51 protein-coding genes, 1 tRNA gene and 2 pseudogenes (2 of these 54 running past the window's edge) are annotated in these 57,671 nt (G+C 58.3%); 24 read left to right on the top strand and 30 right to left on the bottom strand.

Features of this window, described 5'->3' with window-relative positions; all coding sequences use genetic code 11:
- The 4 genes in view from ACWJKU_RS05815 to ACWJKU_RS05800 are tightly spaced (at most 9 nt apart) and all read right to left on the bottom strand, a layout consistent with a single transcriptional unit that may run on beyond the window.
- Positions 1-189: the 5' end (the start) of a glycosyltransferase family 2 protein gene (locus ACWJKU_RS05815; protein ID WP_454146670.1), read on the bottom strand. It extends 819 nt beyond the left edge of the window; 189 of the gene's 1,008 nt are visible here — the first part of the coding sequence; its start codon is at positions 187-189; its stop codon lies beyond the left edge, outside the window.
- Positions 186-1,352 carry a glycosyltransferase family 4 protein gene (locus tag ACWJKU_RS05810; protein WP_454148052.1) on the bottom strand — a complete coding sequence of 389 codons (1,167 nt, stop codon included), beginning with the start codon at positions 1,350-1,352 and terminating at the stop codon, positions 186-188. Before ACWJKU_RS05810 ends, ACWJKU_RS05815 begins: the two co-directional genes overlap by 4 nt.
- 9 nt (positions 1,353-1,361) lie before the next feature.
- A complete protein-coding gene (locus tag ACWJKU_RS05805) occupies positions 1,362-2,276 on the bottom strand; it encodes a sulfotransferase family 2 domain-containing protein (RefSeq protein WP_454146668.1) in 915 nt (304 codons plus the stop codon).
- The gene (locus ACWJKU_RS05800; RefSeq protein WP_454148050.1) at positions 2,230-3,315 is read right to left on the bottom strand and encodes an ABC transporter ATP-binding protein; all 1,086 of its coding nucleotides are present in this window, start codon (positions 3,313-3,315) and stop codon (positions 2,230-2,232) included. Before ACWJKU_RS05800 ends, ACWJKU_RS05805 begins: the two co-directional genes overlap by 47 nt.
- Here ACWJKU_RS05800 and ACWJKU_RS05795 point away from each other — a divergent pair.
- Positions 3,295-3,531, top strand: a complete 237-nt coding sequence (locus ACWJKU_RS05795; RefSeq protein WP_454148210.1) for a hypothetical protein — start codon at positions 3,295-3,297, stop codon at positions 3,529-3,531. The genes ACWJKU_RS05800 and ACWJKU_RS05795 overlap by 21 nt on opposite strands.
- Here the strand turns inward: ACWJKU_RS05795 and ACWJKU_RS05790 are convergent.
- The 6 genes from ACWJKU_RS05790 to ACWJKU_RS05765 are packed head-to-tail and all read right to left on the bottom strand — an operon-like array spanning position 3,524 to position 9,370.
- Positions 3,524-4,342, bottom strand: a complete 819-nt coding sequence (locus ACWJKU_RS05790; protein WP_454146666.1) for an ABC transporter permease — start codon at positions 4,340-4,342, stop codon at positions 3,524-3,526. The two genes, ACWJKU_RS05795 and ACWJKU_RS05790, sit on opposite strands and share 8 nt — an antisense overlap.
- Positions 4,343-4,358: 16 nt before the next feature.
- Complete coding sequence (locus tag ACWJKU_RS05785; protein WP_454146664.1) at positions 4,359-5,108, bottom strand: tetratricopeptide repeat protein; 750 nt, start codon at positions 5,106-5,108, stop codon at positions 4,359-4,361.
- A 10-nt stretch (positions 5,109-5,118) separates the two neighbouring features.
- Positions 5,119-6,258 (bottom strand): glycosyltransferase family 4 protein, encoded by a 1,140-nt coding sequence (locus ACWJKU_RS05780; RefSeq protein WP_454146662.1) that lies wholly within the window; start codon positions 6,256-6,258, stop codon positions 5,119-5,121.
- 6 nt (positions 6,259-6,264) lie between these two features.
- Positions 6,265-7,194 carry a glycosyltransferase gene (locus ACWJKU_RS05775; protein WP_454146660.1) on the bottom strand — a complete coding sequence of 310 codons (930 nt, stop codon included), beginning with the start codon at positions 7,192-7,194 and terminating at the stop codon, positions 6,265-6,267.
- Between the two features lie 8 nt (positions 7,195-7,202).
- On the bottom strand, positions 7,203-8,438 hold the full coding sequence (locus ACWJKU_RS05770; protein ID WP_454146658.1) for a hypothetical protein: 1,236 nt from the start codon (positions 8,436-8,438) through the stop codon (positions 7,203-7,205).
- Positions 8,435-9,370, bottom strand: a complete 936-nt coding sequence (locus tag ACWJKU_RS05765) for a sulfotransferase family protein (RefSeq protein WP_454146656.1) — start codon at positions 9,368-9,370, stop codon at positions 8,435-8,437. Before ACWJKU_RS05765 ends, ACWJKU_RS05770 begins: the two co-directional genes overlap by 4 nt.
- A gap of 194 nt (positions 9,371-9,564) precedes the next feature.
- Between ACWJKU_RS05765 and ACWJKU_RS05760 the strand changes: the two genes are divergently transcribed.
- The 3 genes from ACWJKU_RS05760 (at position 9,565) to ACWJKU_RS05750 (ending at position 15,203) form a co-directional block, all read left to right on the top strand.
- A complete protein-coding gene (locus ACWJKU_RS05760) occupies positions 9,565-11,406 on the top strand; it encodes an asparagine synthetase B family protein (RefSeq protein ID WP_454146654.1) in 1,842 nt (613 codons plus the stop codon).
- A 318-nt stretch (positions 11,407-11,724) separates the two neighbouring features.
- Positions 11,725-13,851: a sulfatase family protein gene (locus ACWJKU_RS05755; protein ID WP_454146652.1), complete on the top strand. Its 2,127-nt coding sequence runs from the start codon at positions 11,725-11,727 to the stop codon at positions 13,849-13,851.
- Between the two features lie 269 nt (positions 13,852-14,120).
- Complete coding sequence (locus tag ACWJKU_RS05750; RefSeq protein ID WP_454146650.1) at positions 14,121-15,203, top strand: glycosyltransferase family 4 protein; 1,083 nt, start codon at positions 14,121-14,123, stop codon at positions 15,201-15,203.
- 47 nt (positions 15,204-15,250) lie between these two features.
- Here the strand turns inward: ACWJKU_RS05750 and ACWJKU_RS05745 are convergent, their stop codons facing one another.
- From ACWJKU_RS05745 to ACWJKU_RS05675, 15 genes are all read right to left on the bottom strand, one after another.
- The gene (locus tag ACWJKU_RS05745) at positions 15,251-16,630 is read right to left on the bottom strand and encodes a putative O-glycosylation ligase, exosortase A system-associated (RefSeq protein ID WP_454146648.1); all 1,380 of its coding nucleotides are present in this window, start codon (positions 16,628-16,630) and stop codon (positions 15,251-15,253) included.
- A gap of 50 nt (positions 16,631-16,680) precedes the next feature.
- A complete protein-coding gene (locus ACWJKU_RS05740) occupies positions 16,681-17,769 on the bottom strand; it encodes a glycosyltransferase family 4 protein (RefSeq protein WP_454146646.1) in 1,089 nt (362 codons plus the stop codon).
- Positions 17,770-17,982: 213 nt separating this feature from the next.
- On the bottom strand, positions 17,983-19,191 hold the full coding sequence (locus ACWJKU_RS05735) for a TIGR04063 family PEP-CTERM/XrtA system glycosyltransferase (protein ID WP_454146644.1): 1,209 nt from the start codon (positions 19,189-19,191) through the stop codon (positions 17,983-17,985).
- A gap of 21 nt (positions 19,192-19,212) precedes the next feature.
- Complete coding sequence (locus ACWJKU_RS05730; RefSeq protein WP_454146642.1) at positions 19,213-21,102, bottom strand: XrtA/PEP-CTERM system amidotransferase; 1,890 nt, start codon at positions 21,100-21,102, stop codon at positions 19,213-19,215.
- Positions 21,103-21,114: 12 nt separating this feature from the next.
- Positions 21,115-22,257, bottom strand: coding sequence for a TIGR03088 family PEP-CTERM/XrtA system glycosyltransferase (locus ACWJKU_RS05725; protein WP_454146640.1), 1,143 nt, complete (start codon positions 22,255-22,257; stop codon positions 21,115-21,117).
- 3 nt (positions 22,258-22,260) lie between these two features.
- On the bottom strand, positions 22,261-23,835 hold the full coding sequence (gene xrtA / locus ACWJKU_RS05720; protein ID WP_454146638.1) for an exosortase A: 1,575 nt from the start codon (positions 23,833-23,835) through the stop codon (positions 22,261-22,263).
- Positions 23,832-25,028, bottom strand: coding sequence for a TIGR03087 family PEP-CTERM/XrtA system glycosyltransferase (locus tag ACWJKU_RS05715; RefSeq protein ID WP_454146636.1), 1,197 nt, complete (start codon positions 25,026-25,028; stop codon positions 23,832-23,834). The genes xrtA and ACWJKU_RS05715 overlap by 4 nt, the downstream gene beginning before the upstream one ends.
- Before the next feature lie 17 nt (positions 25,029-25,045).
- On the bottom strand, positions 25,046-26,068 hold the full coding sequence (locus ACWJKU_RS05710) for a FemAB family XrtA/PEP-CTERM system-associated protein (RefSeq protein ID WP_454146634.1): 1,023 nt from the start codon (positions 26,066-26,068) through the stop codon (positions 25,046-25,048).
- Positions 26,069-26,086: 18 nt separating this feature from the next.
- Entirely contained in the window at positions 26,087-26,956 is an 870-nt protein-coding gene (locus tag ACWJKU_RS05705) for an XrtA system polysaccharide deacetylase (RefSeq protein WP_454146632.1), read from the bottom strand.
- 224 nt (positions 26,957-27,180) lie between these two features.
- Complete coding sequence (locus tag ACWJKU_RS05700) at positions 27,181-28,233, bottom strand: XrtA/PEP-CTERM system-associated ATPase (RefSeq protein ID WP_454146630.1); 1,053 nt, start codon at positions 28,231-28,233, stop codon at positions 27,181-27,183.
- Positions 28,234-28,239: 6 nt separating this feature from the next.
- Positions 28,240-30,171 (bottom strand): TIGR03016 family PEP-CTERM system-associated outer membrane protein, encoded by a 1,932-nt coding sequence (locus ACWJKU_RS05695; RefSeq protein WP_454146628.1) that lies wholly within the window; start codon positions 30,169-30,171, stop codon positions 28,240-28,242.
- A complete protein-coding gene (locus ACWJKU_RS05690; RefSeq protein WP_454146626.1) occupies positions 30,146-31,057 on the bottom strand; it encodes an XrtA-associated tyrosine autokinase in 912 nt (303 codons plus the stop codon). Before ACWJKU_RS05690 ends, ACWJKU_RS05695 begins: the two co-directional genes overlap by 26 nt.
- A 14-nt stretch (positions 31,058-31,071) precedes the next feature.
- Positions 31,072-32,622 carry an XrtA system polysaccharide chain length determinant gene (locus ACWJKU_RS05685; protein WP_454146624.1) on the bottom strand — a complete coding sequence of 517 codons (1,551 nt, stop codon included), beginning with the start codon at positions 32,620-32,622 and terminating at the stop codon, positions 31,072-31,074.
- 27 nt (positions 32,623-32,649) lie between these two features.
- Complete coding sequence (locus ACWJKU_RS05680) at positions 32,650-33,255, bottom strand: XrtA/PEP-CTERM system exopolysaccharide export protein (protein ID WP_454146622.1); 606 nt, start codon at positions 33,253-33,255, stop codon at positions 32,650-32,652.
- 382 nt (positions 33,256-33,637) lie between these two features.
- Positions 33,638-34,795, bottom strand: coding sequence for an aminotransferase class I/II-fold pyridoxal phosphate-dependent enzyme (locus ACWJKU_RS05675; RefSeq protein ID WP_454146620.1), 1,158 nt, complete (start codon positions 34,793-34,795; stop codon positions 33,638-33,640).
- A gap of 134 nt (positions 34,796-34,929) precedes the next feature.
- Between ACWJKU_RS05675 and dksA the strand changes: the two genes are divergently transcribed.
- From dksA to ACWJKU_RS05625, 10 genes are all read left to right on the top strand, one after another.
- The gene (gene dksA, locus ACWJKU_RS05670; RefSeq protein ID WP_454146618.1) at positions 34,930-35,370 is read left to right on the top strand and encodes an RNA polymerase-binding protein DksA; all 441 of its coding nucleotides are present in this window, start codon (positions 34,930-34,932) and stop codon (positions 35,368-35,370) included.
- Positions 35,371-35,393: 23 nt separating this feature from the next.
- Complete coding sequence (gene gluQRS / locus ACWJKU_RS05665) at positions 35,394-36,329, top strand: tRNA glutamyl-Q(34) synthetase GluQRS (protein ID WP_454146616.1); 936 nt, start codon at positions 35,394-35,396, stop codon at positions 36,327-36,329.
- Positions 36,330-36,497: 168 nt separating this feature from the next.
- Positions 36,498-37,079 (top strand): electron transport complex subunit RsxA, encoded by a 582-nt coding sequence (gene rsxA, locus ACWJKU_RS05660; protein WP_454146614.1) that lies wholly within the window; start codon positions 36,498-36,500, stop codon positions 37,077-37,079.
- A 13-nt stretch (positions 37,080-37,092) separates the two neighbouring features.
- Positions 37,093-37,632: an electron transport complex subunit RsxB gene (gene rsxB / locus ACWJKU_RS05655; RefSeq protein ID WP_454146612.1), complete on the top strand. Its 540-nt coding sequence runs from the start codon at positions 37,093-37,095 to the stop codon at positions 37,630-37,632.
- A complete protein-coding gene (rsxC, locus tag ACWJKU_RS05650; RefSeq protein ID WP_454146610.1) occupies positions 37,629-39,302 on the top strand; it encodes an electron transport complex subunit RsxC in 1,674 nt (557 codons plus the stop codon). The genes rsxB and rsxC overlap by 4 nt, the downstream gene beginning before the upstream one ends.
- A 58-nt stretch (positions 39,303-39,360) precedes the next feature.
- On the top strand, positions 39,361-40,392 hold the full coding sequence (rsxD, locus tag ACWJKU_RS05645) for an electron transport complex subunit RsxD (RefSeq protein WP_454146608.1): 1,032 nt from the start codon (positions 39,361-39,363) through the stop codon (positions 40,390-40,392).
- Positions 40,389-41,033, top strand: a complete 645-nt coding sequence (gene rsxG, locus ACWJKU_RS05640) for an electron transport complex subunit RsxG (protein WP_454146606.1) — start codon at positions 40,389-40,391, stop codon at positions 41,031-41,033. The genes rsxD and rsxG overlap by 4 nt, the downstream gene beginning before the upstream one ends.
- Positions 41,030-41,743 carry an electron transport complex subunit E gene (locus ACWJKU_RS05635; protein ID WP_454146604.1) on the top strand — a complete coding sequence of 238 codons (714 nt, stop codon included), beginning with the start codon at positions 41,030-41,032 and terminating at the stop codon, positions 41,741-41,743. The genes rsxG and ACWJKU_RS05635 overlap by 4 nt, the downstream gene beginning before the upstream one ends.
- On the top strand, positions 41,740-42,384 hold the full coding sequence (gene nth / locus ACWJKU_RS05630; RefSeq protein ID WP_454146602.1) for an endonuclease III: 645 nt from the start codon (positions 41,740-41,742) through the stop codon (positions 42,382-42,384). The genes ACWJKU_RS05635 and nth overlap by 4 nt, the downstream gene beginning before the upstream one ends.
- Positions 42,385-42,477: 93 nt before the next feature.
- A tRNA-Phe gene (locus tag ACWJKU_RS05625) sits at positions 42,478-42,553 on the top strand.
- A gap of 142 nt (positions 42,554-42,695) precedes the next feature.
- Here the strand turns inward: ACWJKU_RS05625 and ACWJKU_RS05620 are convergent.
- The 4 genes and pseudogenes from ACWJKU_RS05620 to smbP all read right to left on the bottom strand — a co-directional run bounded on the left by ACWJKU_RS05620 (position 42,696) and on the right by smbP (position 45,736).
- Positions 42,696-43,832 (bottom strand): annotated as a pseudogene (locus ACWJKU_RS05620) (IS630 family transposase).
- A gap of 256 nt (positions 43,833-44,088) precedes the next feature.
- On the bottom strand, positions 44,089-44,616 hold the full coding sequence (locus tag ACWJKU_RS05615; RefSeq protein ID WP_454146600.1) for a GNAT family N-acetyltransferase: 528 nt from the start codon (positions 44,614-44,616) through the stop codon (positions 44,089-44,091).
- A complete protein-coding gene (locus ACWJKU_RS05610) occupies positions 44,613-44,891 on the bottom strand; it encodes a type II toxin-antitoxin system TacA family antitoxin (RefSeq protein WP_454146598.1) in 279 nt (92 codons plus the stop codon). The genes ACWJKU_RS05615 and ACWJKU_RS05610 overlap by 4 nt, the downstream gene beginning before the upstream one ends.
- A 506-nt stretch (positions 44,892-45,397) precedes the next feature.
- A complete protein-coding gene (smbP, locus tag ACWJKU_RS05605) occupies positions 45,398-45,736 on the bottom strand; it encodes a small metal-binding protein SmbP (RefSeq protein ID WP_454146596.1) in 339 nt (112 codons plus the stop codon).
- A 287-nt stretch (positions 45,737-46,023) separates the two neighbouring features.
- On the opposite strand from smbP, the gene ACWJKU_RS05600 reads away from it, so the two are divergent.
- From ACWJKU_RS05600 to ACWJKU_RS05560, 9 genes and pseudogenes are all read left to right on the top strand, one after another.
- Entirely contained in the window at positions 46,024-46,545 is a 522-nt protein-coding gene (locus ACWJKU_RS05600; protein WP_454146594.1) for an RNA polymerase sigma factor, read from the top strand.
- A gap of 76 nt (positions 46,546-46,621) precedes the next feature.
- Complete coding sequence (locus ACWJKU_RS05595) at positions 46,622-47,584, top strand: FecR family protein (RefSeq protein ID WP_454146592.1); 963 nt, start codon at positions 46,622-46,624, stop codon at positions 47,582-47,584.
- Between the two features lie 18 nt (positions 47,585-47,602).
- Positions 47,603-47,701 (top strand): annotated as a pseudogene (locus ACWJKU_RS05590) (STN domain-containing protein); the annotation flags it as partial.
- A gap of 75 nt (positions 47,702-47,776) precedes the next feature.
- Positions 47,777-49,975 carry a TonB-dependent siderophore receptor gene (locus ACWJKU_RS05585; protein ID WP_454148048.1) on the top strand — a complete coding sequence of 733 codons (2,199 nt, stop codon included), beginning with the start codon at positions 47,777-47,779 and terminating at the stop codon, positions 49,973-49,975.
- Positions 49,972-50,538, top strand: coding sequence for an IS630 family transposase (locus ACWJKU_RS05580; RefSeq protein ID WP_454146590.1), 567 nt, complete (start codon positions 49,972-49,974; stop codon positions 50,536-50,538). Before ACWJKU_RS05585 ends, ACWJKU_RS05580 begins: the two co-directional genes overlap by 4 nt.
- A complete protein-coding gene (locus ACWJKU_RS05575) occupies positions 50,525-51,022 on the top strand; it encodes a PepSY domain-containing protein (protein WP_454146588.1) in 498 nt (165 codons plus the stop codon). The genes ACWJKU_RS05580 and ACWJKU_RS05575 overlap by 14 nt, the downstream gene beginning before the upstream one ends.
- Before the next feature lie 284 nt (positions 51,023-51,306).
- Complete coding sequence (locus ACWJKU_RS05570; protein ID WP_454146586.1) at positions 51,307-51,822, top strand: sigma-70 family RNA polymerase sigma factor; 516 nt, start codon at positions 51,307-51,309, stop codon at positions 51,820-51,822.
- A 436-nt stretch (positions 51,823-52,258) separates the two neighbouring features.
- Positions 52,259-53,221: a FecR family protein gene (locus ACWJKU_RS05565; protein ID WP_454146584.1), complete on the top strand. Its 963-nt coding sequence runs from the start codon at positions 52,259-52,261 to the stop codon at positions 53,219-53,221.
- Between the two features lie 279 nt (positions 53,222-53,500).
- Positions 53,501-56,215: a TonB-dependent siderophore receptor gene (locus ACWJKU_RS05560; RefSeq protein WP_454146582.1), complete on the top strand. Its 2,715-nt coding sequence runs from the start codon at positions 53,501-53,503 to the stop codon at positions 56,213-56,215.
- A gap of 368 nt (positions 56,216-56,583) precedes the next feature.
- Here ACWJKU_RS05560 and ubiG read toward each other — a convergent pair whose 3' ends face one another.
- The gene (ubiG, locus tag ACWJKU_RS05555; RefSeq protein WP_454146580.1) at positions 56,584-57,393 is read right to left on the bottom strand and encodes a bifunctional 2-polyprenyl-6-hydroxyphenol methylase/3-demethylubiquinol 3-O-methyltransferase UbiG; all 810 of its coding nucleotides are present in this window, start codon (positions 57,391-57,393) and stop codon (positions 56,584-56,586) included.
- Positions 57,394-57,515: 122 nt separating this feature from the next.
- On the opposite strand from ubiG, the gene purE reads away from it, so the two are divergent.
- On the top strand, positions 57,516-57,671 hold the beginning of the coding sequence (gene purE, locus ACWJKU_RS05550) for a 5-(carboxyamino)imidazole ribonucleotide mutase (protein ID WP_454146578.1). Its footprint extends 333 nt past the window's final position; the window shows 156 of its 489 coding nt (coding positions 1-156); its start codon is at positions 57,516-57,518; its stop codon lies beyond the right edge, outside the window.

The raw sequence follows: 57,671 nt of genomic DNA, 5'->3' as shown, positions 1-57,671 counted from the left end.
CAAACGTATCCGTACATCGCACTCTACATACTGCTTCGCGATCTCGACACTCCCGTCGCCGGAACCGTCGTCGACCAAGACGATCTCCATGTCGGCAAAATCTTGCCCCACGGCCGAATCGAGGCACTCGCGCAAGTAGCGCGCGCCATTGTAGATGGGAATACAGAGAGAAATGCTCGGTGTCTTCATGCTAGCCGGGGCGTCAGCGTATCGTGAATGATGTGTTCGATCCGATCGGCATAGGTCTCCAGGCTGAAACGAGAGACTGCCCGTTCCCTGGCCGCCGCCCCCATCGCGGCCAGCCGTTCCGGATTCCGGAGAAGAGTGCTCACGGCGTCGGCAACGGCGTCCGGATCGCCGGGACTCACGAGGAGGCCGGTAACGGCGGAATCGACGACTTCCTCCACCCCGTCCCACCGGGTTGCGATCACGGGTTTTGCCGCCGCGGCAGCCTCCACGAGATTGAGTGGAAATACTTCCTGCCGAGAGGTGGAAACATGTACGGTAGCGGCCTTCAGGATGGCCGGAATGTCTTTCCGGGCGCCGAGCGGATGGCACCGTCCTTCAAGGCCCAAATCTTTAACGGCGTGCAGCGCAGCCTCGTGCAAGCCAGGATCGGAGGCATCGCCCATCATCAGAAAACGGGCCTCCGGAAAACGGTGGCGGATCTTGGCCGCTGCCCGTATAAAGGTCAGCGGGTCTTTTCTCGAGCTGAAACCGCCGATAAAAGTAACTATCGGTGCGTTTTCGGGAATGCGAAGTTCGGATCGGATTGTGCTCGGATCGGCCGTATCGAAGCGGGCGAGATCAACCCCGTTCGGGACGGCTTCCACGTGAGCCCCGGTTTTGCCGAAACGCTTGCCCAAGGCCATCGAGGGCACGATGATCCTGTCGGAAAAACGCTCTATGATGAAATCCACCCAGGCCGAGGGAAGATAGCTTTTCAGGTCCTGGTTTCCCTTGAGATATTCGTGGACGTGCCATATATGGGGAACCCCCATGCGGCGGGCGGCAACGGCGCCCTCGACCACGGTCGAGGTATTCGTATAAACCAGATCGGCCTTTTCCTTTTCGATCAGATGGCAAAGACTCCATACCCGCGACCTGAAACTCCTGGCGAATCGGAAAAACGACCGCAACGAATGCCTATTTCTGCCGGGTATCCATGGATTAATGCAGTAGCGGATCAAGTAATCGACCTGATTTGAAGCCAACTCGCTTTCCAGCGGACCTTGCCACGGCAGCAGAACGCGCACGCCGAATTTATCCTTTAAAGACGAGGCGATGGACGACAGACATAACTCTGCGCCCCTCCGTTCCGTGTCGTGGGATATGAACAATATACGGTTCATCACTCTGGACTATGACTCGAACTGATAACCTAATAGCCTGATGTCTTTCTTATATAATTCATGGACGATTTTCTTGGTATTCTCGGTATAGTACTCAGAGTAATGCTTCTTTTCGGGCGAAACAGAACTATTCATTTTCTTCAATCCCACTTCGCCCAGTTTCAGTTCGGAGGATATTGTCTCGATGGCTTCGTTGATATTCTCGAGCCTTCCGATGTAATCCAACGGAACCTTGCCGGTCGGCGTGACCAGCCACCGGTACTGAGGAAAAAAGTGAGGCCATCGCAAATAATCCCTGTGAACGTCCAGATATTTAACGAATTCGTCGAACGAATGAAATTGCGCCATATGCTTCCGCGACCACATGGCGTCGTAGGAATCGAATCCGCCGGCTTTAATGAAATTGAATGCGGACACCAACCTGCTCCACGGATTTCTGACGATGGTGAATTTGAAATAACGGTTAAATATTTCCGATCCGAACATGATTTGATAATCGGTGATCGTGGAATGAGGAACCGCGGATCCGAACAAGCTATGAGCGATCGCAATGCCCGCGCACTTCGGTATATGAACAAAGATGCACTTCTTCGCGTGAAACTCTTTTATTCCATATGTGTATCCCTTCTCCGGATGGATAAAGGAATTTTCCAGTTCCCGTCTTTTTCCAAGGACTCTCCAGTACTGCTTCGGAAACAACTGTCGCACCGCAATCCGTCTGATATCGTGCGGCAAGGACCACAACAATGAAAAAATAATCCTTTGCCGATCGTTCAGGTAAACCCAAAACGATCCGTAAAGGTTAAATTCCTTGGAGGATTCCTGATTTCTTAATTCGGCATTTACGGGTAGCGAAGACTCGTCGTTGCCCGCCTCTTCAGGCGAAAGTCGCTTGCCTAGAGTCGCTTGTAATTTCTTTTCCATTAATCCTCCACGAGGAATCGATGTCGAGCAATCTTAAAGGGGGATTTTTCGCTTCCTCCGGCGAGACGACCTGGAAATATTTGATTCCCTCCTCTGAAAAAATCGGTCCGCGGAACTGGTCGAAAATCACTAATCTGATGCAATAAACACCGTTCCTTAACGGAAAATTCTGCCATTTGCACGATATATCATAAGTTCCGGGTTCGAAATCCGGCCATTCCGACAAAGCGTCCGTCGAATTGGCCGTAAGATAGATGAAGTCGGTAGTATGGGTGCCGACGACAACCTCCGGTTTCTCGATCTTCCTCTTGACGTCGAAGACAATTCGGACGGTCAGCGGATCTCCGGTATGGATGCGCTCGGTCGCCGTTCCGGTTTTATCCAGAATCTCTACCTTTTCCAGGCGCAAGACATCATTTGCATGGATGTTTTTTGCACCCCGGTGTTCGTGTTCGGCGAGAATTTTCTGGTTGTTGAATTCGTAGAATGCATTGCAGACTTCGTTCGGATTTCCATCGAGTTCGATTCGGCCTTGATTGAGCATGATCGCTCTCGAACACATCCGTGCGATCTGGCGCAAGTTATGGCTGACCAGCAACACGGTCTTACTCTGTTTCTTGATCAGTGTCTCCATTCTGTCAAAGCATTTCCGCTGGAAAGCAAGATCCCCTACCGCCAGCACCTCGTCGATAATGAGGATTTCCGCATCCATATTGGTGGCGATCGAGAATCCTAGCTTGACCTGCATGCCGGAGCTGTAGCGCTTCACGGGAGTGTCGATGAATTGTTCGAGCTCGGCAAAAGCTACGATCTCGTCGAATTTTTTGACCGTCTCGCGCTTAGGTATGCCGAGGATGGCGCTGTTCAAAAAGATGTTCTCCCGGCCCGTCAATTCGGGATTGATTCCCGCGCCGACCTCGATCAAGGGCGCTACCGATCCCTTTACGGATACTCGTCCCCGACTGGGCTTTGAAATGTTCGCGAGCAGCTTGAGAAGCGTACTCTTGCCGGCCCCGTTATGGCCGATGATACCGACCACTTCCCCCGATTTGATGGAAAACGTGGCATCGTTCAGAGCCTTGAATTTCTCCTGCGACTGCGCCGTTTTACCGGTCAGGCGTTTGCCGGCGTTCAGCAGAGTTTCCTTGAGGTTGGCCAGGTGGCCCAACTGGTATTCTTTAGTAACGTGATCGACCTCGATAATCGACATATTCCACGCAATTTTATTGATTTAATGGGAAAAACGATCAGATGACGTCGGCGAAATAATCTTCGGCTCTCTTGAAATAGAGATAGCTGAAGGGAAGTATCGCGAACGTCAGCAGCAATCCGGGAATCATGGCATCGAAATCGGGCGGCAATCCTTTGAGCAGAGTCCGCTGGAAACTGTCGATGATTCCGACCAGAGGGTTGGCCGTATACAGCAAGTACAATCGTTCGCTCCACTCCCCGGCCGCCTGGTTAACCAGGAGCTTGTCCCTGACCACGCTGAGAGGGTAAATCACCGGTGAAGCATACATCGCAAGTTGCAAGGCGACCGGCAAGGCTTGGGAAATATCCCGGTAATAGACGTTCAGAGCAGCCCCGAAAAAACTGATCGTCAATGCGACGACCATCGTGTAAAGAATGATCACGGGCACCCACAACGCCTGTAGATTCGGCACGATTTTGTAATACGCCATGAGCGCCGCCAGGATGAGAAAACTGATGGCCAGTTCCACCAGTTTCGTGACCATGGCGGTCAGGGGGAACACTTCCCGCGGAAAATAGATTTTTTTGATCAAGGCGGCGTTCGACGTTACGCTGCCGACGCCTTCCGAAGCCGATTCCTGAAAGAAGATCCAGGGCAGCAATGCGGCGAAGGCCATGACCGCATAGGGCAGTCCGTCGCTGGGAATGCCGACCAGTCCTCTCACCAGCGAAAAGATAACCACGAGCACGGTCGGTTTTAGAACGGCCCAGGCCAGCCCGAGATAGGCTTGTTTATAGCGCACGGAAATATTCTTCCAGGCCAGCGCCAATATCAATTCGCGGTATTGAAAGAGATTTTTTTTAGCTGGTTCCATCAAATATCTCGTGAATTTATTTCAGCTTTTCCCGACGTTTAAGCAAAGCACTTGAATTTGGCGCATGTTTGAGCCCGGCTTCGAGAGTTTTTTCCGCTTCCTCGCGATCCCCGACTTTTAAATAAAAATCGAATAGTTGAGCATAAGCGTGAGCATAATCCGGCTTTAGCTGAATTGCCCTTATATATTCGGCGGCCATTTCGGCAGAACGGTTCGCACGCTTGAGGGCTTCCGCCTTATAGAAGTGCGCCTGTGCGCGATAGGCTTTTAATCGGGGACTTGTTGCCGGCATCCGTTCATTTGCGTCTAGCACATAATCGAAGTTTCCGATCGCGCTCTGCAAATTGAATCCTTTTGACTGCGCATCCTTGGCTCTATCGGCTCTCAGCAGGAATTTCAGTCCCTGGCAAAAGTGATGGATCGATGTGAAGCCCTTGGCAGATAAGCTAAGATTACGGAGCCTTTTTGCATCTTCGGCATAATGCCCCTCGGATAAGGCGCGGCAGTATCCCGGCATCTGTTGAAGTTCGCTTGCCGTTATGCCGTAGTCGTCGGCGCCGGCGGAGCCGCTCCAGACGGCAAAAAGAATAATCGGAGCATTAAGGAGGCTCCGATTGAATCTCCGATTCGGAGACATTGTCTGGCCGGCGCTCCCGGCCAGGCCGTTTGCGATTGGAGCGCCAGGACGTCCCTTCCCAAAGGGAGATGGCTCGTTCAGAGCTTTCTTAAAACCTACCCCCCTAGAACGTATTCCGGATTTCCTCATAACCTGCGCCTCAACTGACCGCTATCGTTCGTGATGAAATACTTTCCCAGCCAAATTCGGACTTGGCCCTTAAATAGGCATTGCGTCCCAGCGCCGTGCGGAGTTCCGCGTCTTGAAAAACGCGGGCCAAAGCCGTGTGTACGGCTTCGACGCTCTTGCCGTCGGTCCTAAGCCCCGTGGCCTCGTGCAGCACCGCGGAGCCGGTGCCGCCTTCGGTGCCGGCAATCGCCGGTTTGCCGCAGGCCGCCGCCTCCAGGAAAACCATGCCGAACCCTTCGGTATCGCCGTTGATCTCCCGATTCGGCATGGCGAACACTTCGGCCAGGTTGTACCAGCGCGGCAAATCTTCGGCGGGCACGTGCCCCAGGAAGAAAATCCGGTCCGACACCCGATGTTCGGCAGCCAGATCCGCGAGATAGTCCCGGTCTTCGCCGATCCCGATGATCGCGTATTTGACGTCGAAGCCTTTTCGAATCAGTGTCGGCAAAGATCGGATGACCTGATCGAAGCCCTTGCGCCGGCTCAATCGGCCGACCGAAAGAATCAGCCGCTGTTCCGGCTTCAGCCCGATTCGTTCTCCCAGTTCCGAGGTGTCCAAGCCGGGGCGGAAGCGGTCCGTGTCCACGCCGGGGTAGATGAGGCTGATTTTTTCCGGATTCACGCCCAGCTTGACGAGTTCCTGCCGGGTAAACTCGCTGTTGGCGATGATCCGGTCGGCGTGCCGATAAACGAAACACATCGCGCGAAATTTGGCCGGCTGGCGCCAGGTGGTGATTTCTTCGCCGTGAGCATAGACCACCAAGGGACGGCGGATCAGCCGGGCAATCAGCCAGCCGATCAATCCTTCCGGCAAAACCCGCCCGGCATCGACCCGGTCGAAACGATGGCGCGCGGCCAATAACAAGCACTGCGCCAGAAATTTGCCGTACATGGCGAGCGATTCCGGCCGCAGCCACCAATGGCGGCGGAGCTCGATGCGGTGAACCGAGTTCGGATGCTCTGCATCGTGATCGGCGGCGCCCGGAACATCGGCGGTCACGATATGGATCTCCTTGCCCCCGATGCGCCGATAAACTTCGTCGAACCATACGGCGGTGCCGCCTTTGGTCGGCAAAAACAGCTCGGTGATCACCAAAATCCGCCTGCTCATGCCGGATCAGCCCCGAATCACGGAAAGCACGTCGCGGACGGACTGCCAGCCCGGCCGTTCCGCCAGCAGGGGCAGCACGGCTCGCAGCGCCGCCATCCAGCGCCGCCGGCGCAGGAGTACGGAAGCCAAATCCAGGCGGGCCAGTCTCAGTGCCTCGGCAAGTCCTTGGCGCAGTGTCGCGCCGACGGACGTCAGTTCCGTTTCGAGATGGCGCAAGGCTTCGAGCGTCTGCTGCTGAGCGCGCAACGGGTCGGAGCGGGTGGCGCTGGCCTCGTGGATGACGTAGGCGGCGAGCGGTTCGCAAACGACGCCCGCCCGGCGGCTGCGGGCGCACAGCCGAATCAGGAAATGGACGTCTTCGCAAACGGCGAATCGCGTCGAATAGCCGCCCAGCGCCTCGAACGCGGCGCGCGGAACGCTCAGGGTATGAGTGTCGCCGAAATGCCGGGCGACGAACTCGCCGAAACGATCCTCGCCCATCGCCGCTCGCCGGCTGCCATCGGCGTGTCGCAACAGGATCCGTCCCAAGGGCGTGCTGTCCATGGAGCGCCGTATTACGCCGCCGTCCGCGCTTCGGTAATCGAAATCGCCGGTCAGAAAATCGAGATCGGGATCGGCGTCGATGAACTCGGCGTGGGCGCGCAGGCGGTGTTCGTAGTAATAATCGTCGGCATCGAGGAAAGCGAGCCAATCGCCCCGCGCCATTTTCGCTCCGGCGTTTCTGGCCGCGGAAACTCCGGCATTTTGCTGATAGCAATACCGCACCCTGTCACCGAAACTTTGTGCGATTTCCCGGCTGGCGTCGGTGGAGCCGTCGTTCACGACGATGATTTCGAATGCCGGATGACTTTGCGCCAGCACCGAATGGATCGCCCTCGCCAGCGTCTTGGCGCCGTTGAAAACGGGGATGATGACCGAGAACTTGACTAGGGCCACGGGGTGAGTCAGATAGGGGTTTCTTGTTTTTGTTCCGGAGTCGTCAGGCAATTATAACCGAGCATGAAGAGCGTGGCCGGTAACGCCATTCCGGACAACCAGGCAAGTTTGGTCAATTTCGGTATTTCGCGCAAGCGTCGCAGATAGACCATCAATCGACGCGGCAGCCGGTTTTCCAGCCAATCGGCGTCGCGATGCTCGAAACCCGCGGCCAGTTCTTCGGTCGACATGAAAATGATCGAGGGATGGCGCCGCAAGGCCGAATCCAGCAATTTTTCGAACTCCGCGAAGGACCGCTCGGCGAATTCGTCGTCGGTGAAGTTGAATCGATGGGTCTCGAGCAATGCCGGGCGCCCCTCGAAAACCTTCTGCTCCAAATCGTTCAGCGCGCGCTCGGCGGTATGTCCTTTGGCGGGCTCGAAATAAACGTCGCGCACCATGTAGATCGCTCCGGACGGACTTCGCTGACCGTTCGACAGGCGCCGCCCGGTCCCGACGAGCTTACCGCCGATTCCTCGCCCGGTGTAGCGAGTACCGGGCGTCACGACGATTTTTACACCGGCTTTTGCCCAGGCGTCCTCGACGGATCGGGTCCATACGAACGTCGGCGGAACCACGACCCGGGGCGCTTCGCCGAAGATTTCCGCGAATGTCTCCACCTCTTCCCCGGCGGCCGCGGCTATTTCGTGTCCCGGCAAATCCGCGGAGGGCTGAACGCTCGCGTCGGTCCAGCGGCTCTGCAAGGGCGACGGCAGCGCTTCCGTCCGGTGCGGCGCATCGCCCGCAAGCCAGTCTCGGACGGCGGGGTCGGAAGCCGCCGCCATCAAAGCGCCCGGCCAATAATGTTCCATCCCGTGCAACTGCAAGGCGAACACGCCCTTTCCGACGCCCTCGTTCATGGATGCCAGGACGTCTCCGAACCGAGGCTCGGAGAGCAGAAGGCGGCGATAACCGCGGAAATGGTCCTCGCGGATCCGGGGCCCGTCCGGTATCGCCAGGATGACGCCGAGCGTCATGACCGGATGGCGGTTCCGCCGATCTTTTCTCTTCCCGAGAATTTCGATCAAGCGGCGAAGCCTTTCGGCGTGAAAAGCCGGCGCCGGCCCCCAGTCGTCGCTCTCGACGATCAGGACCGGATTTCGGAGCACCGGCTCGCGCCACAGCGCCGCCAGCTCCGACCGGTAAAAAAACAGAAACGCGCCGCCTCCGACAACCAGCCAGAGGAGGACTGCCGCCGCTATCACAGACGATAGCCCATTCGGGCGGCGACTTCGGCCACGCCGGGCAGGACGGTCTCGATGCGATCGCGGTTGCCCTTGTCGCGCCATTTCTCGGCACGGATTTCCGAAAACGCGTTGTACGGTCTGGCCAATACCCCGGCGCAATGCCGCGCCATGTGCGCATCGAACGGCAACTCCGCGCGCTCGAAAGCCGCCGCGAAACCGGCGACCGGATCGTTGAGCAGTTCTTCATAAACGATCTCGATCCATTGCCCGGAAGGAATTTCCGCCTTTGCGTCCAGGATGGCCTCGTTCATCGTCCGGTATTGAAAAGCGCAGACTTCCTCCAGGCTCGATTCGGCGAGTCCGCGCCAGCCTTCGGCCAGAAAAAAGCACCACCTCGAATAGTTCCCGCCGTCCACCGATACCTTTGCCGGCAGCGCATCCGACCATGTGGCGAACTCGTCGGAGCGCGCCCAGCCTTCCATGAGGGAGTGAATATTGTCCCCCGGATGACGTTTCACGTAGATGAAACAGGCGTCCGGAAAAAGCCCTTTCAGGTAGGGAATGGAAAGACCGTTCTGATTGTTCTTGTCGACGAAACGCCGTTTTCCCGTATGGGCGAAGAAAAAGCGCGCTATGAAATTCCGTTCTTGCGGCGTGGCGTTTTCGGGAGCGATCGCATGGGTATCCCAGTTTCTTTCCGAAGGCGGATGCAAGCCGGCCCAAAAATCGTGGGTTTCCCGCTGCAGGCTTCCCAGGGCGCGACATTCCGAAAAGGTTTTATAGACGAGCGTCGTTCCCGCTCGGCTGCAACCGACGATGAATATCGGCTTTTCGATGGCGGGTTTCGCCAAATCCCACCAGTAGCCGCGCCCCCTCCGAATCCATTTGTCGCCATGAAACTTCAGTGTTTTTCTGACCTTAATCCAGAATTCATCCATTCTTGTCTGCACTCGCTCGATTCGAGAACCCCAACCGGTTTATTGAAAATCCATTCGGAAAAGCATAATCGCTTCGGCCGGAATTGCCGATTCGCCGTCCGATTCAAATCGACGCGCCATGAATTCCGGCTTCCTGCGCTATTAATTTAACAGGCGCTTATCCTCTATACTTGGCGCCAGTTTCAATCAGTCTCTGCGAGAATACTATGAGCGGCATTTGCGGTTGGATCAATCACCGTCCTTCCTCCCCGGACATGGAGACGGTAGTCGAACGGATGAGCCGTCGATTGTTCATCAACCCTGCTCACGACTCCCAAAAAACCGTTCATGCGGCCGGCGGTTTCGCGGCGGTCGGTTTGCCGGCGCAAATCGGATCGCACGCGAACGGATCGATCGTCGCGGCATATCATGGCCGCCCGCGCTGGAACTCGAACGAGTTGAGCCAGGCCGCCGAGCGCCGCGGTCACGCCCATGCGCTCTGCGAGGCCTACGCGAAATACGGCCCCGAACTTTTACAACGCTTGACCGGTTCGTTTTCCCTGGCCGTCGTCGACGTCGAAAAGGGAAACGGCCTGATCGCCATCGATCGTATGGGAATATCCCCCCTGTACTATAGCTTTCGCGACGGACAACTGATTTTCGGCTCCGATGCCCGTTGCGTCACGCTACATCCCGATGCGGACAGCCGCTTGGACAACCAGGCCATTTTCGACTATCTGTACTTCCACATGGTGCCGAGCCCGCGCTGCATCTTCGCCGGGCAAGAGAAATTGCTGCCCGGCCAATGCGTAATACTCGAAAATCGGAGCATCGAAAAAGTATTTTATTGGAAACCGGCATTCTCGGAAAACAAAATTCCCATACAACGACTGTCCGCGGAGTTTCGCGAGAAACTGACCGCTGCCGTTTCCTCTTCGCTGGATACGTCGAAAACCGGCGCCTTTTTGAGCGGAGGAACGGACAGCTCCACGATTTCCGGGCTTTACCGCCAGATTGCCGGCGAACCCGTCGATACCTACAGCATCGGCTTTGGCGCCGAAGGGTTCGACGAAACCGAGTTCGCCCGTATCGCCGCAAAGCACTTTTCGCTTCGCGCCCACGAATATTACCTGACGCCGCAGGACGTAACGGAAGCCATTCCGCAAATCGCGCAAGCCTACGACGAACCTTTCGGCAATGCCTCTGCGGTGGCCGCTTTTTTTTGCGCGCAAAAGGCCAAGGCCGACGGAATCGATACGTTGCTGGCCGGAGACGGCGGCGATGAGCTATTCGGCGGCAATGTCCGATATGCGAAACAGAAAATCTTCGAGTTTTATCACGCTCTGCCCGCCCCTCTTCGCCGCTCGGTCATCGAACCGTTCGTGTTCGGTTTTCCTTCGGGCGACAAAATCAAGCCGATTGCCAAGGCGCAAAGCTACATTCGTCAGGCTCAAATACCCTTGCCGGGTCGGTTTGAAACCTATAATTTCCTCAATCGCTTTCCGTTGGCCGATATTTTCATGGATGATTTTCTGTCCGGCATCGACACCCGAGAGCCTTCGATGAATGCCGAGGAGGTGTACTGGCGCGCCGAGGCCGACACGTCGCTCAACCGAATGTTGTTCATGGACTGGAAATTGACGCTGGCGGACAACGACCTGCGCAAAGTCAACCGGATGTGCGAACTGGCCGGGGTCGAGCCCCGCTATCCCATGCTCGACGACGATCTCGTGGCCTTCAGTACCGGCGTGCCGTCCTCCCTGAAACTTAACGGCTTCAAGCTGCGCTATCTTTTCAAAGAAGCGCTGAAGGATTTTCTGCCGCAGGATATCCTGAAGAAAAGCAAGCACGGCTTCGGCCTTCCTTTCGGAATCTGGATGAACGAATACAAACCCTTGATGGACATGAGCCGCGACTGCCTGTCCCGCCTTTCGGCGCGCGGCTACGTGAGACCGGCATTCATCGAAAGCCTGTTGGCCGGGCATCGGGAGTACCCCTCGTACTACGGCGTCATGATTTGGGTTTTGGTGATGCTGGAGCAATGGCTCTCGATGCAGAATGTTCAATAAAGCCGGCGTGAAACGTCTTTCCGACGAAGCATTTACCCGCTTAGGGTGATCGCGTGGGTTCCGACCGCATCAGCCCGGCCGATCGCTGACCCGCGGCCGTTCAGCGCCGGGAATTCTTCAACCTAAAAACCGCCGTCGAATCGCCGAAATGACCGCCATGCCACGTCAGCCGCCGCATGCCTTCAATCCAACCCCGCTCCCGGAGGGCGAGGGGCCAAACGCCCTTCTCCCGACCTTCAAAACACCTTCTCCCTTTGGGAGAGGGTTTAGGATTTTTCGGGTCGTTTCCGACGGCCGGATTTAGGTTTAACCCTATCTATGAATCTATCCGCCGACTTCGTCCATGCCCTGCAAAACGGCGCCTTCGCAAGTCTCGTGGTGGCCGCGGCGGTTGCGCTGTTGCTGACGGGCGTCTCCCTGATACATCTGGACCGGACCGGCCCCCAGATTCGGGACGAGGTTCTGGCCCATTTTCGCGGATATTTCGCCTACAGCCTCGGGCGCCTCGCTTTTTGGGTCTGGCTCATCGCCTTTTACTTGGGATTCTCGGGACATCTGCTTTATCTTGCGGGTTGCGCCGCTCTGGGCACGGAACCCGGTGCCACCGGAAGCTATATCGCAGCGGGCGCCGGTGTCGCCGTGTCCGCGACGGCGCGCTTTCTTCACCTTCTCTGGCATTCTCCGGCCACCTTGATCGCCTCCTTCAACTACAGCTATCGAAAGCTTGCCCGCGTGTGGCGCGCCCTCAGCGCGTCCCGAATCCGCCTGGCCCGCCTGGCGCTTTTCGGCGGCGTATTCGGCTTGCTCGGAATCGCCGACTGGCGATTGCTGGCCGATGGACGTACTGCCGATGCGCTCGCGCTCACGCTGCTCGGGGCTCTGCTGGCGTTTATCGCGCAAATGGCGATGTCGCTGCCCGAGCCGGCTCCGGCGCAGCGCCGCCGGCATCATGGCCAGCCAAACATTCTGATGATCGGATCGGACACGCTGCGCGCGGATCGCTTGGGGCTCCTCGGCCATCACCGGAATTTGACGCCCTTCATCGATCGCCTCGCCGAGCGCGGAACCTCGTTCTCTTCGTGTTACGTACCCTGCGCCCGCACCGCGCCGAGCCTTACTTCGCTGTTGACCGGCTGTTGGCCGCACACTCACGGCATTCGGGACAACTTCGTCTCGGACGAGGAAACGCGGCTGACCGTGCCGTGCCTGCCCGAACTTCTCCGGCAATCCGGCTACCGAACGGCGGCGGTATCCGACTGGTGCGGCGCCGACCTGGGCAAGTTTCCCTACGGCTTCGATGAGACGGAAGTTCCCGAGGATCAATGGAATCTGAAATTTCTGCTGCGCCAGGGGCCGAAAGAGCTGCGGCTGTTCCTGTCGCTTTTTTGCCACAACCGGTTCGGGAAGCGATTTCTACCGGAAATCTATTACCTCGCCGGCGTTCCCCTGAATCACCAGGTCGGGCGCGATGCGCGCCGGATGCTGAACCGGCTCGCACAAGGCGACCGGCCCTTCTTCTTGAATGTATTCATCGCTGCGACGCACCCTCCCTTCGGCTGCGAGTATCCCTATTACACCCTTTACTCGAATCCCGCCTACGAGGGCGAATCCAAATTCGTCATGGCCCGGCTCACCGATCCGTGGGACATCATCGACCGCCAGGCCGATCCCAAAGAAGCCTTTCACCTCGATCAGATCATCGATCTTTACGACGGCTGCGTCCGGGCCTTCGATCACGAAGTGGAAAAGATCGTCGATCATCTGCAAGCGTGCAGCCTGCTCGACGACACGATCATCGTCGTTTATAGCGACCACGGCTTCGAATTTTTCGAGCACGACACCTGGGGTCAAGGAAACTCGGCGATCGGCGACGAAAGCGCCCGAGTCCCGCTGATCATGGCCGGTCCCGGCGTGGCCCGGGGACGCCGCATCGACCAGCTCGTCCGCAGCGTCGACATCGCCCCCACTCTGCTCGAACTGACGGGGGAAAAAGTTCACCCGGACATGGAAGGCGAATCGCTGATGCCCTGCCTGAATCCGATCGAGAATCCGAAGGAACTCGGCCTGGCCGTATTCAACGAAACCGGCATCTGGCTTACCCGGCTTCCCGGCACACCCGACGACCACCTCGCTTATCCCAACTTGATGGAGCTGTTGGAAGTACCCGACAAAACCACCGGTACTTTGGGCATCCGCGCCGAATACCGGAAAATCATCGTGCAGGCAAAGGATCGCATGATCCGGGACGGACGCTGGAAACTGATTCTTCGCCCCCTGGCCGGCGGCCCCCTTTACGAGCTTTACGATATGGAGATCGATCCCGAGTGCCGGCGGAACGTATTGGCCTCTTATCCGGAGATTGCCTCGCGGCTCATCGCACGGATAGAGGCGTGGCTTAATGCCGATCCAATCCTGCGGGACTCGACGTCAAGGGAAAATGGCTGATGGCCGGGATCGGAAATCGGTTCCAATTCATCCTAAAAACCGCCGTCGAATCGCCGAAATGACCGCCATGCCGCGCCGGCCGTCGCAGGCCCTCACCCCAACCCCGCTCCCGGAGGGCGAGAAGCCAAACGCCTCCGCCCGACCTTCAAAACGCCCGCTCCCTTTGGAAGAGAGTCTTGGGAGAAGGGCCGGGGATGAGGGCTTTTCAGGTCGTTTCCGACGGCCGGATTTAAGTTCATAAGTTCATCGTCTTTTAGCGAAATCCCGACATGAAAAAAACTATCGCTTTCATGGCAGTCAGCGCCGGAGATTGGGGCGGGGCGAGCCGGTATTTGTCCGTTTTAATCAAAAAGCTGAATCGCGAGGTATACCGGCCGGTCTTACTGTTTCAAAAACAGGGGCCCTTGCTCGAAGAACTCGACGATTTGGGAATCGAATACGTCATTTGCCCGGAGCGCGAATTCGGCAGCATAGGGCAATACGGATTGTCCGTTCTTGGGGCGGCCAGGCTATTCAAACAAAAAAAAATCGATGTCATCCACATGAATTATTTCGGGTGGCGTCCCGCGGAGGTTATCGCGGCCAAAATGCTCGGCATACCGGTACTGGCCCACATGCATGTAGTACACACGGATCCGCCGCCGTTTCTCAAACATGTCCGTGCGCTCATCGCCAATTCCGAATACACCAAAGACCACTCGTTCCCGCAGATTCGAGGCTACGACAAGCGAGTCGTATATTGCTCCGTAGAACTGGAGCGCTATGACAGGGCAACCGGCATACGGGATGAACTCGGCCTGTCCGCCGACGATATGATCGTCAGTTTCATCGGCCAGATTAAAAAGATAAAGGGTATCGATTTATTCATCAAAATGGCCGACCGGCTCAAATCGACCCGTGCGAGGTTCCTGATAGCGGGCAAGTGCCGGGATCCGGATTATGCGGAAGACAGACTGCTGGCAGACATCTCGGGCAACGAAAGAATCCGGTACCTGGGATATCGCAGCGATATTCAAAACATCTATAAATCGTCCGATATCATTGTCATGCCGTCGCAATGGGATGAGCCTTTTGGCCTCATCAATATCGAAGCCGGCGCGTGTCGAAAACCGATCGTGGCCACTCGGGTCGGCGGCATTCCGGAAATCATCGGCCACGGAGAAAACGGTTATTTGGTCGAAAGGGACGACCTCGACGGGTTGGTAAAACATACCCGACGACTCATCGACGATGCTTCGCTCAGGCGGCAACTGGGCGAAAACGGAAGAGCCGTTGTCGAAGCCCGATTTACCGATGCGCCGGTCAGGCTGTTAGAAGGTATTTACGACGAATTTGCCGAAGGCCGAACCTGAATCGGGGCCGTGTCGGCCGACGGATTCCGTAACATCGCGGCGCCCGGCTACAGCGAGCGATTGCGTTTTTGCCGGACCGGTCGAATGCCGGTCAGCGATGTCGGGTTCACCTTGGCAGAACGGCGTACGAAGGATGGCGCTTCCGAACGCACCTTCGAGGCTTGTTCCTCGTCATTGACGGAGGTTTCTTTTTGCTCCAGGAGCACCCGCCTGCTCAAGACGATGATGGCAATCACATTGTAATAAAGGTCGAAATAAGCCAGGCCGAGAAATGCGCCGGCAACGGCATAACCCACCAGGCTCACCTGTAGCATGGAGCACAAATCCACCAGCCATTTGTTCGTTTCGGATTTCTTCGCCTCGCGAATGACCGACGACGCGGTGCGCCAGGCCAAAAACGCTATGAGCAGGAAAAGGAATAGCCCGATGAAACCGTGCTCGCCGAGAATTTCAAAATAAATGCTGTGGGCATCGTGCCGGTCGGCTGGATTCGGCGCATAGAGGAAAAACGATAAAGGGATGTTGAAACACTCGTATCCGCCGCCGAGCACGCGATCCTTGGCAAGATTGACGGCCATGTGCCAGGCATTGATCCGCCCCATTGCGGAGCTATCCTGCTCATAGGTTTTGATCGTGGACATGCGCGCATGCCAGCTTTCCGGCATGAATGAGATGATCGACGGGATCGCGATCGCCATGACGATCACCAGAAGCCCCTTTTTACGGCTCTTGGCAATCAAAAACAACACCATCGCCGCCAAACCGACGAGCGCTCCCCGGGATTGGGTGCCCACGATCGAAATCAGGCAAAGCACGATCGTCAATCCCAACCCTTGCCTTAGCCAGGCATAAGGCGTGATCAATTGCAGGTAACGCAGCAAGGGGACGGTCATGATCAGCGCGAGGCCGATTTCGTTGTTCCCGTAGATGAAGCTGCCCTCAGGGCCGTACACCGCATAGGCGCCACCGGTCAGAACGGTAAAAATCCCGCCCTTGAAGCCGTAAAAACCGAGCGAAAGAGCGATGATCCACATCATGGCATTGATGCGCCAGCGCGTCGTCATCAGCATCATGACGACGAAGGTCATCAATTGAATTTTCCAGACCTTGTCCCATTGTCGCCATGCCAGCTCCGGATTCATGGCAAACAGAGTGGTCACGAACATCCATGCGGTAAAGAGCATGAGTACGATCGTCACCGGCATCCAGGGGATTTTTTTGGGCTCTCTCCAGATCAACAGGCCGAACAGAATGGCCAGCGCCGTAATTAACGCGAACGGAAAATCGTGCGCGAACTGCCACGAGAGCTTGTGGGGGTTCATGTAGGAAAGCCAGCACCACAAGAGAATCCCGATATCCGGACGAACCAATATCTTGGGCAGCAGCCCGAATACCACGACGGTAACGAAAATATCCCTTAATGGCATGTCATTCCGGCTTCATGATCGGGTTGAACGGCATTGAAAGCGCCCGCGCATCACTTGCATAGCTGCGCGTAAGCGCTGGTCCATAATTCGCGAATCGACGGCCAGCTATATCGTTCCGCCTGGATAAGTCCCTGCTCGACAAGTCTCCGGCGAAACCGATGATCGTCCAAAATGCGCAGGGCGGCGTCCGCCATTGCTCCGGGTTGCTCCGGCTTCACCAGCAAGGCGGTTTCCTTGTCTTTGACTATCAATGGAATACCCCCCACATCCGTACTGACGATCGGCACGCCGCAGGCCAGCGCTTCCAACAGGGAATTGGGCATGTTATCGGCCAGGCTGGGATTCAGCATCAAGTCCGCCGTCCGGAACAGATTCGCCATCTCATCCCGGTCGAGATTGCCGCTGAACCGGACCTCACGATCGAGGCCGAGTTCCCGGGCGAGTTGCCGAAGGCGGGCGAGTTCGGGTCCCGTTCCCGCTATAGTCATGCGCGCCGAAGGGTAGCGATCCTTGATATGCGCAAACGCCCTGATCGCGGTGGCATTGTCGTAGAGGCGCTCCAAATGGCGCGCCACCACGATGTGAATCGGATCTTCCGGTTTCCGGGCAAGAGACGGAGTTCCCGGAAAAAAACGATCCCTGTCGACGATGTTCGGGATGATTTCGCAAGAAATACCGAATTTGCCGAACACGCGCTGCAAGAATTCGGAAGGAACGATGATTTTCGCCGCTCTCGCCAGGCTCGGACGCACCCAGCGGAATGACCGATCGAAGAATTCCTCGGCCTGTCCGCCTCGGTAATTGACCACTACCGGCTTGCCGCACAAATGGCCTGTCCAAATTGCCGGAGCCGCGAACAGGTGCCACGACCAGCCCGAATTGGCCATGACGTGAAACAGATCGACCCGGGAAGCCACTCGGCGAAGGCGCAAGACATAAAAGAACAAGCGCAGAAGTGCCCGGACTCCCTTGATCCGCCCGATCCAGGCCGAGGGATAAGGTGCGTTGACCTGAACTTCCTCGACCCAAATTCCCTGCTGGCGCAGCAATCGGGCCAACTGCGCCGTTTGCCCCGCCATTCCGCCCGCCGGCGGCGGCCAGGGTCCGATCATGGCGATGCGAAGACGTGTCTCTTCCATAGCCTTTATCCTAAATCCGGCCGTCGGAAACGACCTGAAAAGCCCTCATCCCCCGCCCTTCTCCCAAGACCCTCTCTCAAAGGGAGCGGGCGTTTTGAAAGTCGGGCGAAGGCGTTTGGCCCCTCGCCCTCCGGGAGCGGGGTTGGGGTGAGGGCCTGCGACGGCCGGCGCGGCATGGCGGTCATTTCGGCGATTCGACTGTGGTTTTTAGGTTTATCGGTTTTTCAAAAGCGGCCCATACACCGACTGATAGGCCGCAACGCTTTGCTTCCACTGGCGCTCGCTTTCGACATAACGCCGGGCCGCTTCCTTTACCGGCTGCCAGGTTTCAGGACGATCCAGGATTCGCAAGACTTGCCGCGCCAGATCTTCGCTGTCGCCGGACCTGAACAACCATCCGGTCTCCCCGTCCCGTATCAGCTCTCGATGGCCTCCGACATCGGACGCCATGACCAATCGGCCTTGCGCCATCGCCTCGAGCGGCTTGAGCGGCGTAACCAGTTCGGTCAAGCGCATCGAGTATCTCGGATAGACGAAGATATCCACCTGATCGTAATAGCGCTGCACCTTGTCGTGAGGCACACGGCCCACCAGAATCACTTGTCGGTCTACGCCGAGTTGCTCGGCAAGCTGCCTGATGCCGGACTCCTGCGGCCCGCCGCCGACGAGCAGCACGCGAACGTCCGGTTTGCGCTCGAGAATGCGCGGCAGCGCGCTCAACAGCAGAGACAAACCCTCATAGGCATAGAAGGAACCGATGAAGCCCAGGACGATTTTGCCGTCCAGCCCCAACTCCTTGCGCAAGGTTTCGTCGGGAGGGCAAGCGAACGGGAAGCGGGTTACGTCGACGGCGTTCGGGATGACGGTAACCTTCTCGGCCGGCATGCCGCGACCGATGATCTCTCGCCTCAGTCCTTCGCAAATCGTGGTTACGGCACTGGCGCGCTTGAACACATACGTTTCCAATGCGCGAGTTGCCCGATATCGGAGTCCTCCGTCGCGGCTGGTTCCGTGATCGACCGCCGCATCCTCCCAAAAAGCCCGGCACTCATAAACTACCGGCAACGAATACCACTGCGCGACGCGAAGTGCGGCAAGACCGTTCAAGGCCGGCGAGTGCGCGTGGAGAATGTCGGGCCTCACTTCTTCGACGACCTCGCCCAAGCGTTTGGCGAGACCGTCGACCACCGCCAACTGCCTGAAGAGCGGCAAACCGCCATACCAGCAAGTGGGCTGAGGCGTGCGGAAAAAGCGGAACCCGTCCACCTCTTCGACGAGCACGTCCGAAACCTTGTGCTTGGCCGAGGTGATGTGAAAGGTTTCGAATCCCAAAGCCCGCTGCTGCTCCAGAATGGCGCGCGTGCGAAAGGTATAGCCGCTATGCAGGGGTATGGAGTGGTCCAGAATATGAAGAATACGCATCGTTGTCAGCCATTGTTCCATTCACGCATGACGGCGTAAAAAAGAATCGTACATCAGGAGCGACCATAATCCGGCGCTGTAGTCGCGAAGCCCCGCCTGGTGTCGATCGAGCATCGTCTTGAGAAAATCCATGTTAAACGTCCCGGATTCAGCCAGGCGCGAGCCCATGACGGCATCTCTCACCGTTTGTTTCAAGGGCCCCCTGAACCAGCCGGCCAAAGGCACGGCGAAGCCCATTTTCGAGCGGTAAAGGGTGTCGCCGGGCAGGTACGGTTCCAAAGATTTTTTAAAGAGATATTTTCCCTCTCGCCCTTTCAACTTGAACTCCGGCGGCAATCCGGAAATCCATTCCACCAGTTTGTGATCCAGCAGCGGAACCCGAACTTCCAGGGCATGAGCCATGCTCGCGCGGTCGACTTTGGTCAGAATGTCGCCGGGAAGATAAGTCTTCATGTCCAGATATTGAACCAGCGACAGCGGATGGTCGGTCGGAGCCTTTTCCGCAGAGCCGCGCAAAACGTTTACGGCGTTATAGCCTTGTAAACCGCGCTTGAAGGTTTCGCTGAAAAGGCCCTTCCTGATGTCGTCGGACAGGATCGAAACGCTGTGGAAGTAGCCTTCCACGGAATCCCTGGCCAGAGCTTCCAGAGTCGATTTGGCTCTGAAGATTTTCGGCGCCCAGTCGGCTTTGGGATAAACCCGGCCGGCCGCGCCGAAAAGCGGACGCCGGATGCCCAGGGGCAGTAACGAGCGGATGCGCTCCTCATAGGCATGCCAGCGATAACGGCGGTAACCCGCAAGATTTTCGTCCCCGCCGTCTCCCGACAAGGCGACGGTCACTTCTTTCCGCGCCAATTCGCAGACCCGATAAGTCGGCAAGGCCGAGCTGTCGGCGTAAGGCTCGTCGTATAAATCCGCAAGCCGGTCGATGAGCGAAAAATCGTCCGGGTCGACTTGCTCCACCCGGTGCCGCGTACGGTAGCGCTCGGCGACCATTTGCGCGTATTGGCTTTCGTTGAAGGCCGGATCGCCGAACGAAATGGAGCAGGTATTGACCGGGTCGGCGGAAAGCCCGGCCATCATCGCCACGACGGCGCTCGAATCGACGCCGCCCGAGAGGAAAGCTCCCAGCGGCACGTCGGCCACGAGACGGATGCGGACGGCCTCGCGCACGCGTTCGACCAGCTCTTCCCGGGCCTGCCGTTCGGTGATTCCGGACTGGACGGCGAACGGCACGTCCCAATAGCGCTCGGGGACACACTTCGGCTCGCCGCGCCTGAGCGTGAGCCGGAATCCCGGAGGCAGCTTCCGAACGCCGGAGAAAATGCTCTTGGGATCGGGCACGTAACCGTAGGCGAAATAATCTTCAACCGCCGTTGGGTCGATCTCGCGCGGAAGCTCCGGATGTTTCAGCAGGGCCTTCAATTCCGAGCCGAAAATAAACTGTCCGGTAGGAAGATCGGCGTAATACAGCGGCTTTATGCCGAGACGATCGCGCGCCAGGAACAGGATTTCTCGCGGGCGGTCCCAGACGGCGAAAGCGAACATCCCGCGAAATCGGTCGACGCAGGACTCCCCCCAGGCTTCCCAGGCATACACGATGACTTCGGTATCGCAATGGGTTTGGAACGCGAAGCCCAGGGCCTCGAGATCGCGGCGAATCTCGAGGAAATTGTAGATCTCGCCGTTGTAAGTCACGGCCACCGTACCGTCTCGATTGAACAGCGGCTGCCGGCCGCTCGAAAGGTCGATTATGGAGAGGCGCCGATGGCCGAATCCCAAGCCGGGTTCGGTGTGCAAGCCCCCCTCATCGGGTCCCCGATGATGTTGGCTTTCGTTCATGCGGCCGAGCAGTTCGCGGTCGATGTCTTGCCGCCCGAACCTGTCGAAAATGCCAACGATTCCACACATAGTCTCTATTCCTCAATGCCTCGTGCCCAATAACTCGTCGTAAACTTCAAGATAGCGGCCGACCATGCCGTCAAGGCTAAAGAACTCCCTCACCCTTTCGAGCCCTGCCCTGCCGTGAGCCGAAATCGTCCCGCGATCGTCCAGATACGCCACCAACGCCTCCGCCATAGCCCCGGGATCTCGTGGCGGCACCAGGGTTCCCGTGACACCGTCCGCGACCAGCTCGGAATTGCCGCCGACATCGGTGGCGACGATCGGAAGCCCCGTGGCCATGGCTTCCAGAATCGTGTTCGAAATGCCTTCCGCTTGCGACGGGAGCACGAAGATATCGAGCCCTCTCAGGATGTCGGCGATATCCGAACGCTCGCCGGGCATCCAGGCCAGTTGGGCCATGCCGGCCGTCTCCAGCAAATCGCGGGCCTCGGCGCGCAAGGGCCCGTCTCCCACCAGAACCAAGCGCACGTACTCCCGAAGATCGGCGCGGCGGTCGAGCAGACTCACGAAGGCTTTCGCCAGCGTGATCTGGTCTTTCACGCCATGCATGCGGCCGACGGTGCCGACGAGGATCTGCCCGCCCCGATTCGGGAAAGGGCATCCGGGTATCGATCGCCGACCGTCGGGCGCCGGATGAAATACCGCCGTATCGACGCCATTGCAGATGCGGGTGATTCTTTCGTCCGGAATCTTGATTTTTTCGCGAAGATAGCGTTCCAGATGCCGCGACAGCGGGACATAGCGATGTACGAAGAGCTTAAAAAACCGGCGCAGCCACTGGTATTTGCGATTGTTCCCGTCCGGGTCGAAAACGTCCCATCCATGTTCGCCGTGGACCCGATGGGGAACGCCCGCCATCCAGGCCGGCAGTTGACATTCCAGGGCGGCCAGATTGCGGGTGTGGACGATGGCGGGCTCGAACTGGCGCAGCAATTTGTACAACCGCCCGTGAACCGCCCAATCCTGGCCCTCGCGGCGGTGTAACTCGTAAACCGGGACGCCCTGTTTCAACCGTCTGCCGAACTCGGTCGAATCCTTGAGACAGATGACGGCGTGGCGATACCGGTCCGAGGGGGTCCGGTTGATCAAATTCACCAAACCGTTTTCCAGACCGCCGACACCGAGGCGATAGATGACATGGACTACCAGCGGGGAACTCATCGTCTACGGCTCGGCAGCTTGTTTCAGGCTTTGCTCCACCGATGGCAACATGGCATCCATGAAGCGCTGAAGCGTCTCGGAGGCATCCTCGAGATTTTCTTCATATTCGGTAACGACGACGATTGCCGCGCCGTCGCGGATGGTTCCCAGCAATTTATCCTTGGCTTCGAGCAACTTGCCGAGGTAATCGTTTGCCGTATAGCGCCCCGATACCCAGTTCCAGCGCCAGGTCAGCAGTTTCTGGTCCGGGGAATTGAGGCGCCCTTGCCACACGGTGACGGGCTGGCCGTTCAACAGAATCTCGATCGGCTTTTCTTCCGGCATTTTCCAGACGGGATGCTTCTGCCGAATCAAAATGTTTTGCGAATTGATGAGTTCCGCCCCCTGCTCCTGGCTGCGATAGTACATGACATACAAACCGACTCTGCGGGAGCCGTCGTCAAAAAATGTCTTGACTTTCGCATCCGATCCTACATAGGAGGGCTCCCATTCCGTCAGGGATGCCGTCGACTGCCAAGCGCCGGCGGGCTGCGGCGCCTGCAACCGAACCGGAACATTGCGCTCATTCATCAGTTCGTCGATATGCGCGGCCCACGCCGGCCAAAGCGCGGCCAGGCCCAGCGCGGCGACGGCGCTCTTCGCGAGCCGGTTCGCGCCGCCCCGACCGGCTCGCGGCGCGGCGCCCGCAGAAGGGCGGCCGATGCCGTCCGCTTCGGGTTCGCTCCAGAACGAGCCGATCCAGAACATCATCAGCATCACAAAGCCGAAAAACACCCAGCCGTAGATGAAATGATCGACCCCGAGAGCCAGTTTCATGTCGCTTAAATGGGCAATCATGACGATCATATAGGCGCGGAGACCGTTGGCGATCACCGGGAAAACCAGGGCCATGATGACGAAAGCCGCTCTCCGGATCGACGAGCGATAGGTCAGGTAGGCGTAAAGGCATCCCAACGTGATCGACGCAATGAGATAGCGCAGTCCGCTGCACCCTTCCACGACCGACCAATCTCCGCTGGGAATGCTGAAAAACGTTCCTTCCCGATAGACCGGAATGCCCGTGAGCCGCAGCATCATCACCGTAAAATCCGCGGTGAAATCCATCATGGGCGGAATCAGAAACTCACCGATCGGCACGGAAAGCAGAAGAAACCCGAGCGGAAACGCCAGTTCGGCAAATATGGGCCAGCCGAGCATCATCCAGCAAAGGAGCGGAATCATTCCGACAAACGCTAGCTGCTCGCCCACTTGAATATCGGCGATGTGCGCCATGAGCCATGCCAGCCCGAGAAAAAACAGCAGCGGCAAAGCCCGATAGTCGGGTTTCGGGGAAAGAGGAATCACCCGTAGCCGACGCCGCCAGATCAGCCAAATGCTGATCGGAAAAATCAAGAAGCCGTGGGCAAAAGTCTCCGAACGCCACCAGATGGCGACCATCGACCATAAGGTCGAATGATAAATGCCCAGCAGCGCCAGGATGGACGAGACCGTCAATCCCAATGCGACAGGCCATTCCAGGGACACATCGGGCGCATTCCTGCCTGTCGCGCCCGGCAATGGCTCATGACTCGTTTTCATATGGAATTCAGCAAAGCCTCCAAGCGATAAAGACTGTTTTCCCAAGCATAGCGCCGCACGACAAATGCCCTGTTCCTCTCGGATCTAAACGGCAGCGCATCGACGCGAAGGGTGCGCAAGATGGCGTCTGTCCATTCCCGGGAAGTTTCCGCAACGGAAAGATCCAGGGGTTCCTCGACTTCGATGCCTTCCATCGCCGCCTTGGTGGAAACGATGGATTTGCCCATCGCCATGGCCTCCAGCACTTTGTTCTGAATTCCCCTCGCGATCCGCAGGGGCGTCACCGCGCATCGGGCATGCTTCAGGAAAGGCCGAACGTCGTGAACCGCCCCGGTTACCGTCACGCCCTCGATACGGGCGAGATTCCGGACCGCCTCGGCAGGACGCGCGCCGACGATATAAAACCGCGCGGAATCCATTTGGCGGCGGATTTCCGGAAATATCTCGTGCGCAAACCAAGTAACCGCGTCGATATTGGCCCAATAATCCATCGCCCCGGTGAACACCATGACATGCTCGCCGGGCGAATAAGGATCGGCGTAATCCGCCCGATCCGAGAAGTAAGCCGTGTCGACGCCGTTTTCGAGACCGAGAATCCGATCTTTCGCTTCAGGGGCAAGTTCTTTGAACAAGTCCGCCTCGCTGTCCGACACGAATAGGGAATAATCGAACGAATTCGCGATTCCACGGTCGTAGGCGGCCAGATACTCGGCTTCCCGCCGGTAAATCCAATTCACCGGCCACGATTTTTTGGCCGCGTACTGCCGCCATTTGTCGGAATCGACGTCGACGAAATCGATGAGCCGCGGCAGAGAATCGATCCCGCCGACATATTGGGCCATTGCCGACGAAAACACCAAAACGGCATGGAGCGGACGCGCATTCAAAAGGCCGTTTACCCAGCGGCTCATGCGAGCGTCGGAGTAATAAGGCACGGTCAAAGGGAGTCGCGCCGCCAATCCCTTGAGGCTCTTCAGCTTGGCTCGCCCTGGATGCAGAGAAAGCAGACAGGTTTCCCCGCAGAATGCCTTAACCTCGGCCGCATGGCACCAGTCGTTCGGATCGTCCACGAACGCGCCGAGATGAACCCGATAAGACTCCGATAAAAACTTGAGCCAATGAAAGGATCGTATCTTGTCTCCCTTGTTCGGCGGATAGGGAATTCTGTGAGCGAGGAACAAAATCTCCTTCATATGCGGCGCCGCGACGTTCAGCCGAGGCTGCGGGAAAGCCAGGGGCCCACCAGATTGCTGACCGGCAAAGGCAGACGCTGCCAGGCCGCGATAAAGTATCGATATTTCGGGTTGAGCGGATTGATTTCGGGCACCGCCTTGGCTTTCACCAGCTCATACTCGTAAGCCAGCGGCTCGGGCTCGAACCCCCAGTGAGTCTTGAACCGGTAGGAGCCGGTGCCTTCCTTGCTTCTGCCGTAGTCGAACACCCTCACGCCTTTTTCCGCCGCGCGCCGCATGACCTCCCAATACATGAAGTCGTTGCCTTTGAGTTCCCTGGCTTCTTCGGTGCCTCCGCCATAATAGGGGAGCACTTCGTCACGAAAATAAAAACTCATCACGCTGGCGATGACGCGCCCCTGATGCTCGACGCTGAGGATTTCACAGGAATCGCCGAATACTTCTTTCAGGATGGCGAAATAGCGTTTCGGAAATACCGGTGTCCCGAGATTGCGGACGCTCTCGGCATAAGCGCCGAAAAACCGGTCCACGCCGGGATCGACGACGCTGCCCAAGCCGGCCGCAATGCCTTTTCGGATCATCGCGCGCTGTTTGCGCGGGACAGCGGCAAGATTTTTTTCAGGGTCGGGATCGAGATTCTTGCGAAATGTGACGTACAGCGATTTGCCGGGCCGGCCGGATCCATGCGACTTCATGTTGCGAAGCTCCAGATAATCCACCCCGAGCTCCCGCGCCAGTTCGCAGGCCGCCCGCTCCAACGCCTTGCGCGCCGCATCCGATTCCGTGGCGGCGCCGCCGTACACGCAAAACGGATTCGATATCAGCGCATTGCCGAACAAGAAGCTTTTGACGTGGCCGAGCGGTAATACGCCGACTATCCGGCCCTCTTCTTCCGCAAAGAGATAGTGCGTCTTGTGGCCGAAAGCGCGTTCGATCGCCGTCTGCCATCCGGCTCGATGGAAAAAGCTCGCTTCCGTGCAGCCATCCACGAACCGATCCCAATCCAACCTGCGGCTATCATCTAATCGCTTGATTTCCATGCAATGTTCCGATCCGGATTAATTGTGGTGCGAAGACAGAAACACATGCGCCATCGTATTCCAGCGAAATTCCCGCAGCAGACGGCGCAGGCGCGATTCGGTCCGAGAAAGGTTCAAATAATGGCGGAACCGGGTTTTGAGACTGATGCCGCGCTGCCTCGGCTGATCCGGATCGATTTCCCAGGGATGAAAATAAAAGACGCAGGATTGCCCGTCTTGCCGATTCACTCGCTCGATGGCCCAGTGGGAAACCGGATAGGGCAGCAACCGAAAATAGCCTCCGCCGCCGCACGGCCATTTCTTGTTCCCCAATTCGACCGTAGTTACGGGTATTTCCAGCAGCCCGTCCGGCCGGCACGGCCGGAACGCGAACCGGGGCGCTTCCGGCATGCCGTACAAGTCATGCTTTACCGGATAAATGCTGGAGCTGTAACCGAACCCGGATTCCTCCAGAATCCGCAAGGCCCAGAGATTTTTAGAACCGATCGAATAACTGGCCGCGCGGTATCCAAGAACCGGCACTCCGCCGATGTCTTCGAGCAAATGCTTGGCGCGCAAAACGTCCTCCCGAAACTCGTCGGGAGTCTGCCGAGTCGCTCGCACGTGACTGTAGCCGTGGCAAGCCAGTTCGTGACCCGCCTCTACTATCCGTTTGACGAGCGCCGGATACCGCTCGGCGACCCATCCCAGCGTGAAAAAAGTGGCCTGCACTTCCGTTTCGGCAAAGAGCTGAAGTATCCGATCGGTATTCCTCTCGACGCGACAGGGCAATTCGTCCCATTTGCTCCGCTCGATATAGGGCTCAAATGCCGATACATGGAAATAGTCTTCAACATCCACCGTCATCGCATTGACGATGGAATTGCCAACCGACGATGGATTAGCCAAGAATGCCCTCCCAAGCTGCACGAACGGTGCGTATTGAGTAATCGTTTTTACTGATAGTCAAAAAAGTCCCCCGCCCTCCGGGAAGGACGGCTACGGCTCTCCAATCGCAAACGGCCTGGCCGGGAGCGCCGGCCAGCCCCTTCCCAGGATGACCGTTTGCGATCGAGAGGGTTGGGGCGAGGGCGATTCGCAGTCGTGAAGTTTTAGGGCGGTCGCCGTTTTTCCTAGATTTTGTCAAGCGGTTCGCCATAAGCCTCATCCATGTCGAGCTGCAAGAGAATGGCTTTCCGCAGCAAAGCCCGCTCTTTTTGTACCGTTTTTCGCAAAGTGAGGACCAGATTCTCGAGTTGGACTACCCGCTCCTCCAAACTTCCGGCAACCGGAGCCGAATATCCCGATTCGATCGGGTACATAGTCGTCTCGGCATTCGTCAGTTCCGGACGGGATGGAGGCGACTCGACTCGCACGGCATCCTGCTCCATTTCCTTTATCACCAGCCGAACCGCTTCGAGATCCAATACATGCAGTTCCTCCAGATACCCATACAACAGGAGACGGTCGCATAGCGTATTGATGATCCGGGGCACGCCTTGGGTGTGCCGATAGATTTCTTCGAACGTCTCTTTCGTGAATTCCGGATCGTGCGCCCATCCCGCGGTCGCCAGGCGATGCAGGATGTACTCCTTGGTTTCTTCGCTTTCTAAGGGGCGCAAATGGTACATGGCCGTTATTCGCTGCCGTACCTGCTCCAATTTGGCTCCCTGCAAGGTGAACCGAAGCTCGTCCTGTCCCAACAGAAAAACTTGAAAAATCGACCGCCCTTCCAGCTCGAAATTGAGCAGCATGCGCAGTTCTTCCAAAGATTGGATCGGAAGGTTCTGCGCTTCGTCGACGACCAGCAGGACTCGTTTTCCCTCTCTGGCCTTGAGCTTGAAAAAATCTTCCAGATTCTTGAGCAGAACCGCCTTTGCGTCTCCATCGTAAGAAAGGCCGAAAGTGGCGGCTATGATCCGCAGAGTATCCTCGGCTCCGACCTGGGAAGTCACCATCAGGCCGGCGACGGTATTTTCATTCCGGAGCGTACCGAACAACTCCTTGACCAGCATCGTTTTCCCGGTCCCCGGCTCTCCGGTTACCACAACGAACCCTTCGCCTTGGGCTAAGCCATAGCGCAAATACGCCAAGGCTCGTTTGTGAACCGCGCTGTTGTAGAAAAATTCGGGATCCGGATTGAGTTGGAATGGCTTCTTTTTCAGATTGTAAAATGTCTCGTACATGAAGGATTAGAACCTCATATTCAAGCTGGCCGTCACCCGATTTTCCTTGTATTCATTCTCGGAGCGGTCGGAAGTCTGCTGCAAGTGCCGAAACTCCACCGAACCGATCAAATCGGTCCAAATATTTCGGTTGAGCGAGACCGCCATCATCGTAAGCTGATTTTCGGAGTCGCCGACCAATCCGGTACCTTGATTGTCGGTAGATTGCCGCAGAAAACGCAACATCGAGTAGGTTCTGGCCGCGAAGCGCCAGCCCAGGGACGCCGTGAATCCGAGAACATCCTGATCTCCCGAAAATTGGTAACTCCGGTTCTCCTGATAAGCGGTAAGCGCCAGCATACCCTTTGCAGAATGACCGGAAACCCCAACCTGCCCTCGTTCACGAGTAATCACTTCATCGGTCAAAACCGGCTGATCGATGGGCAACAAGAACGATTGATCGGCCGTCGGATCCGATATCGGCGTGCCAGATGAGTCCGTCGAGACAAGCACGTCTTGGTCCAACAGAACCTGCTGAATAGTCGTGGTGATGACGCCATAGCTGGCGTACCACATCGTTCTCCGGGTCCAGTGAGTCAGCAAGGCATTCCAAGTGGAACCGGCATTGAATCCTCCCAGCGGCCCGAACCCGCCGCCGCCGAACCCGCCGCCACCGAACCCGCCGCCGCCGAACCCGCCGCCGCCGAACCCGCCGCCGCCGAACCCGCCGCCGCCGAACCCGCCGCCGCCGAACCCGCCGCCGCCGAACCCGCCGCCGCCGAACCCGCCGCCGCCGAACCCGCCGCCGCCGAACCCGCCGCCGCCGAACCCGCCGCCGCCGAACCCGCCGCCGCCGAACCCGCCGCCGCCGAACCCGCCGCCGCCGAACCCGCCGCCGCCGAACCCGCCGCCGCCGAACCCGCCGCCGCCGAACCCGCCGCCATAAACGCCGCCCACATCGCTATTGCGATAGATCACTCGAATTGCGGTTCTTTTAGTGGGCTCCCATGACAATGCGCCGAAATAGTTGTTGAGACCCGCGCCGCCTTGAATGGTAAATTTCGAACTCGGCGACCAAGCCATTCCCGCCGTCCAGTAGCTTCCGTTTCGCGCTCGCGAGACGCGCGACTGTCCTGAAAAATCATTGCTGAAATTGCCGCCCTGGATAAACGCACTGATTTCCTGAGTCAGACGATATCGCACTTCTCCATTATAATTCTGATAGTTTATATCGCCGTTACCAAGCGAAGTTCCATTGCCATTATCACGCTGATTTTCGTAATTGTAGAAATTGGCTCTCCATGCGACCGTGTCAAACCAATTCCCGCTTCGCAAATCGACCCGCTCCTCCAGAATGTTCGAATCGATGTTGGCGCCGCCGATGTTTCCATACGTAACTCGGACGATACCTTCCGCATAACCGCCGAAATGAGGTAGCCAGTAAGGACTCATCCGAAAAGTTCTGTAGTCGCTCGTATTGCCCGTACGAGAAATGTTATCCAGAGCAAAACGACCCGCGGTCGAACCGTTATATTGGCCCATCGTGCTTGTCGAATTCAAAAAAATCGCATCGTCCCAAAGCTCGGTATTGGAATTCATCTGCATTTGGTTATTAATGCGAGGGTTGGCATCCGTACCCGCATAAAACAGATTCTGCATCCGGTAATTCAACCTGAATTGCGAGCGTCCCTCCCGCCGTATGGATATACCGGGACTGATTTCGGTTACGAACGCGTCGTCTGCCCGCCGCTCGCTTCCCCCTACTCTTTGACCGCCCAGGTTAATATTGTCCGAGTATATTTCCCGAGCGGTTAAAAAAGGCTCCACACGCCAGTCGACTGCATCGGCCTGAGAAAAATGTAAAATCAGAGGAAGGCCAAAGAGCAGTTCCTTTGAAACTCGGCTGCCCGACACGGGCAAAATCCTGTTCGAATCAGGTTTCGGGCTTCTGTTGTCCATAAGCCCCATACCCGTAACCATACCCATATCCGTAATATCGGAATCCGAATCCTTTCTTGGTTTTATTTAATACGCAGCCGATGATTTCGCAGGACTCCAGTTTCGCAATGGATTCCTTAACGAGATATTGCGGAGTGGATTCCGCTTCGATTACCAGGACGACTTGCCCCACCAGAGTCGCCAAAACCGGCCCCTGGCTGGCGGCCAGCAGAGGCGGAGAGTCGAAAATAACCACGCGGTCGGGATAACGCGCGGACAACTCTTTGACCAAACGTTTCATCGCGTCACTGGCCAGAAGCTCGGTGGAATAGCTATCCAATTTGCCGGCAGGCAATAAACTGAGATTTGGAATATCCGTTTTGACCAGGACATCGGAAAAACAGATCGTCTTGTCCTGAAGCAAATCGATCAATCCCGCCTTTGCCGGAATCCCGAGCAATCCCGCTATCGACGGTTTCGCCACATCGGCATCCACCAATAGAACGGTCTTATCCCGCTCCATGGCGATACTGAGGGCCAAATTCACTGCGCTAAAGGTTTTTCCCTCGCCGGGAACGCTGCTGGTGACGAGGATCAGATTGGCGCGCTCGATGCCGTTATCGCCATCCGGAAATGCGTTCATCAAGAGCGGGCGCTTTATCAGGCGATACTCCTCCGCCAACTGGCTGTAAGCCATTTCAGGCCCCAGCATGCCTTTTTCTCGCAAACGCTGCCAATCGATCGCGTATATTTTGGGCTCCGCGCGATCGATGGTGGGTTCCGGGCTCGATACGGCGGCTTCGGTCTTTGCTTCCCGCTCCATCGGATCTTGTCGACCGGGTTTTTCATGAGTCGAAGACTGTTCGAGCTCCAATGCCTTATCAAGTGCCTTTTCTATGATACTCATGCGGCTGACTCCGACTAGATAAAGGACGGAAGATGATACCCTTTGATCTCCAACACGATTACCGCGATGAACACCACGAGAAGCATGGCGAAAGTAGCGACAAAAGCCAGAAATTCACGCCACTTCCGTTGCTTGATTTGCGGAATCCAGCTCATGGACACGCTGCCGAGTACCGGCAGCCCTGTAATTTCACGAAGTTTATTCACTGTGGCAAAGGCGGGGCGGAGAATCGACAAAAATATGGCCGTGCCGAAACTCACCACGACGGCAGCTATCAAAATCCCGGACGACAATAGAATTCGTTTTGGACTGGACGGCTTCGTAGGCACTTGAGGCGGGTCGACTATTTTGAATTTAACGCTATCCGTGTTTTGCTCTACGCTCTCCGACATTCTCGCCGTTTCGCGCCGCTTCAGGAGCGCATCGTAATTTTGCTTGATCGCCGAATAGTCCCTGTTCAATCCCTGCAATTCGGTCTCCACTTTCAAACGGTCGTCCATTTGCTTTTTTAATTCTTCTATTTTTTGCTCAAAGATATTTACTCGCGAATTCAAGGACGCCACATTCGCATCCGCTTCGCCGAGCGCTATTTTCTTTTGCTGAAAAACGGGATTGGTCTCGCCGCCGGAGCCGATGCCGGCTTCGTCTCCGGATGCGGCGTCCGCTCCTTCCTTCTGCTTTTGCCGCTCCAAGTCGGCGATACTCTTTTTGACCGCGATGACCTCCGGATGACCCTTCGTATATTTGAGCAACAGTTCGTCCAACCGGGCTTGCAGCGCCTGAATACGCATATCCAGAGGACTTGCCGCAGCCTGGCCGCCGAAATCCATGAACGTCGGCTCCTCCTCGTCCAACTGCCTCTTCAGTTCTTCGCGGCGGTTGATGGCTTCTTGCAGCGCTATCTTCGCCTCTTCGAGTTGCCCGTTCAGAGAACCGAGCTTCTCATAGAGGTCGCCGCCCTGCTGCGGCAACAATCCATAATTGGCTCGCTTGAAATCCTCTTTTGCTTTTTCCGCAACTTGCAAACGAGCCTCGTATTCCTTCAACTGCTGATCCAGAAACTTTTGCGCGGAGTTCGAATCTTCTCGAGATTCTCCAAGGGTCTGCTCGACAAAAATAGTCAACAGTGCTTGAACGATCTTTTTGGCCGTCGCCGGATTTTGATCTTCCGCGCTGATCGTGAACAGATTGTTTTCTTTACCCGAAATACTCATCGACGATTGCAGGCGGGCAACCAGTTTCTCCATGGACCCTTCGTCCTTGGCGCCCAAATCCAAATCGGTCATCCGAGCCACCTTCTCCAGGTTGGGACGACTGAACATAAGTTTCGACATCAGACGGATTTGGCCGGAAACGTCCGGTTGGATCGCCAAGCCCGAAAGTAGAGGGCGCAAAACAGAGCGAGTATCGACATGTACTCGCGCGCTGGCCTCGTATTTGTCGGGCATTTGCGCCACAAAAATCCAGCCCGCAAGACTAATTACCCATGCCAAAATCATGGAATGCCATTTATAGCGAGTCGCGCTTTGGATATAAGCGAGAATTTCGGTAACTAGTTCATGCATGGAAATCAGCTCCTAAGCGAAACGGGTTTAGAAATACGCTTCCGGAATAATCAGGATATCTCCGGGCAGTATATTTACATTAGCCGTAATATCGCCATCCTCGAGCAGATCATCAATACGAACCCTTAGTTGCTGCTTTACGCCATTCAGCGTTCTCACGATCGTGGCCCGATTTCCCGCCGCAAAATCCGTAACCCCGCCCACAACGATCATCAAATCCAGCAGAGACATATTCTCTTTATAGGGAACGGCCTGAGGTTTCGCCGCCTGCCCGACGACTCGAACTTGCTCGCTATAGGGGCCGACAAAACCACTCACGATTACGGTTACCAATGGATTGCGAATATATTTCGCCAATTCTTTTTCGATATCGCGCGCGAGTTGAAAGGGGGTTTTACCCGATGCGGGAAGCTCTTCTACCAACGGTGCGCTGATTTTTCCGTCCGGGCGAACGGGCACGCTGCGAGATACCTCGGGATTCCCCCATACGAACATTTCGACGCTATCACCGGGCCCGATAATGTAAGTATAATCTGAGGGCGGATCGACATTTGGAGTAAGCGGGGCACATCCCACGAGAAACGAGAGGCAGAATAAAATTCCGCATGAGGCTCTATACCTGGCACGACGCATATGTCTATCCCCAATTAGCTTTTTATTAAGACGGCCGACTCAGGAAACCCGGAGCGAAACAAGTCCGGCCGACGCCCCGACACCGCAAAAACCAGACGGTATTCATGGGCTTTGATTCAAACGGTGCGGTATACGGAACGTCAGGTTCCATGCAAGCGCCAAAATCTGGCTCTTCGCTTTCGCAATTCGGCTCCCCCCCAAATTGATACTGCAACGACTTTGGATTCGATCGGTTACTGAATTTACATCAAGTCATTGATTTTTAAGTATATTACTAATCGGAAAGGTTTCCCGGGCAAGCCTTGTCGTAAACGCTCCGTAGATCGAGCGATGGCCAGCAAGTCTAGCACAGCTCTTCCGTTCCCAATTCGTACGAGCAGGGTCAGCGCTGTACAAATCGGCTTATCCGAGTGATTGCCGTAGCCAATCGATCACGAGTAACCGCATAGGAAAATCGAAGATGGCTTTCCGGCGCATTTTTACCGAAATCCTTGCCCGGAGTCAGCGCCACGCCCGTTTCCTCCAGCAAATCCAAGGCGAACTCGAGACTGCTCGATGTAAATCGACTGCAATCGGCGTAGACATAAAAAGCGCCGCTCGGGATGGTACTGATCGAAAATCCAATTTCTTGCAACCGTTCGCAAAGAAAATCCCTTCTTTCTTGGAAGACGAGTCGTCGCCGCTCCAATTCTTGTAAGTTCGCTTCCGCAAAGGAAGCCAGGGCGGCATATTGTGAAGGGGCCGGCGCCGAAATGAAAATATTCTGCGCCAGTTTCTCGACATTATCGATATAGTCGCGGGGGACCACAAGCCAGCCGAGTCGCCAGCCCGTCATACCGAAATATTTTGAAAAACTATTGACAACGAAAATCCGATCCGAAAACTCCAGCGCCGTCGGCGACGGTTTGCCGTATTCGAGCCCGTGGTAAATCTCGTCCGCGATCAAAAAAGCCGATCTTTGCTGCAATACGTCGATCAGCTTTTTCAGCTCATCCGCTTGCAGCACGGCTCCCGTGGGATTTGAGGGCGATGCGATCACCGCTCCTTTCGTTCGACCGTCCCAGCAGGCGGAAAGGAGCTCCGAATCGAGATGAAAGCGCGTTGACGCGTCGACGGGAACCAGCGAAGGAATGCCGCCGAAAAGTCGAACGAAATTCGAATAACACGGATAGCCCGGGTCCTCCAGCAGAACCTTGTCACCCTCGTTGAGCAGCAGGCTCATGGCCAACAAGAAGCCGCCGGAAGCGCCGGGCGTGATGAAGATTCGCTCGCTCGCGACCCGTACGCCGTAGCGATCGCGGTAATGCTTCGAAACGGCCTCGCGAAGCTCGGGCAAGCCGGCGGCCGGCGTATATCTTATTTCTCCGCGCCGCATGAATTCGGCCGCGGATTCGATGACCAAGGGTGGAGTCGGAAAATCCGGCTCGCCGATTTCCATATGAATGACATCCCGCCCCTGCCGCTCCAATGCCTTGGCGCGAGACAAGACTTCCATCACGAAGAACGGCTGTATGTCAGCCATGCGATCCGAAATAATCATTCTTGATCCGTCTTACCGAAGAGCGGACCGGAAGCCATCCCGCGGCGAAATGAGCGAGGCTCCGGCGATCTTGCAGAACTGCAATTTGTTTGCTAGTAATATCCGGTTTTTGAACTTGGTTTAGGAGTTTACGGATGTCCAGCGCCCAAAAAGCCGATACTCATGTGACACCTTTCAGCTTCACGCCCTACCCCATCAAGGACGACGAAGAATACATGAATGAGGCTCAAGTCGAGCACTTCCGTCGCATTCTACAGAATTGGAAGGCGGAACTCATGAAGGAAGTCGATCGCACGGTGCATCACATGCAGGACGAAGCGGCCAATTTTCCGGACCCGAACGACCGCGCGACGCAGGAATCCGAGTTCAGCCTGGAACTGCGTACCCGCGACCGGGAGCGGAAACTCATCAAGAAGATCGAAGAATCCCTGGAAAATCTCGAACGCGGCGATTACGGTTATTGCGAAACCTGCGGCGTCGAAATCGGCCTCCGGCGCCTCGAGGCGCGGCCGACGGCGACCCAGTGCATCGACTGCAAAACCCTGGATGAGATCCGGGAAAAGCAAGTCGGCTGATCTTAGGCCCTTCCGTCCCGGACTTGAACGACACCCCACTCTCTACTCTCTCTTCCAAGCCAAAATACCGGGGCCGTTTCGCGCCGTCGCCGACCGGCCCTCTGCACCTGGGTTCCCTCTATGCCGCTCTGGCCAGCTTTCTCCAAGCGAAATCGCAGCAAGGCGAGTGGCGTTTAAGAATCGACGATGTCGATCCTTTCCGTACCGTTGCCGGTTCGGCAGACCGAATTCTTCGCACCCTGGAAGCCTTCGGTCTGCACTGGGACGGGCCGATCCTCCATCAGAGCGAACGTTTCGAAGCCTATCGCGCGGCGCTCAAGCGGCTCGACGCTCAACGCCTCCTTTATGCCTGCACCTGCTCGCGCAGAGATCTCGCCGCTTTGTCGGACGGAAATGCGGAAACGCCGATCTACCCGGGATTCTGCCGGAACAAGAATAAGATTGCGGAGGACGCTCCTCACGCCCTCCGCGTCATAACCGAAGATACGCCCGTAGCATTCGAAGACTTGCTCCAGGGGCCTTTGGCGCAGAATCTCGAAAAGGATGTCGGAGACTTCATCGTTCTCCGGCGCGACCGAGTGTATGCCTACCATCTGGCAACCGTGCTCGATGATGACGAACAAGGCATCACCGAAGTGGTTCGGGGCGTCGATCTGCTCGATTCCACGCCCCGGCAAATCTATTTGCAACGGCTGCTCGGCTTGCCCACGCCGATGTACGCGCACGTTCCGGTTCTCCTGGATCGAACGGGTCTCAAACTCAGCAAACAGACGTACGCCGATCCCGTGGACGGACAAAATCCTTCGTTCGCCCTGGTTGGTCTATTGGCTCTCCTGAATCAAAATCCGCCTCGGAATTTGCGATCGGCCGAGACGGAAGAAATCCTCGATTGGGCGATTCGAAACTGGGACATTTCCCGACTGTCGGATCTGCGTGCCATTCCGGTGAACTTATCGTGAGCTATCCTTACAAAACTTGAATAACGCTTCGCTTCCCGATCGGACAGCCCCGCTCCTCGACTTCCGCAAAAAACAAAGTGTTTCGGTCGGATTCATGGTTTGACAAGTCTTTGCTTTTCTTTAAAATTTCGCGCTCCAACCCACGACCCGCTTTCTCGACTTTCTTTAATGAAGGATTACCTGCTCATCCTGGTCGGAACGACCTTGGTCAATAATTTCGTCCTGGTCAAATTTCTCGGACTTTGCCCCTTCATGGGCGTGTCGAAAAAACTCGAAACCGCGATGGGCATGGGGTTGGCGACCACTTTCGTCCTGACCCTGTCGTCGGTGAGCAGCTATCTCGCCAACGAATATCTGCTGGTCCCTCTGGGATTGGAATATCTCCGCACCATCGTCTTCATCGTTGTCATCGCCGTGGTGGTGCAATTCACCGAAATGGTCGTCCGCAAGACGAGTCCCCTGCTCTATCAGGTGCTGGGCATCTTTCTGCCGCTCATCACCACCAACTGCGCCGTGCTCGGCGTCGCGCTGCTGAACGTGCAGTCTCGGCACGGATTCATCGAATCGTTTTTATACGGCTTCGGTGCCGCGCTCGGCTTTACCCTGGTTTTGGTTCTGTTCGCCGCGGTGCGCGAGCGGATCGATGCGTCCGATGTTCCCCTACCTTTCCGCGGCAACGCCATCGGTTTGATTACCGCCGGCCTGATTTCCATGGCGTTCATGGGATTCTCCGGCCTCGTCAAGGGCTGATCCGGTCTCGTCCATGTTGGCCGTATTCGTCGTTTGCGCATTATTTGCCTTATTCGGCCTGGTCCTGGGCTATTCCGCCCGGCGTTTCAAGGTCGAGGGCGATCCCTTGGTCGACAAAATCGATGCCGTGCTGCCGCAAACGCAATGCGGGCAATGCGGGTTTCCCGGCTGCCGCCCGTATGCCGAGGCCATCGCGCGGGGCGATGCGGACATCAACCAGTGTCCTCCCGGCGGCGAGGAAGGCATCATCGTCCTGGCCGATTTGCTGGGCGTCGAACCGAAGCCGTTGAGCGCCGAGCACGGCGTCGAAAAGCCCAAATCCGTTGCCGTCATCGACGAAAACCGATGCATCGGCTGTACCTTATGCATCCAGGCCTGTCCCGTGGATGCGATTCTCGGAGCCGCCAAGCTCATGCACACGGTCATCGCCTCGGAATGCACGGGCTGCGAACTGTGCGTGGCACCTTGCCCGGTCGATTGCATCCGCATGGAACCCGTTAAAGAAACCCTGGCCACCTGGCGATGGCCCGAACCCAAGGCGGTGGCCCGGTGAGCCCGTTCAAACTCTGGCATTTTCACGGCGGCCTGCATCTGGACGGGCACAAGCGGGAATCCTGCAGAGCCCCGCTCGCAGTCGCGCGTTTGCCGGAAAAATTGATTTTTCCGTTGCAACAACGGAACGGCGAAGATTCCAAACCGACCGTCGCGCCCGGCGACCGGGTCCTGAAAGGCCAGGTCATCGCCCGCGACGACCGTCCGTTCAATCCGCCGATCCACGCGTCCAGTTCCGGCATCGTCCGGGTGATCGAAGACCGGCCCCTGCCGCACCCGTCCGGCCTGTCCGGCTCGTGCATCGTGATCGAGACCGACGGCGAAGATGCTGCCGTCGACTTCGCCGGGATAGCCAATTACAGGCGGTATTCGCCCGAGGAATTGCGGCGGACGATTTACGAAGCCGGCATCGTGGGACTCGGCGGAGCCGCTTTCCCGACCGCGGTCAAGGTGGCGCCGGGCGGCCGCAAGATCGACACGCTGATTCTGAACGGCGCCGAATGCGAGCCTTACATCACCTGCGACGACAGCCTGCTCAGCCATTATCCCGAGGACGTGCTGGAAGGCGCCAAGATCCTCCTGCACATACTCCAGGCGGAACGCTGCCTCTTGGCGGTGGAAGACGACATGCCGGACGCGCTGGCCGCGCTGGAGAAAGCGAAGAAACGGGGAAATTTCGAGGCTATTCAACTCATCCGCGTTCCCGCGATCTATCCCACCGGCGGCGAGAAGCAATTGATCAGCGTGCTGACCGGCCGCGAGGTGCCGACGCGCGGCATTCCGGCCGACGTCGGCATCGTCTGCCAGAACGTGGGAACGGCCGCCGCCGTCTGCAACGCCGTGGTTCGCGGCATGCCCTTGATGTCCCGTATCGCGACGGTAACCGGCCGCGGCGTGAAACAGCCGCAGAATATCCTGGCCCGGATCGGCACGCCCCTGGCCGATCTCATCCGGCAATGCGGCGGCTACACGAACGAAGCCGAGCGGCTGGTTCTGGGCGGACCGATGATGGGCTTCGACGTGCCGACCGACGATTTGCCATTGACCAAATCGGCCAACTGCCTGCTGGTCGCCGGCCGCAACGAACTGATCGGCGAAAAGCGCTCCCTGCCCTGCATCCGCTGTGGCGCCTGCGCGGAAGTCTGCCCGGTGAACCTGCTGCCGCAGCAGCTTTACTGGTACGGCCGCTCGGATCAGATCGAACGCGCACTGGATTACGAGCTGTTCGACTGCATCGAGTGCGGCTGCTGCGATTATGTCTGCCCGAGCCACATTCCGCTCGTGCAATATTTCCGCGCCGCGAAAGGCAAGGCCGTTGCCAAGCGGCGCGAGCGCGAAAAGGCAGATCATGCCCGATTGCGGTTCGAATCGCGGCAAGCGCGCAAGGAACTGGAAAAACGCGAGCGTGCAGAAAGCGCAAAGCGGAAGAAAGAAAGCTTGGGCGCCGGAAAATCGCCGGAAATTCTCGAAGCCATCGAGCGGGCCAAGCTCCGGCGCGCGGAAAAAGCGGCGCCGTCAGGCGAAAAACCCGTACCAGTCGCCGAGCCAGAAACGGCAACGCCGCCGGCGGTCGACGAGAGTCCCCGCTCTTCCACCGGCGCCGGTCACGTCGAAAATCAGGCAGTCGACCGGAAATCCGAGGATAGCGCGATGTCGTCGGAGATCGATTAGTCCGGCATTTCCCATCCGACGGCCAACCCAAAACACCCATCGCCCAACACTCCCCGACATGCGTTTTCCGACCGCCCAAGCGCCGTATCTTGCCCCCGTCAACAGCGTCAACCGTATCATGCTGGAGGTGCTCGTCGCCCTGATACCGGGTTTGACGGCTCTGGTATGGCAATTCGGCCCCGGCGTGCTGGTGCAGTGCCTCATCGCCCTGGCCGCGGCGGGATTGGGCGAGGCCGCCATGCTGTCCTTGCGCCGCCGTCCGATCGCGCCGGCGCTCAGGGATTGCAGCGCCGCCCTCACCGCCGTGCTGCTCGCCGTCTCGCTGCCGCCATTGGCGCCCTGGTGGCTCACGGCTTTTGGAACGCTTTTCGCCATCGTCATCGGTAAGCACCTTTACGGCGGCCTGGGCTACAACCCCTTCAACCCGGCGATGGTCGGCTATGCCGTGCTCCTGATCTCTTTTCCCCAGCACATGACTGCCTGGCTTCCGCCCAAGGAATTGAGCGGTTCCGCACTGAGTTTTGCCGATGCCTGGAACGCGATCTTCAGCCGCGACCTGCCGTCGGGCGTGACTTTCGATGCGCTCGCCATGGCGACGCCGCTCGACACGATCAAAACCCAACTCGGCCTGAATCGGTTGCTGGATGAAATCCAGACCGGCGGCCTGTTCTCGGGAATAGGCGGCCGAGGCTGGCAATGGGTCAACTTCGGCTTTCTCCTGGGCGGGCTGTGGATGCTGAAACGCGGCGTCATTGCTTGGCAGATTCCGGCCGGCTTTCTGAGCGCGCTCTTCGCCGTCGCGCTGATCTTTTTCCTGATCGATCCGGCGGTTTACCCGACGCCGCTGTTCCAGTGCTTCAGCGGAGCCGCCATGCTGGGCGCCTTCTTTATCGCCACCGATCCGGTCAGCGCCTCGACCACGCCGCGCGGGCGCTTGATTTACGGCGCCTCGATCGGCCTGCTGGTGTTCGTCATCCGCGCCTGGGGCGGCTACCCGGACGGCGTCGCTTTTGCGGTCCTGCTGTTGAATCTGGCCGCGCCCACCATCGACCATTACACCCGTCCGCGGGTCTACGGACATCCGAAATGAACCTACCGAAACCCATCATCAATGCGGCCGCCGCGCTCGGCGCGTTCGCCGTGATCGGCATGGGGCTGGTGGCCCTGGTACACGACGGCACGAAAGAGCGCATCGAGTCCAACGAACAGGCGGTCCTGCTGCATACCCTGGAATCGCTAGTCCCGGCCGACTGGTTCGACAACGACATTCTCGCCGACGCCATAACCGTCAGCGATCTCGCCCTGGGCACCGACAAACCGATTACCATTTATCGGGCGCGAAAAGACGCTAAACCCGTAGCAGCCGTTCTTTCGCCTGTTGCTCCGGACGGCTACAACGGGACGATCAAACTGCTGGTGGCGATTCGCGCGGATGGTTCCCTGGCCGGCGTCAGAGTCCTCAGCCACCGAGAAACGCCCGGACTCGGCGACCCGATCGATACCGACAAATCCGACTGGATATTCGGCTTCGACGGCCGCTCGCTGAACAATCCCTCGGAATCCCGCTGGAAAGTCAAACGGGACGGCGGCGAGTTCGACCAGTTCACCGGAGCGACGATCACGCCGCGCGCGGTGGTCAAAGCCGTATACAAGACGCTGACTTTCTTCGAGCGGAACAGAGCGCGGCTATTCGAGCAAGAATCGGGAAGCTCTTTAGGACCGAACCCATGATCGACTTTTCCAAGTACCAGAAAATCGTCCGCGACGGCCTCTGGCACAACAATCAGGCCTTCGTCGCGCTTCTGGGATTGTGCCCGTTGCTCGCGGTCAGCAATTCCGTGGTCAACAGCCTGGGGCTCGGTCTCGCCACCACCGTGGCGCTGGTCTTTTCCAACGTCACCGTCTCGCTGATCCGCAATCATGTCGCGACCGAGATCCGGCTGCCGGTGTTTGTGCTCATCATCGCCTCGAACGTCACCGTCATCGAGCTGTTGATGAACGCCTTCTTTCACGATCTCCACAAGATCCTCGGCATCTTCATACCCCTGATCGTCACCAACTGCGCCATCATTGGCCGCGCCGAAGCCTTCGCGTCCAAGAACCCGGCCGACCGCGCGCTGGTGGACGGCTTGTTCGTGGGGCTGGGATTCACCTTCGTGCTGGTCCTGCTCGGCGCCCTGCGCGAGGCGGTCGGAACCGGCGCCGTGCTGAACCGGGCGGATTTGATGTTCGGCGAAATCGCCAAGAACTGGACGATATCCCTCTTCAGCGACTACGACGGCTTCCTGCTCGCGATTCTTCCGCCCGGCGCCTTCATCGGCCTCGGCCTTCTCATCGCCGTGAAAAACATCATCGACGCCCGCGCGAAGAGAAAAGCCCCGAGCAAAACCGCTCCGTCCCAAGCCGAGTCGCTCCGCAAATCCGCCGTCCATGAATCATGAACGCCGAAAAGCGCAGACAGATTTTCGAACGTCTGGCCGCGGCCATCCCGGAACCGACAACCGAACTCGATTATGCGACGCCGTTCGAGCTGCTGATCGCGGTGGTACTATCGGCCCAGGCTACCGACAAGGGCGTCAATAAGGCCACCGCCAAACTGTTTCCGGTCGCCAATACCCCCGAGGCCATACTGGCCCTGGGCGAAGAAGGGCTCAAGGAATACGTCAAAACCATCAACTTATATAACAGCAAGGCCAGAAACATCATCGGGCTTTGCAGATTGCTGCTCGAAAAACACGGCGGCGAAGTGCCGCAAACACGGGAAGAATTGGAAGCGCTGCCGGGCGTCGGCCGCAAGACCGCCAACGTCATCCTCAACACCGCTTTCGGCCGGCACACCATCGCCGTGGATACGCACATTTTCCGCGTCGCCAACCGAACCCGGCTCGCGCCCGGCAAAACGGTGCTGGAGGTGGAAAGAAAACTGGAGCGCACCGTTCCCAAACCGTATTTGAAGGACGCCCATCACCTGCTCATTCTGCACGGTCGCTATACCTGCATCGCGCGAAAGCCGAAATGCCCTATTTGCCCGATCGCCGACCTATGCGAATACCCGGACAAAACTCGTCCCGAATCCTTTTAGACTTCCTGAACGATCATCCAAGAGCATTCAAGAACATTAATGCTTGACTGGGAGCTTCGTAACAGGTTTAATACGCAACTCGATTCGCCACATGGCCAGGTAGCTCAGTTGGTAGAGCAGAGGACTGAAAATCCTCGTGTCGGCGGTTCGATTCCGTCCCTGGCCACCAAATAAAAAAAAGGCTTACGCGGGATTCACCCGGTAAGCCTTTTTTCATGGTAGACGAAAAATCGAACGCCGTCGTCAGGGCATTTGACAGTCATTTGATTTCGTCACGGAAACAAAAAACCCGGCCAGGTCGCCCTAGTGTCTCAACCGGGCTGAATTGACGGATACAGCCGTTTGAGTTTGATCCGCGCATCGGCGGTGGTGAACCGCCACTCTACCGTGCGGTGAGCCGTATTCCGCTCGGCTTCCCACGCCGCAATTTCACGGGTCAGGATGGCCGAGTTGGGAATCCGGCGGTCCAGGCACTGAGTGGCCAGGGCGCTCAACTCAATCTCGGCCATGTTCAGCCAACTGCCATGCTTAGGAGGGTAGTGGATTTCCCGGCGCTCCAGGAGCCGCCGGGCTTCATCGGGCGCAAACGCCTGATGGAGCGAGGCCGGCCGGTGCGTGTTCAGGTTGTCCATCACCAGGACGATCTTCTCCGCCTGAGGGTAGTGCACGTCTACCAGAGATCCCGAATCACCTCCGCGAAATCCACCGCCGTGCGCCGCTCAGTAACCTTGACATGGCGGTATCCCGCCAAAGGTTCGAAGAGCATGAACAGGTTGGCGGTGCCACACCGCTCGTATTCATAATCGTAACGCTCCGCCTGGCCGGGTTCCGCGGGCAAAGGCTGGCGAGTTTCCGCGACGAGTTGCTTACCGCATTCGTCCAGACAGACTTTCGGCCGCTTCGGATCATAAGGCCGGGTATACACCTCGAGGACATCCTCCATCGCGCAGACAAACTCGGCATTGGCGCTGGGAGGAATCACCCATGGCTTGTTCAGCCAGGGCTTGAGCGTGTTTTTTCAGCGTGGTCCGGATGCATTCGGGGCGGATCGAGGGGACCACTTCGAGTGCTTCGAAGTGTTGAGCCAGCAGCTTCAACGTCCAACGGGCATGGCCCTCGGGCGCCGGGCCACAGGCTAGGGCGATCAAGCGTGCCGCCTGCGCCCCATCCAGTTTGTGAAACTGCCGCCCGGTCGGCTTTTTCCGAGAGAGCGCAGCGTCCAGGCTGGATTCCACGAACGCCTGCCGGACCCGATGAATCGTCGAGAGGCTCGTATCGAACGTTTCCACGATCTTGCCATCGCTCCACCTCGGTCCGTCTTCGCCCGGGTCCGCTTTCAATAAAATCCGCGCCCGTGTCAACATCGTCGCGGCATGGCGCCCCTTCGTCAGTAACTGCTCCAAGGTGTCGCGTTCGGCCTTGGTGAGCCGGACAAGATAGCGGACCATAACAGGGAACTCTCCAGAATGAACGAGGGCCACCGTCTTTCATTCCAGCCTTCACTCTGTCAGCTGAGTACGGTTAGGGTACTAGTGCACGTAAGCGTTCATGGCGGCGGTACTCATAGTAAGAATCGACACGCTGCTTGATAGTCTCTAGACAGCGAGCCCGTTCTTCGCTCGCCGCCTCACCCGACAGCGTCCTGATCTCCGCGAGCACCTGCCGAAACTCGGCCTCGGATCGGCACGACTTCTTCGGGTGTTCTCATCGGTCTTCGCCCAACAAGCTCTTGAGGTCCTTGAGCATCAGGAACAGGTGATACGGGTCGGTCGGGCTGGGTTCGAACTCCCAGAATTCGTACCATTGACGCGCCTCGTCATCTTTGGCGTGAACCAGTAGGTAACGGATGCCCGCGATGTCGGTGGCCTGCGCCGTGCGCAACAGGGCATCCTTGAGAAGGGCCTGGCCCAGGCCCTTGTGCTGGTGCTCCTTGTCCACCGCGAGCCGAGCCAGGATCATCACCGGCACCGGGTGGCGCGCCAAGCCCTTCATCACCCGGTCAGGCGCGGCCTGCGGATCGACACTGCCGACCGCAAAGCTGTAGAAGCCGACTACCACGTCATCCTGGCAACAGACGTAGGTCTGCGCGCTATTGGCCTTCTGGTTGACGAGCGCGTAACGCTGCAGGAACTGGTTGAGCGCGGCCTGGCCGCAGTCGAAGGCATCAATCCGATCCGTCGCCGCGAGTTTGCGAACGGGCGAGCAAGGTGGCGCCATGGCGCCACCGCTCAACCCAGCACTCCGGGTTCGCTCAGCAACTTCTTCAGACGCGGTTTGCTTTGCACCGGACGATCCAGCGCGTCCTGAAATGCCTGCCATTTGGCCTCGTCCAGTACGAACTGACGACGATCCGCCAGTGTTTGGGCCGCCGCCGTCACGCCGGCGTCGAGCAGAAATTCGCTGACGTTCTTATGGCAGGCGCGCGCGGCTTCCTGCAGCAGCTGCTTGACCGAGCTGCTGGCGCGCACATCGATGCGCTCGGTCTTGGACAGGTTCAGGGTGCTCATGGCTTTGCTCAGTACGGATTCAGAATGTTGTCATTGTAGTTGTCCGGACAAGTCTTGTGTTCTCCGTTGTCGGTCGCCGACGCGGAGTAGTTGCCGGCCGCAACCAATCTGAGTGCGCATTCTCGCGATTCCGGCCTGTCAACCACCGCTTTTTGCAGCAGCCAGCAGGACTTATCAACTTGCCGGGACTCCGGTATCGTGTTCTGTCAACACGGTTTGGCGCAGGCTGCCGCCCCATCACCAAAATTCAACGCCCAACCCTCGCCGGCCGGGCGTTTTCGTTTCCGGATTCCGCGAACCAAGTGGGATTCAATGCGCCTCTGTCCGTGCCGCACATTGGCGACACAGTGCGCCGAACCTGTCCGGTCCGACTTCCACAGCGCAGTTCATGACCCGCTCCGAATCTTGGCGGACGCCGATTCTCCGATAGGACACATCCGCTTTTGAAGGTGCCCGTGCAGGCAGGACGAGAAACTTCTTGCCCGCTTGCTCCGAGGTGCGGTTCCTTATCTCGCCAGTTTAAGATGCTTCAATGCTTCATCGGAATGCTGGGCGGCGATATCGGCGTGTCCCTTCTTGCCGTGCTCGACCGCCTGGTTCAAGTGGTCAATCGCCTCCTTGACGTGCTTGGTGGCTTCGTCGTGGAATTTCTCGGCATCCTTGGCGTGGGTAAGCGCTTCTTCCGCATGCTTGGTCGCTTGCGGCGCGTGGTCATCCTGGCCGTGGGCCAACGCCTGCGCCGCGTGCTCGATGGCTTGATCCGTATGGGTATCCCAGGCATAAGCCATGCCGCTCGCGGCCAAAACGAGCGCGCCCGTCAACGACGTCATCAACTTCCTTTTCATATCCGCCTCCTTACGTGCTATTCACCAAAATAGACATGCCCTAGCCCGCATCGTTCATATCCCGGCGGTGAATTTAGCCCGGCTATGCCCCGGCGAACCGTTTCACTCCGTCTAATGCCGCAGTCGGTGCGTCATTTCACACAGAAATCCCTCTGACCGCAGCGTTCGGCTGCTCGTTTCACGCCCCCCTCAATGGCATCTTTGTTGCCTAATTCGAACTCTCATCAGAGGACGGCCATAAACCCGCTCCGCTATAACAAAAACAAACTGCAACTTCATCCATTCCAATGGAGCATTCTCCAGCCTGCGTCAGCGATTTGTTCCTGGATCACCGGGAAACGCTCGTTCACACCCTGTTCCGCATGGTGGGCTGTCGGCAGACGGCCGAGGACCTGGCGCAGGAAGCCTATGCGCGGGTCATGGGCGCGGCGGAGAGCCAGCAGATCAACTATCTGAAAGCCTTTCTGTACCAGACCGCGCGCAACCTGGCCCTCGATCATTTGCGTAAGACGAAGGTGCGCAGTCGCACCGAATGCCCGGACGCCGATCCGGAAACCGTTGCCGAGATACCCGCTTCGGCGCCGACGCCGGAGCAGGAAGCCGTAGCGCAACAGGATGTCGAAAGGCTGTTCGAAGCCTTGGCCGGATTATCCGAGCGCCGGCGGCAAATTCTGATTCTGCACAAGCTCCATCACTGGCCTTACGAACGCATCGCCGGCCATATCGGCCTGTCCCGCAGCGCCGTGGAAAAGAACGTCCAAGCGGCTCTGGCCCATCTCGTGTCCGTTTTGGGAGACGATATCCTCTGACGCCAGTGTGTGCCCGCGCGCCTCGAACGTCTTATCCTATATCGCCTTCCATTACCAAGCGGACCCGAATTCCTTCATGAATTCCAACGGCGACGATGAAATCCGGACGCCCGGCGCGCCGCTAGCCGAGGCGCTGGCCTGGTTTGCGCGCCTCCGGGACAGCCAAACCAGTGCGGTCGAACGGGAAGCCTTCGCCGTATGGCGTGCGGCCAAACCGGAAAACGCCGCGGCTTACGTCCGTGTGGAGAAGCTGTGGAATTCCCCGGCCTTATCCGAGGCGCTGGCAAGATTTCCTCCCGCCGCGGTTCCGCCGGTCGTCGCCCGAAGCCGGTGGCGAACGTCCCGCCGCTGGGCCGCGGCGGCCTCCGTCCTGCTGCTGGCCGGCTGGATTCTGGCCGCATCCGGACTCGTCGACCGCTGGCGCGCCGATTACACCACGGTGGCCGGCGAGCAGCGCCGCATCGAACTGGCGGACGGTTCCACCGTCGTCCTGAACACCGACTCCGCCCTGGCGCTCGATTTCAACAACGATCGGCGCGGCGTCCGTCTCCTGGCCGGCGAAGCGTATTTCGAGGTCCGGCCCGACAGCGAGCGGGCTTTCATCGTCAGCACCGACAGCGCCACCGTACGGGTGGTCGGCACCCGGTTCGCGGTTCTGGCCGGTGCGGCCACATCGGTCACGGTCGACAGCGGCATCGTCGCCTGCGCCAACGGCCAAGGTGCCAGCGTGCGGGTAACGGCCGGGCAGCGGGTATCGATCTCGCAGAAAACCATCACGCCGCCGTCGAAAATCGACCCCGAACGCGCCTTCGCCTGGCTCAAGGGACGCCTGATTTTCAAGGATCGCCCCTTGGCGGATGTGTTGGATGAACTCGATCGCTATCACCCCGGCCTCATCGTCATCGCCAACGGCAGACTCGGGGACAGCCGCGTCACCGGCAACTACAAACTCGACGACACCGCCGCCGTCCGCGCCCTCGCGGACATCGCCGGAGCCCGCGTCACGACGGTGTCACCTTATCTGACGGTGCTGCGTTAGAGCGTCAACCGGCGTTCCCCCGGCGTCACCGGCCGCTATACGCCGGCCGAGGCCCTGGAAAAGCTGTTGACCGGCACCGGGATCGTCGCCCAATCGACCCGCAACGGCACGCTGACGCTGGAACGCAAGGCGCCGGCGCAAAAGCTCGATCGGGCCGATCCGCCCGTTCCGCCGAGCGCGGAGCTGTCGCGCATGGTCGTGACCGATACGGCGGACGGCGCCGATCCGCCTTATCAGGCCGAAATCTCCACCGCCGGGACCAAGATGCCGGTGGAAATCACCCGCATCCCGCAAGGCATCCAGGTGATCACCGAAACCGCCATCAAGGACCGGGGCGCCGTCAGCATCGGCGACATCGTCAAGCAAGTACCGTCCGCCAGCGTGTTCGGGTCGCGCTATAGTCGCTTCCCGGCAGTGAATATTCGGGGATTTCGGGCCGACCGGGTTCGCAACGGAATTCGGCAAGAGTCCCTGCCCGATTCCAACGATTTTTCCGCCCTCAGCCATATTCAAAGCATAGAGATCCTGAAAGGGCCGGGCAGCACGGCCTTCGGGCAAGGCGGCGACGGCGGCGGGATCATCAACGTCGTCACCAAACGACCCTACGACTGGTTCGGCGCCGAAGTCAGCTTTACCCGCGGCGGCTGGGACGGATTCGACGGCGACATCACCAGCGGCCAGTGGGATTTGAATGCGCCCTTGACGCCGGACGGCGCCTTGAAGGCGCGCTTCACCGGCGAAATCGAGGGTTCCGACACGTTCATCAATTACCAGGAGCTAAACCGGGAGAATTTTGGCTTGGCCCTGGCCTGGGACAACGGCGGGCCGGTGCGCGGCTTCCTCAATGCCGAGTATCAGCACCGACAGAGTCTGGCGAATCCGGGACTTCCCGCGATCGGGACGGTTCAGAGCAGTAGAGGTTTGGGCCGGGTGTCGCGCGACACCTATCTCGGCGAGCCGAGGTTCGACAATCTCGATGTCGACTCTCCTTTGGTTCAAGCCTGGCTCGATATCGACGTGGCCGAGAACTGGAAGGTGTCGCCGCGGTTTCAGTACTTCGAAATCAACACTCGCCAGGATCAGATGTTTTTGGGCGCGACCACGCTCGATCCGGTGAATGGGCGCATCAACGTGTCGCGTACGGGCCGCTCCGACTTCCTGGAACGCGACCGTAATTTCATCGGGCAAATCGACATCACCGGCACCTTGGAGACCGGACCGCTGAAACACCAGATCTTTCTCGGCGGCGATTACACTAACCACCATTTCGAGGGGGGATTTTTTCCCCGGATCAACGTCTCCAGCATCAATGCGCTTGATCCTGTCTATCTCGATACGAGTCCTGCGCCAAGCACTACCGAACTGAACTTCGGAGGCAATTTTGAGGTGGGGGCGGTCGCTTTTCAGGATGTCATATCGATTACCTCCAAATTCGATCTGATGGGCGGCGTTCGGCATTCCAGGGTAAGCGGAAAGAGGAAAATCGTGACTGGCAGAGTGGTGGAGACGGATACCGACAACACTATCTTTCAGGGGGGCGGCACGTTTCACGTCACCGATTCCGTCCATCTGTTCGCCGGCTACGGGGAAGGCTTCAACGTCTCAGATGCGGTCGGCTTCGGCACCGCCGACGGCAAGCCTTTCGATCTCGGGCAGTCGGAGCAGGTGGAAGCCGGCATCAAGGTCAACTTCCCCTGGGGCCTGACCGGAACGGCATCGTATTTCGATATCACGCGGACCAACGTGAGCACGCCGGATCGAAACAATCCGGGCTTCCAGGTGCAGACCGGCGAGGTACGGTCCAAAGGCGCCGAGGTCGAGTTGGCCTATCAGATCACCGACCAATGGTTCGTCCAGGGCGGCTATGCCTTTACCGACGCGGAGATCACCAAGAGCAACGCGAGCGATGTCGGCAATCGCTTCCAAAACATTCCGGAGCACCAGGCTAGAGCAATTCTCGGATGGGTAGCGGGAACTTGCCCAGATGGGTGGAATCAGAAGGAGATGACTCCCTATTCCTTAGATTTGCGGCAGAAAATCATCGCCGCCCTCGAGCGGGGCGTGGGCTCCCAACGCACCGTAGCCGACTTGTTCGGTGTCAGCCTCTCCTTTGTCGAACGCCTGTTGCAGCGGCAGCGTACGACCGGGACGCTGGCGCCACGGCCCCATGCCGGCGGGCCTCCGCGCCGCCTGGACGAGGCCGACGAGCGGCTGATTCGCCAGTGCCTGGGACAACAGCCCGACCTTACCTTGGACGAACTCCGCGAGGCCTTGGCCCGGCAGAACGGCAAATCGGTCAGCCGGGCAACGCTGGGCCGGGGGGTGCAACGCCTGAATCTGCCTCGAAAAAAAAGACTCTCCACGCGACTGAGCGTGAGACGGACCGGGTGAAGCAGGCCCGCCAGGACTACCGCGCCGAAGTCGCCGCGTTGCCCGTGGGCTGCCTGCATTTCATCGACGAATCCGGCATTAACCTCGGGCTGACCCGGCGCTACGGCCGAGCTGCTCCCGGGATCCGGGTGGAAGATGCGGTGCCGTTCAACCCCGGCCCTAATGTGAGTGTCATCGGTGCCTTGTCCTGCCGGGGCATCGGTGCCGTCATGAGCATTGAAGGCGCGACCGACGGGCCCGTGTTCCTCGCCTATGTCCGGCAGGTGCTGGCCCCGACCTTGGCCGAGGGGGATGTCGTGGTCATGGACAATCTCAGCGCCCACAAGGTGGCGGGGGTCCGCGAGGCCATCGAAGCGAAGGGGGCCAAGGTCTTCTACCTCTCGCCCTACTCGCCCGATTTCTCGCCGATCGAGCCCTGTTGGTCGAAAATCAAGACCGCCTTGCGCGCCGCCAAGGCCCGCACCCGCGAAGCCTTGGATGAGGCTCTCGCCGCCGCTCTGGCAACGATTACCCCTCTCGAGGCTCGAAACTGGTTCACCCATTGTGGTTATGCCCTACACTAACCTGAGAACCGCTCTAGGCGATACGGTTTACACCTGGGCCATGCGTGCGGTGACCGACTTCCAGGCTCCCTGGACCGAGCTGACTCCGCGCGACGAGCCTTTGCAGAATCCCCGCCTCGGCTGGCTCGAGGCCCAGGCGGTTGGCGAGCGGCTGATGGATCAGCAAGCCGCGCTGCATGGCTTCGCAGTGGAACGGCCCGTTGCCCTGCGGCTCGATCGCCGGCGCGGGGTCTATGAATATTCGGTGCGCAGTTCGCGGGACATCCAGGACAAGCGGGGTATGACCCGAGTCTTCTTCGACGCCGACACCGGGGAATTGAAGCTCCTCTTGATGCCCACCGGCCAGTATGCCGGCAACACCGTTACCAGTTGGCTGTTCGCCCTGCACGAGGCCAATGTGTTCGGACTCCCCTACCGGATCATCGTCTGTCTGCTGGGGCTCGCCATCGTCATGCTGTCGGTCACCGGTATCGTCTCTGGCTGAGAAAACGCCGGGCGCGGAGTCACCGACTGGTCGCCGCCGCTGCACCGGTCCAAACGAGTGACTAGAGGCGCGCCGCACGAGAACACGAGAGAAAAGCCGGTGAAGGGGGGAGTCTCCGCCTCATGATGGCTTTACGCCAAAGTCTCCAACGACCTGCGGCAAAACACACACTCCAAGGAGTATCCGCGGAGCGGAAACCGCGGATTCGGCGGGCGCCGTTTCGTGGCTCGGTTATTGCCTTCCGTATCGATTACCTGGCCGAGCCGATTTTCGCCCATAGACCGATGTCCCGCTCTCTCACCGATTCCTTGCCCTCGCCCTGTAGCGAAGGGTTGATGCGCGACCTGTTCCGCTTCTTCCGGCAGCGGATCGGGTGTCCCGACACCGCCGCGGATCTGACCCAGGAAGCGCAATTGCGCGTGTGGCAACACACCCGCGAGGACCGGATCGACAATCCTCGCGCCTTCGCTTTTCGGATTGCCGAAAACCTGGTGGTGGATCACCGCCGGCGGCAAGCGGTCAGGAAAATCTGCGTTCCGCTGGAAGACGAGCACACCGATACCGTGGCCGGATTCGATCCCGCCCCGGAACACAGCCTGGAACAAAAGGACCGCTTGCGCCGGCTCAACGCAGCGCTGTCGGAACTTCCGGAAAAATGCCGCACAGCCTTCCTGCTCAACCGGCTCGAAGGGCTTTCGCGCCGGGAGATCGCGGCGCGGCTGAACGTATCGGAAAGCATGATCGCCAAATATCTGGCTCAGGCCATGCGTCATTGTCGATCGAGCGTGGACGATTATTAGCGCGGCCCTCGAATATCCCGTGGACTGCGTTCGGGCTGAGCTCTTCGGCTTGGCTCGGGGCAAACGGTATTTTGAGGCCAAGTCAATTAGCCCACGGCAACTTTCAAACGGCGGTGCGTCTTATACTATGACGCACATCAACCTAAAGACCGCAGTTGAATCTCCGAAATACCCGCTATGCCACGTCAGCCGCCGCATGCCCTCACCCCACCCCCTCTGCTAAACTCCCTTTTCCCCCTGGAGGGTGTCGTAAAAGCCGAAAATGTAGACTGGGTTGAGGGACGAAACCCTGCATTTTCAGCCGGTTGCTGGGATTCCTTCGTCATCCCAGCCTACTTTTGCGACACCCTCCTCTGGGAGAAGGGCCGGGGATGAGGGCTTAGGCCTTTTCAGGTGGTTTCCAACTACCGGATTTAGGATCAACCAACTGCGGCCCATGGATTCTTCTCCCGACTCACCCAACTCTCTCGCCGATCGGGCCGAGGCTTGGGTCATTCTGCTGCATTCCGGCCACGCCACTGACGAGGATCGGCGAGAATCGGCGGCATGGCGGGCGGAAAGCGTCGATCACGAGAGGGCTTTTCGCACGGCGGAGCGCTTGTGGCGGGACATGGGACTGGCGCTCCAGCCGGCCGCCGTTAACTCTCGCCGTGCCCCAGCTTCGCTCATCAAAAAGCGGCGCCACAACCGTTCGGCGGCGCTGGCGATCGCGGCCTGCGTGCTGATATCGGTCATCACGGTGCGGATGCTCGGACTGACCGACATCTGGCTCAGCGATTATCACACTGCCATGGGCGAACGCTCGGAAATCACCCTCGCGGACGGGAGCCGCGTCACCCTCGACACCGATACGGCATTGTCGGTGCATTTCGGCGAAAACGTCCGCCGCGTTGAACTGCAACGGGGCCGAGCCTCGTTCAAGGTCGCCCCCGATCCCCGGCATCCTTTCGAAGTGGCGGGCGGCGCGGTGACCGCCCGAGCGCTGGGGACGGCGTACGATGTGGCTGTATCCGGAAGCGAGGTTCGTGTCAGCGTCCTCGAACACTCCGTCGCCGTGCGGGCATCCGGCTCGGATCGGGAGCTGACGCTGGCCGCCGGGCAGCAGGCCTACTGGGACGGCCGCGAACTGAAGGGCCCCGAGCCGGCCGATCTCCGCGCCGCCGCGGCCTGGCGCAGGGGAAAGCTGATTTTCGAAAATCGCACCCTGGCCGAGGCCGTTGCGGAACTGGACCGCTATCGGCCCGGCGCAATCTTGATGACTTCAGCCGAACTCCGCGCCCTGCGGCTCACCGGCGTCTTTCCCTTGGACCAACCCGACTCGGTGCTGAACGATATGGCGGCGACGCTGAAGCTTCGTACCACGCAGCTGGGGCCGTGGATCACGCTGCTGCATCGTTAGCCTCTCTTTCGGTGAACGGGTCGCCCGCCTTCTACGCTTGGAAAGCGGTAGCCCGCATGCAGCGCAGCGGAATGCGGGAAAGCCCAGGCCACCGCATCCCCGGATTTCACTTCGAGGCTGTGAAAGAATTCTGCCCCTGGCCACCCAAGTTCGCGATGCGTCTCTAAGGTATGGCTTTAGAAAGTGCGAAACGTGCCATTGGGGTGGCCATCCTGTGGCGAGCACGGCTGCCTGGTCTGGCGCAAACGCGTTAAGCCACCCGGATGGCCAGCACGCGAGTTGAAAGGCCGCCATGCTAACGAGAGGGGAATTCTTTCACAGTCTCGCAGCGGAATACGGGACCTCCTGCCCCGAATCCCGTATTCCGCTGCGCTGCATACGGGCTACAGCGTCTCGGCAGACAGACTACACGTAAACTTTTTTGAACACGCCGCTGCAAGTTTCGCGGTCTCGTGCGTTCTTCCGTATGTCAGTCCAAACAACTATACGGAGATGCTCTTGAAACACAGCCGCTTCTTATCGTCCGCTGCCGGCGCCCTGGTGTCCGCATTCTGTGTTCCCAGCACGGCTGAAACCGTCCACCAATTCGATCAACCCGCCCAACCATTGGGAGCGGCACTCACCGAATTCGCCGATCAAACCGGCACCAAGCTCTTGTTTCCGGCGCAACCGGTCGAGGGTCTGAAAGCGCCGGCATTGCGCGGTCGATACACCGACCGGGAAGCGTTGAAACTGCTGCTGGCCGAAGCTCCACTGACCTACACCACGGACGGCACCGGCGGCACGGTGACGTTGGTCCGCGCCGAGAAGCCGACGGCTGCGCTCGATAACCGGGAAGTTCAACTATCCCCTGTTACGGTGAAGGGCGAGGCAATAAACGAGGAGGATCCGCACAGCTACACCGTGACGCGCGCCATGTCCGCCACCAAGACCGATACGCCGATCATCGAGACGCCGGTATCGATTCAGGTAGTACCACGAGCAGTGATGGACGATCAGAAGTCGACGAGGGTCAAAGATGCGTTGGAAAACGTCAGTGGCGTCCGCCCGACGCCCACTTTGGGTACCGGTACCGGCTTTACTATCCGAGGATTCCGCAATCCGAGAATCTATCGGAATGGACTCGTGGCCAACGCAGCCAACGCCGGATTCCCGACCGATTATGAAGCCGCCAATCTTGAGAGCATCGAAGTTCTCAAGGGACCAGCCGCCGTTCTGTTCGGACGCATCGAGCCCGGCGGACTGATCAATCTCACGACTAAAAGACCGCTCGATACGCCTTATTACTCTGTGGAACAACAGTTCGGCTCCTATGACTATTACCGCACGCAATGGGATGCCGGCGGTTCGGTAACGGAGGACGGAACCTTGCTCTATCGCTTCTCCGGCGCATACCAGAATAGTAATTCCTTTCGCGACTTTCTCTTCACCGATCGGATTGTCGTCTCTCCCAGTATCACTTGGCGACCCACCGACTCGACCGATTTCACTCTCAATATCGAGGGGCTCAATCAGGATTATCAGGCGGATTTCGGTGTCCCAGTGATCGGTAAGCGGCCTGCGGATATCCCGATAAGCCGTGTGTTCGGAGATCCCAACGACCCCGAAGACAATCTTGCCAAAGTTCATCTGGGCACCGAACTCAACCACCGGTTCAATGACGACTGGGCCATCCACAATCGATTCCTGGCCAGCTATACCCATAACAACCAGACTTTCATCAATCCCGCGCCGGCGTTCAATGCGAACTTGTCGTTTAATCCCAATACCGGAATCTTGAGGCGCAACGTCTTCTATCAGGAAAGCGATGCCGAAACCTATGCCACCAATCTGGACGTGACCGGAAGGTTTTGGATCGGTCCGAGCAAACACGAAACTTTGGTTGGATTCGATTACCTTCGATCATTCACTGAGTACCGTACAAGAGGTCACTTCACTACCCCGAACCAGGCACTCGATATCAACATTTACAATCCCGGTCCGAGTTACGGAATCGATCCATCCGTTTTCGAGTCTGCGGTACGGACGAGGGAGGTCGCTAATCGGGGTGATTCCATATTCAAAGACGAATGGTATGGCGTTTATTTCCAGGACCACATCACCCTGTGGGACACATTGCATATCCTGGGCGGAGGTCGCTATGACTGGGCGGAAACCGGACGGGGAACCGGCGGTTCAATGGCTGTCGCCAACAAAGCCCTGCCGTCCGCCACCCGCAAGGACGAGGGATTCAGCCCGCGAGTAGGCATTCTCTACCAACCTTGGACGTGGCTAGGGATTTACGGTAACTGGACGACTTCTTTCGGCGCCAACAACGGCATATCGGCAACCGGGGCACCTTTCGATCCGCAGACCGGCGAGCAATTCGAAGCCGGCGTGAAGACCGAATTGTTCGACGGCCGGCTGTTGACTACCTTGGCCTACTACCATCTCACCAAGGACAACTTGCTGACCCCCGATCTGAGCACACCGGACCCGCTCGATAGCGTGGCGATCGGCCAACAGCGCAGCCAAGGTATCGAACTCGATATGACGGGCCAAGTCACGGATCACGTGAGTCTTATCGGCAGCTACGCCTATACCGACGCGCGGATTACCAAGGACAACCGTGTTCTCAATGGTCGAGTAAACGGTTATGAGGGCAAGCGACTGAACAATGTGCCCGAACATTCGGCAAGTCTATGGCTCAAATATGACGTCAACGGGCACGACGTCCCGGAAGGTTGGAGTTTCGGCCTTGGCGGTGTGCTGGCCAGTCAAGTAGAGGGCGACGTCGAAAATAGTTTCCAACTCCCCGGTTACGTCCGGATGGACGCCTTTGCAGCATACAAGCTAAAGGTCGGTCCGACCCGGATCACGACGCAGTTCAATATTCGCAATCTACTCGACAAGAAATATTACGAGTCGTCCTCGGATCTCAACGTCGCACCGCGCATGCAGGTTTATCCCGGCGCTCCGCTGATGGCCATCGGATCGATCCGGGTCGAGTTTTAGTGACGGCCTCTAATCAAGAAACGGCGCGACACGTCGTCGCTCGCTCTGACATATACAGAACGGACAAATCAACGAACAAGGGGCGAATAAATGGCAACAACCGAAAAACGGCACTCTCTCGCCGAAAGCACCGCCAAACGGAACCGCCGACGAGTCTTTCGGAAATTCTGGCTCAACTGGCATCGCTATAGGAAACTCTGATTAAGAGCCCCTATCCCAGTAGGCTCGAGAAACCCTTCGACAAGCTCAGGGCGAACGGCCTACTGGGATAGGCTCTAAGTCCTTCGACAGGCTCGGGACAGGCTTGCCGAACGCTCTCCTGAGCCGAGTCGAAGGGCATGAACGGAATCCACTTGCTCAGAGCTTCCTTAAAAAATGGGATGTGGACACGACGGCTCTATCGCGAGTGTTACGGGGGGACTCGCGATGCAGCCGAGGCGCACTGGTTTTTCGGCGACCAGCATGTAGTTGACGCTCATCTCGGGGCTCAGCCGGAATTGCCGGGTGAAGGGGTTGACCTTGACGCCGGTGCGGTCGAGCACGCGCAGGCCACTTTCCCGCAGCCGGTCTTCCAATTCCTCCGGCTTCGGAAACTTGCGCCAACGGTGGGTCCCTTTGGGAAGCCAGCGCAGCACGTATTCGGCGCCCACGATCGCGGCGAGAAAGGACGCGATCGTGCGGTTGATCGTGCCGACGATGGTGAGCCCTCCCGGCCGCACCAGCCGGCCGCAGGCGCTCATGAACAGCGGCAAATCGGCCACGTGCTCGACGACTTCGAGATTCAGCACGGCATCGTACGATTCGCCCCGCTCCGCCAGATCTTCCGCGGTGCCGGAGGCGTAGCGGATCGCCAGTCGGTTCGCTTCGGCATGATCTCGCGCGATGCAGATGTTTTTTTCCACCATATCGACGCCGTGCACCTCCGCGCCGAGCCGCGCCATCGCTTCGCTCAGCAAGCCTCCGCCGCAGCCGATGTCCAAAAGGCGAATGCCCTGAAGCGGCGCGGCCGGATTCGCGCCGCGGCCGAAGCGGGCGATCAAATGCTCGGAAATATAGCCGGTCCGCAGCCGGTTGAGGCGGTGCAAGGGCCAGAACGGGCCGTCGGGGTTCCACCAGGCGTGGGCCAGCCGGTCGAAATACGCGGCCTCGGCGGGGTCGATCGTGGTTTTTGTGCTCAAGATTGTTTTTTTCGGGAAATGGGGGCAACGGCATCCGATTTTAGCGGACGGCGACCCTCCGTCTTAGCGTATGAGGAGGAATCGGGATAAAATCTATAGTTTTTGCGAAGAGCGGATATCCAATGGTTCACGTCGGCATCGTCATGGGCAGCAATAGCGACTGGGAGATCATGCAGCATGCCGCCCGTCAGTTGAAGGATTTCAATGTTCCGTTCGAAACGCGGGTGGTTTCCGCCCACCGGACACCGGATTTGTTGTTCCAATATGCCGAGACGGCA

This window comes from Methylocaldum sp. MU1018, assembly GCF_053646775.1.
Note: the sequence above shows the minus strand (reverse complement) of the source record. Positions and strands in the feature narration are given on the sequence as shown.

Coding starts and splice junctions, on each gene's coding strand:
- ACWJKU_RS05810 (WP_454148052.1), bottom strand. CDS start 1,352: ATGAACCGTATATTGTTCATATCCCACGACACGGAACGGAGGGGCGCA.
- ACWJKU_RS05805 (WP_454146668.1), bottom strand. CDS start 2,276: ATGGAAAAGAAATTACAAGCGACTCTAGGCAAGCGACTTTCGCCTGAA.
- ACWJKU_RS05795 (WP_454148210.1), top strand. CDS start 3,295: ATGGCCGATGATACCGACCACTTCCCCCGATTTGATGGAAAACGTGGC.
- ACWJKU_RS05790 (WP_454146666.1), bottom strand. CDS start 4,342: ATGGAACCAGCTAAAAAAAATCTCTTTCAATACCGCGAATTGATATTG.
- ACWJKU_RS05785 (WP_454146664.1), bottom strand. CDS start 5,108: ATGAGGAAATCCGGAATACGTTCTAGGGGGGTAGGTTTTAAGAAAGCT.
- ACWJKU_RS05780 (WP_454146662.1), bottom strand. CDS start 6,258: ATGAGCAGGCGGATTTTGGTGATCACCGAGCTGTTTTTGCCGACCAAA.
- ACWJKU_RS05760 (WP_454146654.1), top strand. CDS start 9,565: ATGAGCGGCATTTGCGGTTGGATCAATCACCGTCCTTCCTCCCCGGAC.
- ACWJKU_RS05755 (WP_454146652.1), top strand. CDS start 11,725: ATGAATCTATCCGCCGACTTCGTCCATGCCCTGCAAAACGGCGCCTTC.
- ACWJKU_RS05750 (WP_454146650.1), top strand. CDS start 14,121: ATGAAAAAAACTATCGCTTTCATGGCAGTCAGCGCCGGAGATTGGGGC.
- ACWJKU_RS05745 (WP_454146648.1), bottom strand. CDS start 16,630: ATGCCATTAAGGGATATTTTCGTTACCGTCGTGGTATTCGGGCTGCTG.
- ACWJKU_RS05740 (WP_454146646.1), bottom strand. CDS start 17,769: ATGGAAGAGACACGTCTTCGCATCGCCATGATCGGACCCTGGCCGCCG.
- ACWJKU_RS05735 (WP_454146644.1), bottom strand. CDS start 19,191: ATGCGTATTCTTCATATTCTGGACCACTCCATACCCCTGCATAGCGGC.
- ACWJKU_RS05730 (WP_454146642.1), bottom strand. CDS start 21,102: ATGTGTGGAATCGTTGGCATTTTCGACAGGTTCGGGCGGCAAGACATC.
- ACWJKU_RS05725 (WP_454146640.1), bottom strand. CDS start 22,257: ATGAGTTCCCCGCTGGTAGTCCATGTCATCTATCGCCTCGGTGTCGGC.
- xrtA (WP_454146638.1), bottom strand. CDS start 23,835: ATGAAAACGAGTCATGAGCCATTGCCGGGCGCGACAGGCAGGAATGCG.
- ACWJKU_RS05715 (WP_454146636.1), bottom strand. CDS start 25,028: ATGAAGGAGATTTTGTTCCTCGCTCACAGAATTCCCTATCCGCCGAAC.
- ACWJKU_RS05710 (WP_454146634.1), bottom strand. CDS start 26,068: ATGGAAATCAAGCGATTAGATGATAGCCGCAGGTTGGATTGGGATCGG.
- ACWJKU_RS05700 (WP_454146630.1), bottom strand. CDS start 28,233: ATGTACGAGACATTTTACAATCTGAAAAAGAAGCCATTCCAACTCAAT.
- ACWJKU_RS05695 (WP_454146628.1), bottom strand. CDS start 30,171: ATGGACAACAGAAGCCCGAAACCTGATTCGAACAGGATTTTGCCCGTG.
- ACWJKU_RS05690 (WP_454146626.1), bottom strand. CDS start 31,057: ATGAGTATCATAGAAAAGGCACTTGATAAGGCATTGGAGCTCGAACAG.
- ACWJKU_RS05685 (WP_454146624.1), bottom strand. CDS start 32,622: ATGCATGAACTAGTTACCGAAATTCTCGCTTATATCCAAAGCGCGACT.
- ACWJKU_RS05680 (WP_454146622.1), bottom strand. CDS start 33,255: ATGCGTCGTGCCAGGTATAGAGCCTCATGCGGAATTTTATTCTGCCTC.
- ACWJKU_RS05675 (WP_454146620.1), bottom strand. CDS start 34,795: ATGATTATTTCGGATCGCATGGCTGACATACAGCCGTTCTTCGTGATG.
- dksA (WP_454146618.1), top strand. CDS start 34,930: ATGTCCAGCGCCCAAAAAGCCGATACTCATGTGACACCTTTCAGCTTC.
- rsxA (WP_454146614.1), top strand. CDS start 36,498: ATGAAGGATTACCTGCTCATCCTGGTCGGAACGACCTTGGTCAATAAT.
- rsxB (WP_454146612.1), top strand. CDS start 37,093: ATGTTGGCCGTATTCGTCGTTTGCGCATTATTTGCCTTATTCGGCCTG.
- rsxD (WP_454146608.1), top strand. CDS start 39,361: ATGCGTTTTCCGACCGCCCAAGCGCCGTATCTTGCCCCCGTCAACAGC.
- rsxG (WP_454146606.1), top strand. CDS start 40,389: ATGAACCTACCGAAACCCATCATCAATGCGGCCGCCGCGCTCGGCGCG.
- ACWJKU_RS05635 (WP_454146604.1), top strand. CDS start 41,030: ATGATCGACTTTTCCAAGTACCAGAAAATCGTCCGCGACGGCCTCTGG.
- nth (WP_454146602.1), top strand. CDS start 41,740: ATGAACGCCGAAAAGCGCAGACAGATTTTCGAACGTCTGGCCGCGGCC.
- ACWJKU_RS05610 (WP_454146598.1), bottom strand. CDS start 44,891: ATGAGCACCCTGAACCTGTCCAAGACCGAGCGCATCGATGTGCGCGCC.
- smbP (WP_454146596.1), bottom strand. CDS start 45,736: ATGAAAAGGAAGTTGATGACGTCGTTGACGGGCGCGCTCGTTTTGGCC.
- ACWJKU_RS05600 (WP_454146594.1), top strand. CDS start 46,024: ATGGAGCATTCTCCAGCCTGCGTCAGCGATTTGTTCCTGGATCACCGG.
- ACWJKU_RS05595 (WP_454146592.1), top strand. CDS start 46,622: ATGAATTCCAACGGCGACGATGAAATCCGGACGCCCGGCGCGCCGCTA.
- ACWJKU_RS05585 (WP_454148048.1), top strand. CDS start 47,777: ATGGTCGTGACCGATACGGCGGACGGCGCCGATCCGCCTTATCAGGCC.
- ACWJKU_RS05575 (WP_454146588.1), top strand. CDS start 50,525: ATGCCCTACACTAACCTGAGAACCGCTCTAGGCGATACGGTTTACACC.
- ACWJKU_RS05570 (WP_454146586.1), top strand. CDS start 51,307: ATGTCCCGCTCTCTCACCGATTCCTTGCCCTCGCCCTGTAGCGAAGGG.
- ACWJKU_RS05565 (WP_454146584.1), top strand. CDS start 52,259: ATGGATTCTTCTCCCGACTCACCCAACTCTCTCGCCGATCGGGCCGAG.